The 55,516-nt window shown below is 64.2% G+C and carries 58 protein-coding genes (2 of these 58 running past the window's edge); 34 read left to right on the forward strand and 24 right to left on the reverse strand.

Annotated elements, in window-relative coordinates; all coding sequences use genetic code 11:
• On the reverse strand, positions 1–531 hold the 5' portion of the coding sequence (trhA, locus tag ACP7DE_RS16380) for a PAQR family membrane homeostasis protein TrhA (protein ID WP_426073082.1). 87 nt of this gene lie to the left of the window's left edge; the window shows 531 of its 618 coding nt (coding positions 1–531); its start codon is at positions 529–531; the stop codon falls past the left edge of the window.
• 136 nt (positions 532–667) lie between these two features.
• Positions 668–2,155, reverse strand: a complete 1,488-nt coding sequence (locus tag ACP7DE_RS16385) for an NYN domain-containing protein (protein ID WP_426073083.1) — start codon at positions 2,153–2,155, stop codon at positions 668–670.
• 391 nt (positions 2,156–2,546) lie between these two features.
• Between ACP7DE_RS16385 and ACP7DE_RS16390 the strand changes: the two genes are divergently transcribed.
• Complete coding sequence (locus ACP7DE_RS16390) at positions 2,547–2,918, forward strand: flagellar basal body protein (protein ID WP_426073084.1); 372 nt, start codon at positions 2,547–2,549, stop codon at positions 2,916–2,918.
• A 14-nt stretch (positions 2,919–2,932) separates the two neighbouring features.
• Here the strand turns inward: ACP7DE_RS16390 and ACP7DE_RS16395 are convergent, their stop codons facing one another.
• Positions 2,933–3,529: a TetR/AcrR family transcriptional regulator gene (locus ACP7DE_RS16395; protein WP_426073085.1), complete on the reverse strand. Its 597-nt coding sequence runs from the start codon at positions 3,527–3,529 to the stop codon at positions 2,933–2,935.
• Positions 3,530–3,668: 139 nt separating this feature from the next.
• On the opposite strand from ACP7DE_RS16395, the gene ACP7DE_RS16400 reads away from it, so the two are divergent.
• From ACP7DE_RS16400 to ACP7DE_RS16410, 3 genes are read left to right on the forward strand one after another with little or no spacing between them, the layout of a single operon-like run.
• A complete protein-coding gene (locus ACP7DE_RS16400; protein ID WP_426073086.1) occupies positions 3,669–4,730 on the forward strand; it encodes a sugar phosphate isomerase/epimerase family protein in 1,062 nt (353 codons plus the stop codon).
• Positions 4,731–4,743: 13 nt separating this feature from the next.
• Positions 4,744–5,622 (forward strand): alpha/beta fold hydrolase, encoded by an 879-nt coding sequence (locus ACP7DE_RS16405; RefSeq protein WP_426073087.1) that lies wholly within the window; start codon positions 4,744–4,746, stop codon positions 5,620–5,622.
• Positions 5,619–6,548 carry an alpha/beta hydrolase gene (locus ACP7DE_RS16410; protein ID WP_426073088.1) on the forward strand — a complete coding sequence of 310 codons (930 nt, stop codon included), beginning with the start codon at positions 5,619–5,621 and terminating at the stop codon, positions 6,546–6,548. The genes ACP7DE_RS16405 and ACP7DE_RS16410 overlap by 4 nt, the downstream gene beginning before the upstream one ends.
• A gap of 53 nt (positions 6,549–6,601) precedes the next feature.
• Here the strand turns inward: ACP7DE_RS16410 and ACP7DE_RS16415 are convergent, their stop codons facing one another.
• Together ACP7DE_RS16415 and ACP7DE_RS16420 are read right to left on the reverse strand one after the other, a co-directional pair.
• Positions 6,602–7,141, reverse strand: coding sequence for a molybdopterin-dependent oxidoreductase (locus ACP7DE_RS16415; RefSeq protein ID WP_426073089.1), 540 nt, complete (start codon positions 7,139–7,141; stop codon positions 6,602–6,604).
• Between the two features lie 28 nt (positions 7,142–7,169).
• On the reverse strand, positions 7,170–9,152 hold the full coding sequence (locus tag ACP7DE_RS16420; protein WP_426073090.1) for a TonB-dependent receptor plug domain-containing protein: 1,983 nt from the start codon (positions 9,150–9,152) through the stop codon (positions 7,170–7,172).
• Between the two features lie 295 nt (positions 9,153–9,447).
• Here ACP7DE_RS16420 and ACP7DE_RS16425 point away from each other — a divergent pair, with 295 nt between their 5' ends.
• From ACP7DE_RS16425 to ACP7DE_RS16460, 8 genes are all read left to right on the forward strand, one after another.
• Complete coding sequence (locus ACP7DE_RS16425; protein ID WP_426073092.1) at positions 9,448–10,272, forward strand: IclR family transcriptional regulator; 825 nt, start codon at positions 9,448–9,450, stop codon at positions 10,270–10,272.
• 39 nt (positions 10,273–10,311) lie between these two features.
• Complete coding sequence (locus ACP7DE_RS16430) at positions 10,312–11,466, forward strand: acyl-CoA dehydrogenase family protein (protein WP_426073093.1); 1,155 nt, start codon at positions 10,312–10,314, stop codon at positions 11,464–11,466.
• A gap of 11 nt (positions 11,467–11,477) precedes the next feature.
• Positions 11,478–13,016, forward strand: coding sequence for a class I adenylate-forming enzyme family protein (locus ACP7DE_RS16435; RefSeq protein WP_426073094.1), 1,539 nt, complete (start codon positions 11,478–11,480; stop codon positions 13,014–13,016).
• A gap of 61 nt (positions 13,017–13,077) precedes the next feature.
• Positions 13,078–14,244, forward strand: coding sequence for an ABC transporter substrate-binding protein (locus ACP7DE_RS16440; RefSeq protein ID WP_426073095.1), 1,167 nt, complete (start codon positions 13,078–13,080; stop codon positions 14,242–14,244).
• A 94-nt stretch (positions 14,245–14,338) separates the two neighbouring features.
• A complete protein-coding gene (locus ACP7DE_RS16445; RefSeq protein WP_426073096.1) occupies positions 14,339–15,211 on the forward strand; it encodes a branched-chain amino acid ABC transporter permease in 873 nt (290 codons plus the stop codon).
• Positions 15,208–16,176: a branched-chain amino acid ABC transporter permease gene (locus tag ACP7DE_RS16450; protein WP_426073097.1), complete on the forward strand. Its 969-nt coding sequence runs from the start codon at positions 15,208–15,210 to the stop codon at positions 16,174–16,176. The genes ACP7DE_RS16445 and ACP7DE_RS16450 overlap by 4 nt, the downstream gene beginning before the upstream one ends.
• A complete protein-coding gene (locus ACP7DE_RS16455) occupies positions 16,169–16,882 on the forward strand; it encodes an ABC transporter ATP-binding protein (RefSeq protein ID WP_426073098.1) in 714 nt (237 codons plus the stop codon). The genes ACP7DE_RS16450 and ACP7DE_RS16455 overlap by 8 nt, the downstream gene beginning before the upstream one ends.
• A gap of 4 nt (positions 16,883–16,886) precedes the next feature.
• Positions 16,887–17,588, forward strand: coding sequence for an ABC transporter ATP-binding protein (locus ACP7DE_RS16460; protein WP_426073147.1), 702 nt, complete (start codon positions 16,887–16,889; stop codon positions 17,586–17,588).
• Between the two features lie 39 nt (positions 17,589–17,627).
• Here the strand turns inward: ACP7DE_RS16460 and ACP7DE_RS16465 are convergent, their stop codons facing one another.
• Positions 17,628–18,626 carry an HDOD domain-containing protein gene (locus ACP7DE_RS16465; protein ID WP_426073099.1) on the reverse strand — a complete coding sequence of 333 codons (999 nt, stop codon included), beginning with the start codon at positions 18,624–18,626 and terminating at the stop codon, positions 17,628–17,630.
• A 161-nt stretch (positions 18,627–18,787) separates the two neighbouring features.
• On the opposite strand from ACP7DE_RS16465, the gene ACP7DE_RS16470 reads away from it, so the two are divergent.
• Positions 18,788–19,372, forward strand: coding sequence for a DinB family protein (locus tag ACP7DE_RS16470; protein WP_426073100.1), 585 nt, complete (start codon positions 18,788–18,790; stop codon positions 19,370–19,372).
• Between the two features lie 13 nt (positions 19,373–19,385).
• On the opposite strand, the gene ACP7DE_RS16475 is transcribed toward ACP7DE_RS16470, so the two are convergent.
• Positions 19,386–19,778, reverse strand: a complete 393-nt coding sequence (locus ACP7DE_RS16475) for a VOC family protein (RefSeq protein WP_426073101.1) — start codon at positions 19,776–19,778, stop codon at positions 19,386–19,388.
• 254 nt (positions 19,779–20,032) lie between these two features.
• On the opposite strand from ACP7DE_RS16475, the gene ACP7DE_RS16480 reads away from it, so the two are divergent.
• The 4 genes from ACP7DE_RS16480 (at position 20,033) to fghA (ending at position 24,275) form a co-directional block, all read left to right on the forward strand.
• Positions 20,033–21,607 carry an oleate hydratase gene (locus tag ACP7DE_RS16480; RefSeq protein WP_426073102.1) on the forward strand — a complete coding sequence of 525 codons (1,575 nt, stop codon included), beginning with the start codon at positions 20,033–20,035 and terminating at the stop codon, positions 21,605–21,607.
• A 159-nt stretch (positions 21,608–21,766) separates the two neighbouring features.
• On the forward strand, positions 21,767–22,438 hold the full coding sequence (gene lepB, locus ACP7DE_RS16485; RefSeq protein WP_426073103.1) for a signal peptidase I: 672 nt from the start codon (positions 21,767–21,769) through the stop codon (positions 22,436–22,438).
• A 47-nt stretch (positions 22,439–22,485) separates the two neighbouring features.
• Positions 22,486–23,349, forward strand: coding sequence for an NAD-dependent protein deacetylase (locus tag ACP7DE_RS16490; RefSeq protein ID WP_426073104.1), 864 nt, complete (start codon positions 22,486–22,488; stop codon positions 23,347–23,349).
• 56 nt (positions 23,350–23,405) lie between these two features.
• A complete protein-coding gene (gene fghA, locus ACP7DE_RS16495) occupies positions 23,406–24,275 on the forward strand; it encodes an S-formylglutathione hydrolase (RefSeq protein WP_426073105.1) in 870 nt (289 codons plus the stop codon).
• Positions 24,276–24,293: 18 nt separating this feature from the next.
• On the opposite strand, the gene ACP7DE_RS16500 is transcribed toward fghA, so the two are convergent.
• The 4 genes from ACP7DE_RS16500 to ACP7DE_RS16515 all read right to left on the reverse strand — a co-directional run bounded on the left by ACP7DE_RS16500 (position 24,294) and on the right by ACP7DE_RS16515 (position 29,275).
• Positions 24,294–24,959: a dienelactone hydrolase family protein gene (locus ACP7DE_RS16500; RefSeq protein WP_426073106.1), complete on the reverse strand. Its 666-nt coding sequence runs from the start codon at positions 24,957–24,959 to the stop codon at positions 24,294–24,296.
• A 177-nt stretch (positions 24,960–25,136) separates the two neighbouring features.
• Complete coding sequence (locus tag ACP7DE_RS16505) at positions 25,137–27,458, reverse strand: molybdopterin cofactor-binding domain-containing protein (protein ID WP_426073107.1); 2,322 nt, start codon at positions 27,456–27,458, stop codon at positions 25,137–25,139.
• A complete protein-coding gene (locus tag ACP7DE_RS16510; RefSeq protein WP_426073108.1) occupies positions 27,451–27,918 on the reverse strand; it encodes a (2Fe-2S)-binding protein in 468 nt (155 codons plus the stop codon). The genes ACP7DE_RS16505 and ACP7DE_RS16510 overlap by 8 nt, the downstream gene beginning before the upstream one ends.
• Positions 27,919–27,976: 58 nt before the next feature.
• Complete coding sequence (locus ACP7DE_RS16515; RefSeq protein WP_426073109.1) at positions 27,977–29,275, reverse strand: cytochrome c; 1,299 nt, start codon at positions 29,273–29,275, stop codon at positions 27,977–27,979.
• 206 nt (positions 29,276–29,481) lie between these two features.
• Between ACP7DE_RS16515 and ACP7DE_RS16520 the strand changes: the two genes are divergently transcribed.
• The 7 genes from ACP7DE_RS16520 to ACP7DE_RS16550 all read left to right on the forward strand — a co-directional run bounded on the left by ACP7DE_RS16520 (position 29,482) and on the right by ACP7DE_RS16550 (position 35,525).
• On the forward strand, positions 29,482–31,134 hold the full coding sequence (locus ACP7DE_RS16520) for a Na+/H+ antiporter (protein WP_426073110.1): 1,653 nt from the start codon (positions 29,482–29,484) through the stop codon (positions 31,132–31,134).
• Positions 31,135–31,328: 194 nt separating this feature from the next.
• A complete protein-coding gene (locus ACP7DE_RS16525) occupies positions 31,329–31,907 on the forward strand; it encodes a YfiR family protein (RefSeq protein ID WP_426073111.1) in 579 nt (192 codons plus the stop codon).
• A gap of 8 nt (positions 31,908–31,915) precedes the next feature.
• Positions 31,916–33,175, forward strand: coding sequence for a diguanylate cyclase domain-containing protein (locus tag ACP7DE_RS16530; protein WP_426073112.1), 1,260 nt, complete (start codon positions 31,916–31,918; stop codon positions 33,173–33,175).
• Between the two features lie 17 nt (positions 33,176–33,192).
• On the forward strand, positions 33,193–33,696 hold the full coding sequence (locus ACP7DE_RS16535) for an OmpA family protein (RefSeq protein ID WP_426073113.1): 504 nt from the start codon (positions 33,193–33,195) through the stop codon (positions 33,694–33,696).
• A 32-nt stretch (positions 33,697–33,728) separates the two neighbouring features.
• On the forward strand, positions 33,729–34,199 hold the full coding sequence (locus ACP7DE_RS16540) for a gluconokinase (protein ID WP_426073148.1): 471 nt from the start codon (positions 33,729–33,731) through the stop codon (positions 34,197–34,199).
• 67 nt (positions 34,200–34,266) lie between these two features.
• Positions 34,267–34,584 (forward strand): DUF3144 domain-containing protein, encoded by a 318-nt coding sequence (locus ACP7DE_RS16545; RefSeq protein WP_426073114.1) that lies wholly within the window; start codon positions 34,267–34,269, stop codon positions 34,582–34,584.
• Entirely contained in the window at positions 34,584–35,525 is a 942-nt protein-coding gene (locus ACP7DE_RS16550) for an acyl-CoA desaturase (protein WP_426073115.1), read from the forward strand. Before ACP7DE_RS16545 ends, ACP7DE_RS16550 begins: the two co-directional genes overlap by 1 nt.
• Here ACP7DE_RS16550 and ACP7DE_RS16555 read toward each other — a convergent pair.
• The 5 genes from ACP7DE_RS16555 to ACP7DE_RS16575 form a co-directional block, all read right to left on the reverse strand.
• Positions 35,498–36,040 (reverse strand): gamma carbonic anhydrase family protein, encoded by a 543-nt coding sequence (locus ACP7DE_RS16555; RefSeq protein ID WP_426073116.1) that lies wholly within the window; start codon positions 36,038–36,040, stop codon positions 35,498–35,500. The genes ACP7DE_RS16550 and ACP7DE_RS16555 overlap by 28 nt on opposite strands.
• A gap of 31 nt (positions 36,041–36,071) precedes the next feature.
• Positions 36,072–36,329 (reverse strand): CPBP family glutamic-type intramembrane protease, encoded by a 258-nt coding sequence (locus ACP7DE_RS16560; protein ID WP_426073149.1) that lies wholly within the window; start codon positions 36,327–36,329, stop codon positions 36,072–36,074.
• A gap of 128 nt (positions 36,330–36,457) precedes the next feature.
• Positions 36,458–37,636: a benzoate/H(+) symporter BenE family transporter gene (locus ACP7DE_RS16565; protein WP_426073150.1), complete on the reverse strand. Its 1,179-nt coding sequence runs from the start codon at positions 37,634–37,636 to the stop codon at positions 36,458–36,460.
• A 124-nt stretch (positions 37,637–37,760) separates the two neighbouring features.
• Positions 37,761–39,236, reverse strand: coding sequence for a PLP-dependent aminotransferase family protein (locus ACP7DE_RS16570; protein ID WP_426073117.1), 1,476 nt, complete (start codon positions 39,234–39,236; stop codon positions 37,761–37,763).
• Positions 39,233–40,201, reverse strand: a complete 969-nt coding sequence (locus ACP7DE_RS16575) for a hypothetical protein (RefSeq protein ID WP_426073118.1) — start codon at positions 40,199–40,201, stop codon at positions 39,233–39,235. Before ACP7DE_RS16575 ends, ACP7DE_RS16570 begins: the two co-directional genes overlap by 4 nt.
• 150 nt (positions 40,202–40,351) lie before the next feature.
• On the opposite strand from ACP7DE_RS16575, the gene ACP7DE_RS16580 reads away from it, so the two are divergent.
• Positions 40,352–40,807 (forward strand): META domain-containing protein, encoded by a 456-nt coding sequence (locus ACP7DE_RS16580; protein ID WP_426073119.1) that lies wholly within the window; start codon positions 40,352–40,354, stop codon positions 40,805–40,807.
• Between the two features lie 55 nt (positions 40,808–40,862).
• A complete protein-coding gene (locus ACP7DE_RS16585) occupies positions 40,863–41,603 on the forward strand; it encodes an HAD-IA family hydrolase (protein WP_426073120.1) in 741 nt (246 codons plus the stop codon).
• Here the strand turns inward: ACP7DE_RS16585 and ACP7DE_RS16590 are convergent.
• The 5 genes from ACP7DE_RS16590 to ssuE are packed head-to-tail and all read right to left on the reverse strand — an operon-like array spanning position 41,545 to position 46,055.
• Positions 41,545–42,390, reverse strand: a complete 846-nt coding sequence (locus tag ACP7DE_RS16590; RefSeq protein ID WP_426073121.1) for an ATP-binding cassette domain-containing protein — start codon at positions 42,388–42,390, stop codon at positions 41,545–41,547. The two genes, ACP7DE_RS16585 and ACP7DE_RS16590, sit on opposite strands and share 59 nt — an antisense overlap.
• Before the next feature lie 25 nt (positions 42,391–42,415).
• The gene (gene ssuC, locus ACP7DE_RS16595; RefSeq protein WP_426073122.1) at positions 42,416–43,216 is read right to left on the reverse strand and encodes an aliphatic sulfonate ABC transporter permease SsuC; all 801 of its coding nucleotides are present in this window, start codon (positions 43,214–43,216) and stop codon (positions 42,416–42,418) included.
• 1 nt (position 43,217) lies between these two features.
• Entirely contained in the window at positions 43,218–44,378 is a 1,161-nt protein-coding gene (gene ssuD / locus ACP7DE_RS16600; RefSeq protein ID WP_426073123.1) for an FMNH2-dependent alkanesulfonate monooxygenase, read from the reverse strand.
• A gap of 12 nt (positions 44,379–44,390) precedes the next feature.
• Positions 44,391–45,398 carry a sulfonate ABC transporter substrate-binding protein gene (locus tag ACP7DE_RS16605; protein WP_426073124.1) on the reverse strand — a complete coding sequence of 336 codons (1,008 nt, stop codon included), beginning with the start codon at positions 45,396–45,398 and terminating at the stop codon, positions 44,391–44,393.
• A gap of 24 nt (positions 45,399–45,422) precedes the next feature.
• Positions 45,423–46,055 carry an NADPH-dependent FMN reductase gene (gene ssuE / locus ACP7DE_RS16610; RefSeq protein ID WP_426073125.1) on the reverse strand — a complete coding sequence of 211 codons (633 nt, stop codon included), beginning with the start codon at positions 46,053–46,055 and terminating at the stop codon, positions 45,423–45,425.
• 262 nt (positions 46,056–46,317) lie between these two features.
• Here ssuE and ACP7DE_RS16615 point away from each other — a divergent pair, with 262 nt between their 5' ends.
• From ACP7DE_RS16615 to ACP7DE_RS16640, 6 genes are all read left to right on the forward strand, one after another.
• Positions 46,318–47,532, forward strand: a complete 1,215-nt coding sequence (locus ACP7DE_RS16615) for an acyl-CoA dehydrogenase family protein (RefSeq protein WP_426073126.1) — start codon at positions 46,318–46,320, stop codon at positions 47,530–47,532.
• 21 nt (positions 47,533–47,553) lie between these two features.
• A complete protein-coding gene (locus ACP7DE_RS16620) occupies positions 47,554–48,393 on the forward strand; it encodes a MetQ/NlpA family ABC transporter substrate-binding protein (RefSeq protein ID WP_426073127.1) in 840 nt (279 codons plus the stop codon).
• A gap of 3 nt (positions 48,394–48,396) precedes the next feature.
• Entirely contained in the window at positions 48,397–49,794 is a 1,398-nt protein-coding gene (locus ACP7DE_RS16625) for an LLM class flavin-dependent oxidoreductase (RefSeq protein ID WP_426073128.1), read from the forward strand.
• A gap of 65 nt (positions 49,795–49,859) precedes the next feature.
• Entirely contained in the window at positions 49,860–49,994 is a 135-nt protein-coding gene (locus ACP7DE_RS16630) for a hypothetical protein (protein ID WP_426073129.1), read from the forward strand.
• 75 nt (positions 49,995–50,069) lie between these two features.
• A complete protein-coding gene (gene bla / locus ACP7DE_RS16635; RefSeq protein ID WP_426073130.1) occupies positions 50,070–50,960 on the forward strand; it encodes a subclass B3 metallo-beta-lactamase in 891 nt (296 codons plus the stop codon).
• Positions 50,961–51,045: 85 nt separating this feature from the next.
• Complete coding sequence (locus ACP7DE_RS16640) at positions 51,046–51,525, forward strand: META domain-containing protein (protein ID WP_426073132.1); 480 nt, start codon at positions 51,046–51,048, stop codon at positions 51,523–51,525.
• 85 nt (positions 51,526–51,610) lie between these two features.
• On the opposite strand, the gene epsC is transcribed toward ACP7DE_RS16640, so the two are convergent.
• Positions 51,611–52,549 (reverse strand): serine O-acetyltransferase EpsC, encoded by a 939-nt coding sequence (epsC, locus tag ACP7DE_RS16645; protein ID WP_426073134.1) that lies wholly within the window; start codon positions 52,547–52,549, stop codon positions 51,611–51,613.
• 187 nt (positions 52,550–52,736) lie between these two features.
• On the opposite strand from epsC, the gene ACP7DE_RS16650 reads away from it, so the two are divergent.
• Positions 52,737–53,912 (forward strand): multidrug effflux MFS transporter, encoded by a 1,176-nt coding sequence (locus tag ACP7DE_RS16650; protein ID WP_426073135.1) that lies wholly within the window; start codon positions 52,737–52,739, stop codon positions 53,910–53,912.
• 54 nt (positions 53,913–53,966) lie between these two features.
• On the opposite strand, the gene ACP7DE_RS16655 is transcribed toward ACP7DE_RS16650, so the two are convergent.
• The gene (locus ACP7DE_RS16655) at positions 53,967–54,278 is read right to left on the reverse strand and encodes a hypothetical protein (protein ID WP_426073136.1); all 312 of its coding nucleotides are present in this window, start codon (positions 54,276–54,278) and stop codon (positions 53,967–53,969) included.
• Between the two features lie 80 nt (positions 54,279–54,358).
• Positions 54,359–54,799: a carboxymuconolactone decarboxylase family protein gene (locus tag ACP7DE_RS16660; RefSeq protein WP_426073137.1), complete on the reverse strand. Its 441-nt coding sequence runs from the start codon at positions 54,797–54,799 to the stop codon at positions 54,359–54,361.
• Between the two features lie 103 nt (positions 54,800–54,902).
• On the opposite strand from ACP7DE_RS16660, the gene ACP7DE_RS16665 reads away from it, so the two are divergent.
• Positions 54,903–55,516: the 5' end (the start) of a PLP-dependent aminotransferase family protein gene (locus ACP7DE_RS16665; protein ID WP_426073138.1), read on the forward strand. Its footprint extends 859 nt past the window's final position; only the first 614 of its 1,473 coding nucleotides appear in the window; the start codon lies at positions 54,903–54,905; its stop codon lies beyond the right edge, outside the window.

Consider the following 55,516-nt stretch of genomic DNA (forward strand, 5'->3'; position numbering starts at 1 on the left):
CTTATGGTCGGTGGCGTAAAAGACAATGCCGCCCGTATAGCACAGCCCGCCTGCCACCAGCCACAGGAAGCCGTTCCACTCGAGCGCCGCCAGCAGCGGTTTGATGCCGATCACGACCAGCCAGCCCATGGCCACGTAAATCACCAGCGACAGGATGCGCGCGCCTTTCGCGTACACATATTCCTGCACGATGCCAAGCAGGGCCAGGCCCCAGACGACGCCGAACAGCGACCAGCCCCATGGCCCGCGCAGGGTCACCAGCATGAAGGGCGTATAGGTTCCCGCGATGAGCAGGTAGATGGCGCAATGGTCGAGCCGCTGCAGCACGACCTTGGCCTTGCCGCGCACGCTGTGGTACAGGGTGGAAGTGAGGTACAGGGTCAGCAGCATGGCCGCATACACGCTGCAGCTGACGATTTTCCAGGGGTCGCCCGTGCGGGCCGCAGCGACGATCAGGATGACGCCGCCGATGGCCGCCAGCGCGGCGCCCACCGTATGGGAAATGCTGTTGAACCGTTCACCGTGGTACATGCTTGACCGCCCGCTGCGTTAAAAACAGGCTCATCGTACACGCTTGGGGAGATCGGGGTGCGCGGTTTGCGCAAGGCAGGGCCTGGAAAAGCCGGGGCGCATGCGATTGCCGCCCCGCTTATTGCTGCTCAGACTATCAAGCTGCTTCCGCCTTTTTGCGCGCGGGACGGCGCGCCGGGGTCTTGCGCGGCGCCTTGGCCGGCTGGTCTTCCGCCACGACGGCCACTTCCACCGGTGCCGCTGCGACAACAGGCGCTACTTCCAGCACGGCGTCAAGCGCTTTCTTGGCCGGCTTTTTCGATGCTGCCGCCTTGCGGGCCGGTGTGCGAGGCTTGGCCTTAGGCTTGGCTTCGGCGACGGTTTCCACAAGCACTTCGGCTACAGGTTCAGGCACTGGCGCAGGCATGGCTTCCACCACTGCCACCTCGACCGCCTCGGCGCGCGCTTCACGGGCGCCATCGCCATTCTTGCGGCCACCACGGCCATTGCGGCGCGAACCGCGCTTGGCGTTGCCCTCTTCGGCCACGGCTTCGGCCACCTCGTGCGCGACCTCCGGCTGCGGCGCCGGCGCATACTGCTCCATGACGGCGACGACCGATTCGGCCTCGGCCACCGGAACGAAGGCCTGTGGCGCTTCACCGCGGCGTTGTTCGTTCTGCTTGCGGCCGCCACGGCCATTGCGGCGCGAATCGCGGCGGCTGCCGCCTTCGCGGCTGTTGCCCTCTTCCGCCGTCACGCCGGTCTCGCCACTGGCGATTGTCTCGCTGGCTGCATCCGCGTTCACGGCAGCCGGCACGGCCACCAGGCCGCTGCTGCGGTAGACATACGCGCCCGATTTCTCGTCACGGCCGAATTCCAGCAAGCCGCGCGTCTGCGCCTCTTCCAGCAGGTTGCCGAAGGTGCGGAAACCGTAATACGATTCGCTGAAGTCCGGCTTGCGGCGCTTGATCGCTTCTTTCAGCATCGAGGCCCAGATCTTGCCGCTGTCGCCGCGCTCGGAAACCAGCGCGTCGAAGGTTTCGACGGCCATTTCGATCGCTTCCGTCTTGCGCAACTCGTACTTTTCCTTGCGGCGCAGTTCTTCGTCGGGCGAGCGCTTGGCGGTTGGCGTGTCTCGCGCGTCGCGCTTGGCGGCCGTGCGGCGGCTCTCGCGCACCAGGTCGTCGTAGAAAATGAATTCGTCGCAGTTCGCCACCAGCAGGTCGGAGGTCGACTGCTTGACGCCCACGCCAATCACCTGCTTGGCGTTCTCGCGCAGCTTCGACACCAGCGGCGAAAAATCGGAATCGCCGCTGATGATGACGAAGGTGTTGACGTGGGCCTTGGTGTAGCACAAGTCCAGCGCATCGACCACCAGGCGGATATCGGCCGAATTCTTGCCGGACTGGCGCACGTGGGGAATTTCGATCAACTCGAAGTTCGCCTCATGCATGGTGCCCTTGAAACTTTTATAACGGTCCCAGTCGCAATATGCCTTCTTGACAACAATACTGCCCTTGAGCAGCAAGCGTTCGAGGATGGGCTTGATATCGAATTTTTCGTAATTTGCATCTCGCACGCCGAGCGCGACGTTCTCGAAGTCGCAAAACACGGCCATGCTGAGGTTTTCTGGGGATGACGCCATAAGGATGAATTCTCGCTGGATGATAAGGGCTGACGGGAAGCGCAACGCCTCCCTTTTCGCCTAGTATATTCGCCCATCCCCCGTTTCGGCGACAACTATCGTGCGCGGCAGCCTATTGCGCGCCGCCGGCGGCGCGCGCACTGGCGCCGGCAACCGGCCAAACGACGCTTTCATCGACCTAATACAACTGGAATAAGGCAAACCAGGTGGAAAATCGCAGACTCCGCAGATGACTTCCCTGCCTGCCCAGACAGTGAGTACCACAGAACAATATTAAAACGACATGACGCACCTATTTTTGTGGCCACCAGCTGCGAAAAAATTATTGCCTTATGCCACCACATTGTCCCCACCGGCAGGAGTACACTAGGTGCATTGCGAAGGAGTTTTCATGTCCATATCCGCCCTCACCACCGGTACCTCGGGGCTGACCGCCAACCAGCGCGCGCTGGATGTGGCCGCCAACAATATCGCCAATGCGAATACGCCGGGCTTCCAGCCGCAATCGGCCAACTTCCAGGAAGCCAGCCCGGCCGGCACGGGCGTCACGCTCTCCGTCGAAGGGCGCAAGCTGGCTGCCAGCGAAAGCGTCAGCGGCGCCAATGCGAATGCGGTCAAGGCGGCTGAAAGCCGGCCGAACGGCGTGGGCCTGGCGTCCGAACTGACGGATAACCTGGTCTACAAGGCCGGCTTCAACCTGTCGGCGAATGTCGTCAAGGCGGCCGACCAAGCCTTGGGCAGCCTGATCGACGTCAAGACTTGAAGCCCTGAGACTATCTACATCATAACCAGCGACAGCGGCGCCATGGCAGGCGCAATCAGCGCCAGCAGCCGTTCGGCCGGAATGCCGTCCCGCGCCTGCACCGACAAGCCATGCAGCAGCGCCGCATAATAATCGCCCAGCGCCTGCACGTCCGCTTCCCCTGTTAACTCTCCCGCCAGCTGCGCCGCGCGCAAGCGCTCGATGACGGCTTGCGTGCGCGCTCGGCGATGTTGCGCCAGCCAGTCGGCGATGCCGGCGTTTTCCGCACTCGTATTCGTGGCGGCCGTGACCACCATGCAGCCTTGCGGCTGGCCACTGCGCGTGTACAGCAGCACCGCTTCTTCCAGCATGCGCGCCACCGCGTCGCGCACATTCAAGCTGGCGGCCAGCGCGTGCACGGCAAACGCGCCCTCGCCCGACTCGTACAGCTCCACGGCTTCGCGGAACAACTGCTCCTTCGAGCCGAACGCCGCATAGATGCGCGCCGAGGCGATGCCCAGCGCCGCCACCAGGTCGGCCATCGATACACCCTCGTAGCCGCGCGTCCAGAATGCGTCGCGCGCTTTTGCCAGCGCCAGCGCGCGGTCGAATTCCCTCGGTCTTCCTGCCATTCTGATCCTCTGCTTGCAAACTGGCGGCCAGTATAACGCCTGGCATGCCACTGTATTTGCGATTTATTTTGCAGTTGCACCTTGACCGCGCAAAAAATTTCGCCTATTCTTTGTCGATCGACAAACAATAGGAGCCGATATGAAAACCATCCAAGGACCCAGCCTGCACCTGGCCCAATTCGCCGCCGACACGGCGCCCTTCAACACCCTGCCTGCCATCGCCGAGTGGGCGGCCGGCATGGGCTTCAAGGCTTTGCAGATTCCCGCCTGGGATGCACGCCTGTTCGACGTGGCGCAAGCTGCGCACAGCCAGCAATACTGCGACGAGCTGGTCGCCATGCTGGCCGGCCATGGCCTGGTCATCAGCGAACTGACGACGCACATCTTCGGCCAACTGGTAGCCGTGCATCCGGCCTACGACGCGCTGTGCGACAGCTTCGCGCCGGAACACCTGCACGGCCAGCCGGCGGCGCGCACGGCGTGGGCCATCGAACAGGTCAAGCTGGCGGCCATGGCCTCGAAACGCCTGGGCCTGACGGAAATGGGCACGTTTTCCGGCTCGTTCGCCTGGCCTTATCTGTTCCCGTTCCCGCAACGCCCGCCCGGCCTGATCGAAACGGCCTTCGACGAACTGGCGCGCCGCTGGCTGCCCATCCTCGACGTGTGCGAAGAACAGGGCGTCAACCTGTGCTATGAAATCCACCCCAGCGAAGACCTGCATGACGGCATCAGCTTCGAGATGTTTTATGAGCGCGTGGGCCGCCATCCGCGCTGCAAGATGCTGTTCGACCCCAGCCACTTCGTGCTGCAGCAGCTGAACTACCTGGAATTCATCGATATCTACAAGGACCACATCCGCATGTTCCATGTGAAGGATGCGGAGTTCAATCCGACGGGACGGCAAGGCATCTACGGCGGCTACCAGTCGTGGGAAAACCGCGCCGGGCGTTTCCGTTCGCTGGGCGATGGCCAGGTCGATTTCAAGGCGATCTTTTCGAAGATGGCACAGAACGACTACGCGGGCTGGGCCACGCTGGAATGGGAATGCTGCCTGAAGGACCAGGAAGTGGGCGCGCGCGAGGGCGTGGCTTTCATCAATGCCCACATCATTCCCGTGACCGGCAAGATCTTCGACGACTTCGCCGGCGCCCCCGTCAGCGCGCAACAGATCAATACCCTGCTGGGCATCGAGCACAACTAAACAAGGAAACCCTATGAACGATTTTACCCACGAATTTACACATGATTACGTCCGCATCGACGGCCAGCGCCTGCATTGCGTGATTGCCGGCGAAGGCACACCCGTACTCCTGATCCCCGGCTGGCCGCAGACCTGGTATGCCTGGCGCCACGTGATGGCGGCCCTGGCGGCCAATGGCTACCAGGCCATTGCCATCGACCCGCCAGGCAGCGGTCACTCCAGCCGCCCGGCCGATGGCTACGATACGGGCGCCGTGGCGGCCACCCTGCACCGCGCCATGCTGGCCCTGGGCCACGCGCAGTACGATGTGGTGGGACACGACATCGGCATGTGGGTGGGCTATGCGCTGGCCAGCGATTTTCCGCAGGCCGTGACAAAACTGGCGCTGACGGAAGCCGTGATACCCGGCCTGGCGCCCGCGCCGCCCATCTTCGTGGCGCCGTCCGACAACATCTTCCTGTGGCACTTCATGTTCAACCAGGTGCTCGATTTGCCGGAAATGCTCACGGCGGGCAAGGAGCGCGAATACATCCGCTTCATTTTCGACCGCTGGTCGTACCGCCGCGACAAGGTGGCCGTCGACGTGTATGCGGACGCCTACGCCACGCCGGGCGCCCTGCGCGCGGGCTTCGCCTACTACCGCGCCATTCCCGAAACCATCCGGCAAAACCTGGAGCGGGCAAAACACAGCCTGCCGATGCCCGTGCTGGCCATCGGCGCCGACCACGCGACGAATGACGCCCCCCTGCTGACCATGCAGGGCAAGGCCGACATTTTACAAGGCGCCATCGTCGCCGAATGCGGGCACTTCATCATGGAAGAACAGCCGGAAGCGTTCATCGCCCACCTGCTGCCCTTCCTGGCGGGAGAAAAGTCAGGAAACAACGCATGAGCCTCGATCCGCTGATCGCTGTCTGGCTGGAACAGACTAGGGATGCGCCGCCCCCCGCCTCGCTGGCAGACTTGCGCGCATCCACGGAAACGGGCTTGCGCCAGCTGCATGGGCCATTGGAAGACGTCGCGTCGATCAAGGATTATGTGCTGCCGGGCGAGCATGCGCTGACCGTGCGCGCCTATGTGCCGGTCGGCGCGGATACGGGCAAGCCTCTGCCGGCCATCGTCTTCGCGCATGGCGGCGGCTGGTGCCTGTGTTCGCTGGATCTGTACGACAATCCGTGCCGCGCGCTGGCCAACGTCACCGGCTGCGTGATTTTTTCCGTCGACTACCGGCTGGCGCCCGAGCACAAGTTCCCCGTGCCGCTGGACGACTTTTACGCGGCGCTGTGCTGGGTCGCCGAGCACGCCACGGCGCTGGGCATCGATGCACGACGCCTGGCCGTGGGCGGCGACAGTGCGGGCGGCAACCTGGCTGCGGCAGCAGCACTGATGGCGCGCGACCAGGCCGGCCCCGCGTTGGCGCACCAGTTGCTGCTGTACCCGGCGCTCGATTTTGCCTTCGACACGCCGTCCTACCAGCGCTATGCGGATGGCCATTCGCTGACGCGCGAAGCCATGCGCTTTTGCTGGTCGGCGTACCTGAACGAGCCGGCTGACGGCATGCAGCCTTACGCGGCGCCCCTGCGGGCCGCGTCGCTCAAGGACTTGCCGCCGGCGACCGTGCTGGTGTGCGAATTCGATCCGCTGCATGACGAAGGCGCGGCGTTTGCGCGGCGCTTGCGCGATGACGGCGTGGCGGCGCAATGCGTGCAGCTCGACGGCATGGTCCATGCATCGATGCACATGCTGGGCCTGACGCCAGCGGCGCGCGGCCTGTTCGACGTGGCGGGCCAGGCCATGCGGCAAGCGCTGGCCGCATAAAAAAATCCCGCCACGGAGTGCTCCGTGGCGGGATGCTTCATTGCAGGCGCCTATCAATCCACCAGCTTGCGCACCTCAATGCCATTCAACCATTTCACGTGGCGCGGACCCGTGCGCATGTCTTTCGCCGAGATGAGGGCGATCTCGCCATCGTTGTCGTCGAGCGCCTTGCCGTTTTTTTCGTAGTAGACGATCACGCCCTCGCCGGCCGGCGCGTTATACAGCTCGCCCCAGGAAAACACCACCGCATAGCCATCGGTCGCCGTGGCGATGATGGCGAGCTTCTTGACGTCGTTATGCCCCGGCGCATCGAGCACCGCCTTGTCGAGGATGTCGCGCAGGCGCACACCCTTGTAACTGGTGATGGTCTCGGCCTTGTCGCCGTTGTGGCGCGTGACGGCGATTTCCCCGCCATTCGCGGGCGGCAGCTGGCGCAGGTCGGCCACCTTCAGGATCAAAGGCGTTTCCACCATGCCCGTCACGGCGAGCGCGTGGCTCATGTTGTCGCGCGCGGCAGCGGGTGCCGACCACGCGGCCGGTGCCGCCGCCAGCAACGACGCCGCTGTACAAGCAGCAAATATTTTCTTGAACATGCTATGTCCTTTCATTGAACAGTTAAAATCAGAACTGGGACTGTGCATTGGCCAGCCAGGTGCGCCCGGCGCTGGGGAAGCCGTCGGACAGCGCATAATTGCGGTCGCCCAGGTTCGCCACGCCCGCTTCCAGCGTCCATGCCGGCAAGGGGCGGTACACGGCCTTCAGGTTCAGCGTCGTAAAACCGCCAAGTTCCAAAGTGTTCGAGACCCAGCGCCCGCTGTTCGATTCCGCGATGGCCACCACGTCGACCTGGCGCGCCGCGTGCAGCACGGCGTGCGCCGTCAGCTTGTGGCGTGGCACGTCCGTCAGGCGGATTGCGCGGTCGCTGACATTTTTCATGTCCGTATACGTGTAGTTGCTGCCGACATCCAGCCAGGCACCGGCGCGGCCACGCAAGCCCAGTTCCACGCCGCTGATATGCGCCCGGCCCGCGTTGCGCATCTGCGCGCGCACACCCGAGACATTCGCCACGCTCTGGATCTTGTCCTTCACGTCGCTGTAGAACAGCGCAACTTCCACCTTGGCGCCCTGCGAGTTTCCTTGATACCCCAGCTCATAGTTCATCGCTTCTTCCGCGCTCAAGGCCGGGTTTTCAATATACGTGCCAAGGCGCTGCGAGTAGCGGTCTTTCAAGGTCGGCAGGCGCGACTTGCGCGCCACGGTGGCGTACATGCGCGCCTCGGCGCCGATCTTGTGGAACAGGCCCGCCTGCAGGTCGGTGGCCGATTGATTACTCGGCAAGGTATACGCATTGCCGGCACTGTAGACGGTGTCCGGGCGCAGTGCATTGCGCGACACGCCCAGCGACAGTTCCGTCGCCACGTTGAGGGCGATGCTGTCTTCCGCGCCCAGGGTCCACAGGGCATCCTTGTACCAGGTATTGCGCACGCCTTTGGCGTCCAGTTCCTGGTGTTCATCGGCCTTGACGCTGGCGACGAAGCGCAGGCTGTGCGCGGCCAGGCGGAACGATTCGAGTTCCACCGCACCGCCATTCGTGCGGTCGTTATAGATGCTGCGCCCGCCGCTGACACTGCCCTGACCGCTGGTTTTCAGGGTCGCGTAGCTGCCGTTCGTGTAGGAGGTGATTTCATTGTCGTAGCTGTCATGGTACAGCCGCAGTTTCAGCCGCTCGGCCTCGCCCAGGCGCGTCTGCGAGACGAAATACACGCTTTCCTTGTTCCAGTACGGCCACTGCCAGTAGCGCGCGCCGACGGGATTGGTCGATGGCGGCTGGCCCTTTTCGCCATGCTGCTTGTAGTAGCTCAATGCATACTCGTCCCCACCCACGGGCGTATAACCTACCTTGAACGACAGTTTATGGTCCTTGCGGTAGGCATTGTTGCGCGTGCCGCCGTCTTCCGTGGCTGTGGGACGGAAGTCGGACGACAGGGGGAAACCGTCGCTGTCGATGTACGACACGCCCGCCTGCAAATACCACAAGCCCTGGTTCATGCCCACGTTGGCCGATACCTGGCGCTCGCTGCCCGAGCCGAAACCGATGGAGGTATCGCCCTCAAGGCGCGCTGCGGGTTTGCGCGAGATCAGGTTGATGGCGCCGCCCAGGGTATTGGCGCCATACGCCACGGAGCTGAAGCCCTTGGCCACCTGGATGGCGGCCAGGTCGGCCGTGCTGAAGCGGTTGAAATCGACATAGCCGTCATACGGCACGTAGACGGGAATGCCGTCGATGTACAGGGGCACCTGGCGAGAGTCGAAGCCGCGGATGGCGACGGTTTTTTCATTACGCGCATTGGTCGACAGCGACACGCCCGACAGCAAATTGAGGGCATCGCCCACATTGTCGCGGTTAAAGCGGCGCATTTCGGCGCGGCTCACTTGTGAACCCACTTGCTGCTCATCCACCTGCGCCACCTGCTCCAGTTGGTCGCGCTGGCCGATCACCGTCACCGTGCCCAGCACGAACGCCGCCGCATCCGCGTCTTCCTTGCCAGCAGCCTGCTGCGCCAGCGCCAGCATCACGGCGCCTGCCATTACCTGTTTCAACATCGTCTTGTTCTTTCCATTCGTTATATATCGTCTTATATAGCGATATACAAAAAAGTACAAAAAAGTACAAAAAAAGCGGCCACGCATGCGGCGGCCGTCACCCAACAGCGCAATATACAGACGTATATAGCGATGCTCAAGCGACAAGACCGGAAACACTTGCGCAGGTCAAATTTCACGCCTTTTTCATGCAGCGCAACATTTCGCTGTGCGAACGAATGTTTCACAAAACGGTTGACATGCGAGATTCAGCTAGGCAAACTGATTTTCAGGGAGTCAGAAAATGAAAGCAAATATGACCAATATTCAGGCCGCAGCCGATCCGGAACTTATCGTTTTCAGCGATGACGAGGAAGGCAAGGACCGCCAGTTCGTCAATGCGCTGGCGCGCGGGCTGGAAGTACTGCGCTGCTTTCGCCCCGGCGAAGTCTTCCTGTCGAACGCGGACATGGCCAAGCGCACGGGCATCCCGAAACCGACGATTTCGCGCCTCACCTACACCCTCACCAAACTGGGCTACCTGAATTACTCGGACAGCCTGGGCAAGTACCAGCTGGGCGCCGGCGTGCTGGCCCTCGGCTACCGCATGCTGTCGAACCTCGACGTGCGCAAGATGGCGCGCCCGCTGATGGAAGAACTGGCCGAACATGCGCAAGCCTCCGTGTCGCTGGGCACGCGCGACCGTCTCAGCATGGTGTACGTGGAAACCTGCCGCAGCAGCGCCAACGTCACCCTGCGCCTTGACGTCGGCTCGCGCATTCCCTTGATGACGACGGCCATGGGCAAGGCCCTGCTGTGCATCCTGCCGCAGGCCGAACGCGACTACCTGATGGACCATGCACGCGTGCACGAGACGGAACGCTGGCCGCGCATCAAGGCCGGCATTGAGCAAGGATTCAAGGATTACCAGGACAGGGGCTTTTGCATCTCGGCCGGCGAGTGGCAGAACGACGTGCATGCCGTGGGCGTGCCCATGCTGGGTGCCGATGGCGAGCAGGTGATGGCCTTCAATTGCGGCGGCCCCGCCTTTTTGCTATCGCGCGAAAAACTCGAATCCGACCTGGGACCGCGCCTGGTCGCCCTGGTCAAGAGAGTGGAAAAAAACCTGGGCCGCGGTTAGACTGCGCGCCCCCTCTTAACATCGCCTCCGAGGACCCCGATGATACGCGACGAAGAAACCCTGAACATCCTGCTCGACAGCATCGCCCGTTTCGTGCGCGAAGTGCTGGTGCCGAACGAGGCGCTGGTGGCCGAAACGGATACGATCCCGCCCGCCATCGTGGCGCAGATGCGCGAACTGGGCCTGTTCGGCCTGTCCATCCCGGAAGCCTATGGCGGCCTGGAACTGAGCATGGAAGAGGAAGTCAGGGTCGCGTTTGAAATCGCCCGCACTTCGCCCGCCTTCCGCTCGCTGATCGGCACGAACAACGGCATCGGCTCGCAAGGCATTGTTATCGACGGCACGGAGGCGCAGAAACAGCACTACCTGCCGAAACTGGCGGCCGGCGAGATCATCGGTTCGTTCGCCCTGACGGAAGCCGGTTCCGGGTCAGACGCGGCATCGCTGCGCACGAGCGCCGTGCGCGATGGCGACTTTTATATCCTCAACGGCAGCAAGCGCTATATCACCAACGCGCCCGAAGCCAGCATCTTTACCGTCATGGCGCGCACGGACCCCGTCAAGCGGGGGGCCTCGGCCATCTCCGCCTTCATCGTGGAAAGGGACACGCCGGGCCTCTCGCTGGGGAAAATCGATAAAAAGATGGGCCAGCAAGGCGCGCATACCTGCGACGTCATCTTTGAAAACTGCCGCGTGCCGGCCGCGAACATCATCGGCGGCAAGGAAGGCGTGGGTTTCAAGACGGCCATGAAAGTGCTCGACAAGGGCCGCTTGCACATCGCCGCCGTCTGCGTGGGCGCGGCCGAACGCATGCTGGCCGACGCCCTGGCGTATGCGATGGAGCGCCAGCAGTTCGGCCAGCCCATCGCCGAATTCCAGCTGATCCAGGCCATGCTGGCCGACAGCAAGGCCGAGATTTACGCGGCGCGCAGCATGGTGCTCGACGCCGCGCGCCGGCGCGACAACAAGGAAGACATCTCGACGGAAGCGTCGTGCTGCAAGCTGTTCGCCTCCGAAATGTGCGGCCGCGTGGCCGACCGCTCCGTGCAGATCCACGGCGGCGCCGGCTACATCAGCGAATACGCGGCCGAGCGCTTCTACCGCGACGTGCGCCTGTTCCGCATCTACGAAGGCACGACGCAGATCCAGCAGATCGTCATCGCCCGCAACATGATCAAGGCAGCACAAAAGTGAAGGAGGCCGCGATGGACATTCCAGCCTTGCTGGCCGGCCTGCCAGCTCGCCTGTCGGCCATCCCCGCCTACTGGGCGGCGCGCGCGCCCGACGCGCCCGCGCTGCATGAAGCTGGCCGCAGCTGGACCTACGCCCAGCTGCAGCACAGTGTAGAAAATGCAATGCAGTTGTTGCGCCAGCTGGACGTGCGCGCCGGCGACCGCCTGATGGTGGTGGGAGAGAACGGCGCGCTGCAGGTGGCGCTGATCTTTGCAGCGGCCAGCATCGACGCGTGGATCGTCAACGTCAATGCGCGCCTGTCCGCGCGCGAGATCGACAGCATCGCAGGCCACTGCTCGGCGCGGCGGCTGCTGTTCCTGGCAGGCGCCTCGCCGGAAGCGGCCGCGCATGCTGCACGTCTGGGCGCGGCCAGCGCCACGGTCGACGGCATGGGAGAGCTGCTGGCGGGCGAGTTAAACGAGGCAGCCATCGCGGAAGACACGGTCACCGGCAACGAACAGGTGGCCGCGCTGATCTACACCACGGGCACCACGGGACAGTCAAAAGGCGTGATGCTGACGCACCGCAACCTGCTGTTCATCGCCGCCGTCTCCAGCACATTACGGGGCCTGACCAGCACCGACCGCGCCTACGGCGTGCTGCCCATCTCGCATGTGTACGGTCTGGCCTCGGTTGCCCTGGGCACCCTGTATGCGGGCGCCGCCCTGTACCTGGTGCCGCGTTTTTCCGTCGACGGCCTGCTGGCCGCGCTGAAAGACGATGAATTGACCATCGTGCAGGGCGTGCCCGCCATGTACGCCAAGCTGCTGCAAACCCTGGGCGGCGCGGATACGCCGTTGCCCACGCGGCTGCGCTTTGCGTATGCGGGCGGCTCGCCGCTGGCACCATCGCTCAAGCGGAACGTGGAAAAGCTGCTGGGCACCACGCTGCACAATGGCTATGGCATGACGGAAAGCGCGCCCACCATCAGCCAGACGCGCCTGGAAGCGCCGCGCCCCGACGATTCGGTGGGCATGCCGATTCCCGGCGTGGAAGTGCGCGTGGTAGACGTGGCGGGTAAGGACGTGAAGCCGGGCGAGCCGGGAGAATTGTGGATACGCGGACCGAACGTCATGGCCGGCTATTACCGTGAACCGGCCATGACGGCGGCCACCATGCGCGACGGCGGCTGGCTCAACACGGGCGACATGGCGCGCCAGGAACCGGACGGCGCGCTGTTCATCGTGGGCCGCACCAAGGAATTGATCATCCGCTCCGGCTTCAATGTGTATCCATTGGAAGTGGAAACGGCCCTCAACGCCCATGCTTCCGTGGTGCAGTCGGCCGTGGTGGGACGCACCCTGGACGATGGCAACGAGGACGTCATCGCCTATGTGGAACTGGACCCGCAGCACCCCGTGAAAGTGCAGGCATTGCAGGACTACCTGGCGCAGACCCTGTCGCCCTACAAGTGCCCGTCGGCCATCATCGTCATGGAAACGCTGCCGGCCGCTGCGACGGGCAAGATTTTAAAGGGGCAGCTGCGGCAGATGGCGCAGAATGCACGATAAGTTGACCATGCTGTACCAGATCCCGACAATAAAACCAAGTCACATCACCGGAGGAGACACGATGAAACGCACATACACACGCATCGCCATGGCAGCGCTGGTTGCCAGCGCCTGGATGACGCAGGCCAGCGCCGAAGAATTCCTGGTCGGCGCGGAAATCCCCCTGACGGGCAACCTGGCCAGGGTCGGCGCCGGCATGCAGGAAGGCATCATGGTGGCAGCCGAGGTATTCAACAAGACCAACGGCAAACACACCATCAAGATCGTCACCGTCGATGACGAATCGGCACCCGCCAAGGCGATTGCCGCAGTGGAGAAGCTGGCCAGCCAGGGCGCGGTGGCCATCACGGGCGGCTATGGCTCGAACAATATCTCGCCCGCCTCGGACACGGCAAATAAACTGGGCCTCGTCTACATCACCTCGGGCGGCGTGGACGACAGCCTGGTGAACAGCGGGCGCAAGAATTTTTTCCGCATCAATAACACGGCCGGCTACGAAAAAGCCATGCTGGGATTGCTGCAGGACGTGGGCGCCAAATCCGTCTCCATCGTGTATTCGACCAAGGACGCCACCACGGGTCTGGCCAAGGACGTGGAAAAAGCCCTGGCCGCCAAAGGTGTGAAAGTGACGACGCACTCGTTCGACCCGGCCATTACGGATTTCAAGCCCATCATCAACAAGATCAAGCTGCAGGACAAATCCGAAGTCGTGGCCATGGTCGGCTACGAAAACGATTACGTGGGCATCATCCGCGCCGCCCGCGTGCTCAAACCAAAAATCAAGGCCATGGTGGGCGTGTGGTCGCTGGCCACGCCGAAAATGGCAGCCGACTTCCCCGACCTGATGCCGAACGTGTTCGGCACGGCCCTGCTGCCCTTCCCCACCGAATTCAAGACAGCCGACGGCAAGGCATTCAGCGACGCCTACAAGCAGCTGTACAAGAAGGAACCGGACTACCTGGGCCAGTTCGGCTACGTGCAATCGATGCTGCTGTTCGAAGCCATCGCGCGCGCGGCCGACAAGGGCACGCTCAAGAAAGGCGGCGTGGCCGAGGAGATGCGCAAGACGGACCGCGAAACCCTGATCGGCCGGGTGCAGTTCGCCGCCAATGGCGACAACCTGAACTTCGTGCACCGCATGGCGCAGCACCAGGACAAGAAAGTGGTGATCGTCTGGCCAAAGGAACAAGCCACGGGCAAGCTGGCCTACCCGGCGCTGCCCTGGTAAGCATCCGCCCCCTGCACACGCGCGCGCCCGCCCGGGCGCGCACCGATGAACGGCGCTCCAGGCATGCGCCTGGGCCGCCTGACGGGATGACGATATGACAGAATTAATCTTGCAAGCCCTGTATTCAGGCTTGCTGCAGGGCGGCTCCTACGCCCTGATCGCACTGGGACTGGCGCTGGTCTTCGGCACCATGAAAGTGATCAACCTGGCGCACGGCGAACTGGTACTGCTGGCCGCTTACATCGCCTACAGCGTCGAATCGGGCCTGGGACTCGGTCCCATGTTCGCCATTCCCATCGCGCTGGTGATCGTCAGCCTGACGTCCGTGGGCGTGTACCTGATCGTCAGCCGCATCAAGAAGGACCGCGAAATCAATTCGCTGATCCTCACCTACGGCATCGGCGTCATTCTCACCAATTTCATCCTGCTGGTATGGAAGGCTGACATCCGTTCGACCTCGTCGAGCTGGCTGCAGGAAGGCATCGAGATCGGCCCCTTCTTCAGCATGCGCAGCGAAGTGATTTTCTTCGGCGTCAGCCTGGTGCTGATGGCGGCCCTGTGGCGCTGGCTGGCCACTAGCTGGTATGGCCGCGCTGTGCGCGCCGTCTCCAGCAACCGCGACGCGGCCAAGCTGATGGGCATCGACCCGGGCCGCACGGAACTGGTCTCCTTTTTAGTCGCCGGCATCCTGGCCGCCTTCGCCGGTGTGGCCCTGTTCAGCTATGGCGTGATCCAGCCTGCCTACGGTGGCGCGCTGACGGTGAAAGCCTTCATCATCACGGTCCTCGCCGGCATCGGCTCGATCCCCGGCGTGCTGATCGCCGCCGTGCTGCTGGGCGTGGCCGAGGCGCTGACCGTCACCCTGGCCAGCTCCGCGCTGCAGGAATTGTCCGGCATGCTGCTGTTCTTGCTGGTGCTGTTCATCATGCCAAACGGCTTGTTCGGCGCACAACGGAGGCGCGGATGAAGCGCTCCACACTGATTTCAACGGCCGGCCTGCTGCCGGCCGCCTATATCGCCGTGCCGCTGGCCCTGGGCGGCAACCAGTATGTGATGAGCATGGTCGTGGCGGCCCTGGTCATCGGCGGCGTGGCCATGTCCTGGGCCCTGCTCGGTAATTTGGGCGGCATGGTCAGCTTCGGCCATGCGGCGTTCTTTGGCGTGGGCGCGTATGTCTCCGCCCTCACTACCGTGAAACTGGGCTTGCCCGTGTTTGCCGCCATGCTGCTGGGCGGAGCGGGGGCGGCCATCGCCGCTGTCATCATGCTGCCCGTGCTGCGCCTGCGCGGGCCATATTTTGCGCTGGCCATCCTCGCCTATGCCCACATCTTCCGCATCCTGGCCACGGAATGGAGTGCCGTCACGGGCGGCGCCGGCGGCATCAATAATATTCCCGCCTTGCCCACCGTCTTCGGCTTCGACCTGGCCAACAAGACGGGCGCCTACCTGGTGGTGCTGACCCTGGTGGTATGCTGCGCCTTCGCCTACAGCCGCATCCGCGCCAGCCATTACGGCATCGCCCTGCGCGCCATGCACGACAGCGAAGACGCCACGCGCGTCGTCGGCGTCAACAGCACCTTGCTGAAAGGCGCGATGCTGCTCGTGTCGGCCTTCATGGCGGGCCTGTTCGGCGCCTTCAACGCCCACTACATCAACTTCCTGGAACCGGACTACGCCTTCAACAGCCTGTGGGTGACCTTGCCCATCGTGGCGGCCATCTTCGGCGGCTATCGCACGATACTCGGCCCCGTGCTGGGCGCCGTGGTGGTCTACCTGGTGGACCAGCTGATCTTCAAGTCGCTGATTCCCACGGGCCACCAACTGGTGCTGGGCGTGCTGCTGGTGGCGATGATCGTCTTCAGTCCGAGCGGCTTGCTGCCGCTGCTGCACAAACTGGTCAAGGGCAAAGCGAAGGAGAAACAACATGCTTGAACTCGATAATGTCTGCGTGCGCTTCGGCGGCCTGATGGCCGTCGATTCCGTCACCCTGCACGTGGGCAGCCACGACGTGCTCGGCCTGGTGGGCGCAAATGGCGCCGGCAAGACTACGCTGTTTAATGCGATTTCCGGCCTGGTGCGCCCCACCAGTGGCCGCATCCGCTTCGAGGGGCGCGCCATCATGGCCACGCCCATGTACCAGCGCGCCCGCCTGGGATTGGGACGCACCTTCCAGATTCCGCAGCCCATGCATGAGTTGACGGTGCGCGAAAACCTCATCGTGGCGCAGCGCTTCGGCACCGGCAAGGTGGACATGCGCAAGATCGATGAAATCCTCGATTTCACGAGCTTGGCGGACAAGGCCGGGCGCGACGCGGCCAGCGAACTGGCGCTGACGGAACTGAAAGCGCTGGAAGTGGCCAAGGCGCTGGCCATCAATCCGAAGCTGCTGCTGCTCGATGAAGTGCTGGCTGGCCTGGAAACAAACGGCAAGCGCCGTTTCATGGGCATGCTGAAGGACTTGCATGCTGCCTTCGGCGTGGGCATCGTCATGATCGAGCACGACATCGAGACCATCAGCAATCTGTGCCAGCGCGTGGCCGTGCTCAATTTTGGCCAGCTGATCGCAGACGGCACGCCGGACGCCGTCTTCCGCGATGCGGCCGTCATCGAGAGCTATACGGGAGCCGTTCATGCCTGAAACGATGCTTGAAATAAGTAAACTGCGCGCCGGCTATGGCGCCATCAATGTGCTGTGGGATGTGTCGCTGTCCATCCAGAAGGGCAAGCTGACCACCATCATCGGCCCGAACGGGGCCGGCAAGACGACCCTGCTGCGCGCCATCATGGGCTTGCTGCCCGTGGGCGCGGGCAGCATCGCGCTCGATGGCGTGGGCATCAATGGCACGCCCACCTGGAAGATGAGCGACGCGAGGGTCACCATGATCCCCGAAGGACGCATGACGTTTCGCGACATGAGCGTGGAAGAAAACCTGATCATGGGCGCCTTCCCGAAAGAGCACCGCAGCCACATGCCGAAGCGCCTGGCCGAAGCCTACGCCATGTTCCCGCGCCTGCACGAACGGCGCAAGCAACTGGCCGGATCGCTGTCTGGCGGCGAGGCGCAGATGCTGGCGATGGCGCGCGGCTTGATGTCCGACCCGTCGCTGCTGATCGTCGACGAGCCTTCGCTGGGTCTGGCGCCAATGGTGGTCAACGAGCTGTTCGAGATCCTCGCGCGCCTGAACGACGGCCGGCGCACCATCATCCTGGTCGAACAAAACACGGCGCGCGCCGTGGGCGTGGCCGATCACGTCTACCTGATGCAAAGCGGCAAAGTGGCGCTGTCGCAGGCGGCCATTGATGTCGACCTCGAGCACCTGCACGAACTCTATTTTGCGCGCTGAACAATTTGCTCTGCGCGAGGTTTGACCGGCCTGCCGCCGTCAATCCTCGTCGTCGGCCAGTTTATCAAACGCCAGCAGGGCACTCTTGCCGAGTCCTGCCGTCACGAAAGGATCGTCGGCAGGAAAGCGGCCGGTATCGACCAGCATGCGCAGCTTGCTCAAGCGCTCGCCCAGCGCCAGCGCTTGCGCCTGCGGATCGGCATCGGCATCGGCGTGGGTATCGACGCCGGCATGCTCGATCGCGCGGGTCACGGACGCGGGAAACTCCCATAATTCGGCGATCCGTACCGACAAGATACGCGCTTGCGCAAACACCTGTGCAATGAAGGCGTCCGATTGCGGAAACGCATCGGGCGCATGCATCTGGTCGATCAGCCGGAACGCCACCACCAGACCGACATTGGCCATCAATCCCGCGAGATAGGCATCGAAGGCGTTGGCCTGCATTGCCGGCGCGACCAGGTTGGCCGCCAGCGCGCATTTCTCGGACTGGCGCCAGATCAGCGGCGCCGTGCGCACGGTCAGCCCGCCGCTTTGCATGCTGACGATGGGGCGGAAGGCGACGCGGGCGAGCAGCATGCGCATGCCGTTTTGCCCGAGCAGCATGACGGCGCCTTCCATGTTGTTGATCGACGGGCTGGCGTTGTAGCGCGAATGGTAGCAGGGCCGGTTCGCTTCGCGGTAGACCTCGGCGACCAGCAAGACGTCCTGGGCCAGTTGGCGCGACAGCTCGGCCGCGCTCATATTTTCATTTTGCAAGGTTCGCATCAACTGCGGAATGATGGCCGGAATGCGCGGCACCAGCGCGGCGCCAGCGATCGGTTCGCGGGCCAGGCGCGTCAATTCGTCCAGAATCTGCTGTTCGGCCTGCTCGGTAGCCTGCGCCGAACCGGCGGCCGCCAGCCAGCGGTAGTAGATGGCATCGATTTCGGCGATGCTGGCTGGCTGCCGTGTCATCTCGGGCGCTGCCGCTGCCGTGACTGGCGCAGCCTTGTTTTTTTCGTCGCCGCCGTTCAGTAATTTTCCTATCCAACCCATTTTGCTATCCAAACCTTATATGCATCACTATCGCGACATCCGCTGCACGATTTTACTTGATGACAGCAGTACTGGTGCGGCGGGCATGGCCAGCTTGGTCCACCTGCCGCAAAGTGCTACAGTGGCGCTCTCACAGCTTTCCCTGCCTTGCAAGGTACATCATGAACAATCTGCTGGCCCGTTACGTCACCGGCCAGGCGTATAACAACGCCTGGGCCAACCACCGTTTGCTGAAGGCTTGCGGGCAGCTGACCCAGGCCGAGTTCCAGGCCACGCGCGTCAGTTTCTTCCCCACCATCCAGTTCACCCTGAACCACATCCTCACCTGCGACTGGTTTTATCTCGACGCGCTCGAACGCGAGCTGCGCGGCGAAGCGCCCCATCCAGATTGCTACGTCTTTTTTGAACAGGATGAACCATTTACCGACTGCGCCCCGCTGCACGCGGCGCAGCGCGCCTCGGACCTGCGCCTGATCGCCCATTGCCGCAGCCTGTGCGATGCGGACCTGACGCGCCCCGTGACGATCCTGCGCGACACGCCGCAAGTCGACACGCGCCTGCGCCTGCTGGCGCATTTGTTCCAGCACCAGATCCATCACCGGGGGCAAGTGCACGCCATGCTGGCCGGCACGCGCATCGCGCCGCCCCAGCTCGACGAGTTCTATTGTGCCGGCGAAGCGGGCGAGCGGGCACAGGATTTTCTGGAACTGGGCTGGACGGAAGATGACGTATGGGGACAGCGCTAAGTCATTCTCCGAGTTATTCCTCGGCGTGGCAGCAGACGCACAGTTTGTTGCCGTCGAGGTCGCGGAAATAGGCGCCATAGTAATGGGCGTGGTAATGGGGACGCAAGCCGGGCGGCCCTTCACACACAGCGCCCAGCGCCAGCACGGCCTGGTGGCAGCGGTCCACCTGCGCGCGGCTGGCCGCCAGCCAGGCCGTCATCTGCCCATTGCCGGGAGTCGCCGGCAAGCCGTCATGCGGCGCCGTCAGCAGGAACAGGGGGCGCGGTGCATCCTTTGCCATCCAGCCCGCCCAGGGTTGGGCCGGATCATGAAATTTCTCGATCAAATCGAGTTCTCCCATCAGGGTCGTGTAGAAAGCGTAGGCGCGGGGAAAGTCGTTGGTGCCGAGGCAAATATGGGACAGCATGCTGCTCCTTCATGAATTCAAGCATGTGCGGCGAAATGCGCCAGCTGATTATAGTGGCACATCGCTTTCGACACGATCCCATGCCAGACCGTGACCGCCTCGGGGCGGTTTGGCAGCTGACAAAAACCGAACGATCGCTCTATTTATCGGCCACTCCTCCCCGGGCATTGTAAAATAGGCAAATATGACACGGCATCGGCCGTGCCGCTTGCCGGCCTTTCGCGCACGCGAAGGCACTCACACTCGGGAAAAACATGCGCAATACAGACAAAAAAGCCTATCTGGTCGGCGGCGGTATCGGCTCGCTGGCCGCAGCCGCCTTCATGATACGCGACGGCGGCATGCAAGGCAGCAACATCACCATCTTCGAAGCAGCGCCCGTGACCGGGGGCAGCCTCGATGGCGGCGGCAATGCCGAGGATGGCTACACCTTGCGCGGCGGGCGCATGCTGACCACCGATAATTACGAGTGCACCTGGGACTTATTCAAGAGCATCCCTTCGCTCGAACATGCGGGCCAGAGCGTCTACGATGAAACCATCGCCTTCAACGCACAGCACATTCCCCACTCGCGCGCGCGCCTTGTCGACCGCAACCGCTTCAAGGTCGATGTCAGCAGCATGGGCTTTTCCATGCAGGACAGGCTGGAACTGCTGAAGCTGACGGAAGCGGACGAAGACACGCTGGGCAGCAGCGCCATCACGGACTGGCTCTCGCCCGAATTCTTCGACACCAAGTTCTGGTATATGTGGGCCACCACGTTTGCCTTCCAGCCCTGGCATAGCGCCGTCGAATTCAAGCGCTACCTGCACCGTTTCATGATGGAGTTTTCGCGCATCGAAACCCTGGCGGGCGTCAAGCGCACCGTCTACAACCAGTACGATTCGCTGGTGCGCCCGCTGGTCGCGTGGCTGCAGGAGGAAGGCGTGAACATCATCATGGAGTGCACGGTGACCGATATCGAGGTGCAAGAATCCGAAGGCCGCCTGAGCGCCACCGCCCTGCACTGCCAGCGGCGCGGCCTGGCCGACGTGATCCCCGTGGCGGCCGGCGACCTGGTGTTTTTCCAGAATGCTTCGATGACGGATGCGGCCAGCTATGGCAGCCTGCACAGCGCGCCGGCCAAGCGCACGAAAAACGACAGCCAGGGCTGGCGCCTGTGGGAAAAGCTGGCCGAGGGCCGCCCGGAGCTGGGCCGTCCAGCCGCCTTCAACAGCAGCATCCCCGAATCCTACTGGGCCTCGTACACGGTCACCTTGAAGGACAGCGCCTTCTTCGACAGGATGGAGCAATTCACGGGCAACAGCGCAGGCACGGGCGGCCTCGTCACCTTCAAGGACAGCAACTGGTTCATGTCCATCGTGCTGGCGCACCAGCCCCATTTCGCCGACCAACCCCAGGGCGTGCAAGTATTCTGGGGCTATGCGCTGCACCCCGACCGCATCGGCAACTTCGTCGCCAAGCCCATGTCCGAATGCAGCGGCGAAGAGATCCTGCGCGAGCTGTGCGGCCACCTGAACTTCGACCTCGACATCATGGCCACGGCCAACTGCATTCCCTGCCGCATGCCCTACATCACCAGTATGTTCATGCCCCGCGCGAAGAGCGACCGCCCCCTGCCCGTGCCGGCCAACTCCGTCAACCTGGCCTTCGTCAGCCAGTTCGTGGAGCTTGCCGACGATGTCGTTTTCACCGTGGAATACTCGGTGCGCGCAGCGCAGACGGCCGTCTATCAGTTGCTCGGCGTGCAGCGTGCAGTGCCGGCCATCCACGCGCACGACAAGTCGCTCAAGGTCAAGCTGGATGCCATCATCAAGGCCTTCAAATAGCCTCGTTGCTGACGCTTGCACGCAACAAAGGCCGCGCTGCCGCTCGTGCAGGCACCTGATTTAAGACTGGCTTCAGCCTCGCCGTGCATCGTGATCGGGCGCCAGCAACACTGGCGCCTCCCTTCACACTCACGGGCACGGCCCAGCGAAAGAGCCAACATGAAAACATGGATGCGCGCCAACAAAGGTTTTTTGATGTTTCTCTTGCTGTTCGGCGTATTCCGCACGGCTGTGGCAGACTGGAATCCGATACCCTCGGCGTCCATGCGCCCCAACTTGCTCGAAGGCGACGTGGTCTTCGTCAACCGCCTCGCCTTCAACCTCAAAGTGCCGCTCACCGATATCGTGCTGCAGCGCCTGGGCGACCCGCAGCGGGGTGACATCGTCACCTTTTCTTCGCCGAAAGATGGCACGCGATTGATCAAGCGCATCATCGCCCTGCCCGGCGACAAGGTGGAAATGCGCAATGAAGAGCTGGTCATCAATGGCCAGCCCGCCCGGTACACGGCGCTCGATACAGCGCCTGAAACCATCGCCCACGTGGGCCAGCTGACGGCGCAGCGCATCAGCGAACGCAACGCGACCGAACAGCACCGCATCCAGGTTTTGCCGCAAATCGCGGGCGCAGCGCGCAGCTTTGCCCCCGTGACGGTACCGGCCGATCACTTCATGATGCTGGGCGATAACCGCGACAACAGCGCCGACTCGCGCTATTTCGGCTTCGTGCCACGCGCATTGTTGATCGGCAAGGCCGAGCGCATCCTCGTCTCGGCCAACATCCAGGAGCATTGGCAGCCGCGACTGCAGCGTTTCGGCATGAAGCTGGAGTAAACATCCCCTTGCAACGGCGCCGTGCTTTTCGGTTAGCATGGCGCATCATGCAAAACTTTCCCTCCGCCAGCCAGCAGAGCGCCAGCGACGATCCCGCCCTGGAGCAGCTGGCGCAGTTCCTGCAGCGCCATCCCGACGTGCTGCTGCTGACGGGCGCCGGCATCAGCACGGCGTCCGGCATTCCCGCTTACCGCGACGCGGACGGCGTGCGGCGTGGCAACGCGCCCGTGCAAGGCCCCGATTTTCGCCGCCAGGAAGCCGTGCGCCGCCGCTATTGGGCGCGCAGCATGGTGGGCTGGCCCAGCCTCGCGCGCGCCACGCCGAATCCCGGTCACCTGGCCATCGCGCATTTGGCGCAACGCCAGCAGATCGGCGGCTTGGTCACGCAAAACGTCGATGGCCTGCATCAGCAGGCAGGCAGCGCGAGCGTCACGGAGTTGCACGGCAGCATACATGGCGTGGTGTGTCTCGATTGCCAGGCTCGCCATACGCGCCGCTTGATCCAGGATCAGCTTGAACGCGACAATCCGCAGATGCTGGGCGCCACGGCCACGCCGGCACCCGATGGCGACGCCTTGCTGGAACCGTCGCAGCTGACCAGCTTCCACCTGCCCGTCTGTCCCCGCTGCGGCGGCACCCTGCAGCCCGCCGTGGTGTTTTTCGGCGATGGCGTGCCCGCCGCCTGCGCGGCCGAGGCCGAAAGCAAGATGCACGCCGCCAGTGCCCTGCTGGTGGTGGGCTCGTCCGTCATGGTGTATTCCAGCTTTCGCCTGTGCCGCATGGCGGCCGAGACCGGCAAGCCCGTGGCCGCCATCAACCTGGGCAAGACGCGCGCCGACCATTTGCTGGCATTCAAGACCGATACGCCGGCACAGGACATCTTGCCAGCATTAGCGGCCATGCTGGGCTGACCCCGCGTCAGCGGTGCGCCACTCTCGCTATACTGTGGAATTGACAAGGAGAATTCATGCTGGAACTGTTGAGTGAACACGCCTGTTTTGGTGGCGTACAACGCTTTTATCGCCACGACGCGCACGCCATCGGCTTGCCTATGCGTTTCTCGGCCTTCATTCCGGACACGGCGCCAGGCAGCGTGGTCACCACCAAACGCCCCGCCCTGTTTTACCTGGCGGGCCTGACGTGCACGGAAGAAACATTCATGATCAAGGGCGGCGCGCAGCGCGTGGCGGCCGAAGAAGGCTTGATTCTGATCGCGCCCGATACCAGCCCCCGTGGCGCCAACATCGCGGGTGAGACGGATGCCTGGGATTTCGGCGCCGGCGCCGGCTTTTACGTGGATGCCACCGAGGCGCCCTGGCGCAGCCATTACCGCATGTACAGCTACATCCTGGAACTACGCGCCCTGCTGGAACAGGAACTGGTGATCGATGCGCAACGCACGGGGGTTTTCGGCCACTCGATGGGCGGCCATGGCGCGCTGGTGCTGGCCTTGCGCAACCCTGAACTGTTCCGCTGCGTCTCCGCCTTTGCTCCCATTGCCGCACCTAGCCAGTGTCCGTGGGGCAAGAAAGCGTTTACGGGCTACCTGGGCAGCGATGAAGCCAGCTGGCAGCAGTACGACGCCAGCGCGCTGATGCGTGGCCTGCAGGGCCAGCCGGCACTATTTCCCGAAGGCATCTTGATCGACCAGGGCCTGGCCGACAAATTCCTGCCCGAGCAACTGCACCCCGAGGTGTTCGAAGCGGCGTGCCGCGACGCCGGCCAGCCATTGCGCTTGCGCCGCCATGCCGGTTATGACCATGGCTATTACTTCATCGCCAGCTTCATGGAAGAGCATGTGCGCTTCCATGCGAAAAACTTGCGCGCCATTGCCTGACGCCCTTGCCTGATTGCGCTATTGCGCCGTGCTGGTATGCCCGTTGAAATGGCGCATATACCAGTCCGTGGCCAGCAGGGCCGCCTGGTGCCGCGTGTCGGGGCCGCCAGGCGCGGCGATCTGTTCCAGTTGCTTGTCGCAGCGCAAGGTGGCGAAGGCCATGCGGTTCAGGCCAGCCACATCGGGGTCGCGCCCGCCTACGATCAGCAAGGATGGCACGCGCACGTTTTCCAGCGCCGCCTTGCCCGCCATTTCCACCTGACCATCGCAGACGGCCAGCGCGGCGATTTCTGCGCTGCGCCAAGCCGCCAATTGCATCACCACCGCCGCGCTGGTGCCATAACCATACAGGCCGCAGGGCAAGCGCCGCGTGGAAGCATCCATTTGCAGCCAGCCCAGGGCCTTTTCCAGCTGACGCGCCAGCAGCACGATATCGCTGCGCACGAAATAGGCATGGCCATTGCTGCCACCGCCAGGCTCGACACCGCCCTGGTCGAAACGCAGGGTGGCGATGCCCGCTCGCAGAAAATCCTGCGAGGTGGCATGGCTGGAGGCGCCCAGATAGTCGCTGTCGGCGCCCGCGCCATGGGCAAACAGGACGATGCCCACCGGTCGCTCGGGCATTTCAAGCACGCCATCCATCTGAATTTCATCGGCCGTGATGCTGACAAATTGTTCTTGCATGGTTGCCTCCGCAATCGAGCTGGGATCAAGCTAAAGCTGAAGTCAAGCAGTGCACTGATTTTACGCTGATCTTGCCGGGCCGGGCACAAGCTGCATGCTCAGGGCGGCTAAGCTCAGTGTAGCAGCCCGCGGCCATTCCTGCGCAGCCGTTCGCGCATCGCCACCAGCAAGGCAAGACTACACGGCGCCGTGCCGGTCCAGCCCCTTCAGCACGGCTTCCGGGCGGATCGGCAAATGCCGCACGCGCGAGGCCACGGCGGCAAAGATAGCGTTGCCGATGGCGGGCGCCACGGCCGTGGTGGGCGGCTCGCCCATGCCCGTCGCCGTTTGCGTGCTGGCAACAAATTCTATATCGAGCTCGGGCACGTCGGCCATGCGCAGCGGTGTGTAGGTATTCAGGTTGGTATCCTTCACTTCGCCATTCAGGAAAGCCGTGCCTTCATGCAAGGCCATGCTCACGCCCCACAGGGCGCCCCCTTCCGCCTGCGCCAGCGCGCCATCGGGATCGACGATGCTGCCCGCGTCGATCACCATGAACAGCTTTTCGACTTTCACCATGCAAGTGCTGCGGTCTACCTTGACGCGGGCGATGCAGGCCGTCCAGGTGGGCATGTCGCGCTCCTGGCCGAACGTGGCGGCGATGCCCAGGCCCGTGTCGGGCGGCATGGCCGTGCCCCAGCCGGCCTTGTCCGCCACCCGCCGCAGCACGTGGGCCAGGCGCGCGGCGCCGCCGACGGCGTTCGGCGCGCTGCCCGCGTTGCGCCCCATGCCCTGCAGCAGCGCCAAACGAAAAGCCAGCGGATCGACCTTGGCAGCCTGCGCCGCCTCGTCCATGAAACTTTCCACGGCCCAATTCGTCCAGCCCGGCCCCACCGAGCGCAGCCAGCCGGGGCGAAAACTGCTGTTGGCCAGGTCGTTCGACACGGCCCGCACGCGCTGCGCGCCCACCGTGTACCAGTGATCGGCGCCGGCGATGGCGAACGGGTCATACGGATGGCCCTGCTTATCCTTGGCGAGGAAGGCGGGAATCATGACTTGCGTGGGCCAGCCCGCGCTGGCTTCGTGCACCATCGCCGAGACCTTGCCTTCGTCGTCGAACGCCATGCGCACATGTTGCACGGACGGCGAACGTGGCGAATCGAAACGGGCATCGTCGGGCCGCGTGCAAATCATCTTGACGGGCCGCCCCACGGCTTGCGCCGCCAGCGCGGCCGGCACGCAATAATCGCCATTCAGGCGCCGGCCGAAGCCGCCACCGAGCAGATAGGTATGCAGCATGACCTTGTTCTCCGGCACCTTCAACGCCTGCGCCAGCACGGGCAAGATCAACGATTGCCATTGATTGCCCGCATGAATGTGCCAGACGCCGTCGATTTCCTGCGCCAGCGCATTCACCGGTTCCAGCTGGAAATGCAGCACGGTGCTGGTCGTGTAGTGGCGTTCCAGCTGCAGGCTGGCATCCTTGAAAGCTTGCTCTACGCCATCATCATCGACCACACGGGCGCCCAGGCTGGCATCGGCCAGCTGCTTGCCCGCATAGCTGACGATATCCTGCTCCGCCACGTGGGCAGCCGCACCGGCCCGCCATTTCACTTGCACCAGGTCGGCCGCGCGCATGGCGGCCGCATACGTCTCGGCCACCACCATGACCCAGCCGGGCACCGTGCCGCTGGGATCCTGCAAGGCGACCGAGCGCAAGTACCCCTGCACCTTTTTCGCCGCCGTATCATCGATGGACACGACTTTTGAACCGTAGCGCGTGGGCGGGATCTTCGGGCGCGCATACAGCATGCCATCGACGTGCGCATCGATGCCGTACACGGCCGTGCCATTGATTTTCGCGGGGATGTCGAGCGCCTGCACCTGCTGGCCGATCAGGCTGCGCTGCTGCGGCGTCTTCAGCACGATGGCCTTCAATTGCTCCGGCGTGTACTGGCGCGCCAGCTTGCCACGGCGCACGATTTCGCCATAGCTGATCGACCGCCCCCGGCCATGCACGACGCCCAGTCTGGCGTGGCAGGCGGACACGGGCACGCGCAGCAGGCGTGCGCCCTCCTCGACCAGCGCAAGGCGGCCAGCTGCGCCGGCGCGGCTGAGCGGATCGAAATTTTGCCAGACGGACCAGCTGCCGCCCGTCACCATCAAGCCCCATTGCGGGTCCGTGTCCACGTAATGCAAGCGTACCTTGCGCCAGTCCGCTTCCAGCTCCTCGGCAACGATGCGCGCCAGGGCCGTGCCGATGTGCTGGCCCATTTCCGCCTTGGCAATGTTGACCGTGACGATGCCGTCGCGGCCGATCTGAAACCAGATGCTGGGATCGAACACGGGCGCAGCGGCAGACTTGGCGGGCGGCGCGGGCGCCACCTTGCCGGCGGCCAAGGAGCTGTCGGCGCGCAAGAAAGCCAGGGTAAAACCCGTGCCGGCGGCGGCGATCAGGAAACCGCGCCGCCCCAGTGTAGGGGGACGGGCAGCAGAATTTTCTTTCGGCAACTTAAACACCGGGCGCCTCCTGCATGCCGGCCGCCAGCTTGATCGCCTTGCGGATGCGCACATACGCCATGCAGCGACACAGGTTGCCGCTCATCACGGCATCGATATTCGCATCCGTCGGCTGCGGATAGTCGCGCAGCAAGGTGGCCGCCTGCATGATCTGGCCCGACTGGCAATAGCCGCACTGAGGCGCCTGCGTGGCGACCCAGGCCCGCTGCAGGGGATGCGTGCCATCGGGCGAGAGGCCTTCGATGGTGGTAATGGCGCAACCGGTGACGGCGGCAATCGGCGTGATGCACGAGCGCATGGCGCGGCCATCCACATGCACGGTGCAGGCGCCGCACATGCCGATGCCGCAGCCAAACTTCGTGCCTTTCAGCTGGGCTTCGTCGCGCAGCACCCACAGCAGAGGTGTCTCGGCATCGACCTCGGTGCCGAAGGGCTGACCGTTCACAATAATGTTATACATAAGTGTTATACATGAGCGTTACACATAAGAAACTTTCAAGCATTAGAACTTTCAAGCATTACTTGCCGGCGCGCGTGCGTACCACTACCGCTTCCAGATTCGTCCAGGCCGGCTGGTGGCTGCGGCTGCGACGCAGATAGGCCGCCAGCTGGGCCACGTCGTTATCCGTCAGCGAGGCGGCAAAGCCTGGCATCAGCACGCCGGGCATGGCCTCATCCTTGGACAAGCCATGCAGTATCACCTGGATCAGGTTGGCGGGATCGGGCGCGCTGACGGCGCTGTTCAGGCTCAGTTCCGGACGCAGGGCCACGGGCCGGCCATCGCTGTTCGAGTGGCACGACGCGCAGGCGGCCACGTACAGGCTGGCGCCATGGTCGTTGTCGACCAGGCTGACGCGCTGCGAACGGGCGATGCCGGTTTTGATCACTGCATCCGCATCCACCTTGCGCCCGGCCACACCGGCCACGCCGGCAAAATACACGGACAGCGCGCGGATATCGCTATCGGGCGACGCGGCCATGCCTTCGTGCACGACGGCCGACATGGGCCCGGCCGCCACGCCGTGCAAGGCCGTCGCCCCCGTGCGCAGGAAGGTATACAGTTCATCCTGCGTCCACGGCAGCGGTGCCGTGTTGGCGCTGGTCAAGGCTGGCGCGTACCAGCGATCGATGGCCGCGCCCAGATAGGGCGAACCGGCAAGCTCGGCGCCCAGCGCATTGCGCGGCGTGTGGCAGGCGGCGCAATGTGCCAGGCCTTCGGCCAGGTAGCGACCCCGGTTCCAGTCCAGCCCTTGCGCGGCATCCAGCTGAACGCTTGCCGGCTTGAAAAACAACAGCTTCCAGCCCGCCTGCAAGGAGCGCAGGTTCAGGGGGAAAGGCACGCTATTGACAGGCGCCACCGCATACACGGGCGGGCGCGTCATGAAATACGCGTACAAGGCTGTCAAGTCAGCGTCCGAGACTAGGTTGAAGTGGGTGTACGGAAAGACGGGATACAGGTGGGCGCCATCGCGGCCCACGCCTTCACGCATGGCCCGCTGGAAGGCGGCCAGCGACCAGCGGCCTATGCCTGTTTGCCTGTCGGGCGTGATATTCGTCGCGTAAATCGTGCCGAACGGCGTGGCTAGGCCATGGCCGCCCGCGTAATCGGCACCGCCCCTGGCCGTATGGCAGGCGGCGCAATTGCCCATGCCGGCCAAAATGCGGCCCTTCTCCACCACTTGCGGGGAAAACGCCGTGGCGGCAGGCGGCTCGATGGGCGCCAGCGCGGGGCGCCAGTAATACAGATACGCGACCAGGGCCGCCACGATGAGCAATGCCAGCGACAGCAGCAAGCCGGTGAAGATTTTCTTGAACAAAACAGGAACCAGTGAAAAGTAAAGGCCAGGGTGAAAGCAAAGAAATAAAGCAAGGCGGCCAGCCGCCGGCTAACGGCGGCGACAACAGAAGCACAGTAACAATCTTACCGCGATTGTGACTTGTTGTATGTACGCAATGACACGCAGGCAACGCCACGGGCGGGCTGCGCCTTATAATCAGCGTTTCAGCACGCCGCCGCTCCTTCATGCATACCGTTACCATCATCCTCATCCTCGTCCTGAGCGTCGTCCTGTGCGGCTTCATCGCCCGCTCACGCTGGGTCAAGCTGCCGCTACCCCTGATCCAGATCGCCGGCGGCACGGGATTGGCCCTGTTTGGCGTGCAAGTGCCGCTCGATCCCGACATTTTCTTCATGCTCTTCATTCCGCCGCTGCTGTTTCTCGACGGCTGGCGCATTCCCAAGGGCGCCTTCTTTTCCGATGCGCGCTCGATCCTGATGCTGGCCATCGGCCTGGTGCTGTTTACCGTGCTGGGCATGGGTTTCTTCATCGACTGGCTGATCCCCAGCGTGCCGCTGGCCGTGGCCTTCGCGCTGGGCGCCATCCTCTCGCCGACCGACCCCGTGGCCGTGTCGGCCATCGCGGCCGGCAACCCCATCCCGCCGCGCCTGATGCATATCCTCGAAGGCGAGTCCCTGCTGAACGACGCTTCGGGCCTGGTCTGCTTCACGTTTGCCGTGGGCGCCATGATGACGGGGGGCTTTTCCATCGGCGCCGCCTCGCTGAGTTTCCTGCGGGAAGCGGGCGGCGGCATCGTCATCGGTCTGGCCATCTCCTGGGGCGTGGGCCTGGCAAATAAATGGCTGGTGAGCAAGGTTGGCGAAGAACCGGGCCTGCAAATCCTGATCAGTATCCTGATTCCGTTTGCCGCCTACCTGGGCGCCGAGCAAATCCACGGCTCGGGCATCCTGGCCGCCGCCACGGCGGGCGTGTCCATGCATTACGCCGACCTGATCGGCCGTCCTCTGGCCGCCACGCGGACCCAGCGCAAGGCTGTGTGGGATACCGTGCAACTGGTCTTGAACGGCGTGATCTTCGTCATGCTGGGCGCACAACTGCCCACCACCGTGGCCGGCTTGCCCGCCGCGTCCATGGAAGTGGGCGCCGGCAGCGCCTGGAAACTGCCCCTGTTTGTCATCGCCATCACAGTGGGGCTGACCTTCATGCGCTTCATCTGGGTCTTCATTTCCATGAAACTGACCCTGTTCAAGCACCACAAGAAACTGCCGGGCGAATCGAAGGATGCGGCGCTGCTGGCGCGCCCCAGCCTGCGTCTGCTGCTGGTGGCCTCGTTTGCGGGCGTGCGCGGCGCGCTGACGCTGGCCGGCATTTTGACCCTGCCCTTGTTCTTGCCTGACGGAAATCGTTTCCCCGCGCGCGACCTCGTCATCTTCCTGGCCATGGGCGTCATCCTGCTGTCGCTGCTGCTGGCCAGCGTCACCCTGCCTCTGTTGACCAAGGGCCTGGTGTTCGCGCCGCCCGCGCGCCGCTCGACGGAAGAACGCAATGCCCGCGCTGCTGCTGCCGAAGCGGCCATCGCGCGGCTGGAAAAAGTCTGCGAAGGCATCGACAAGAATGATCAGCAGCAAGTCGTCACCGAGGCGGCCAACCGCCTGATCGAAGCCTACCGGCGCCGTCTCGCGTATGGCGAAAGCAGCAATGACGAGGCGATGCGGCTGCAGGAACTGGCCAAGGCCGAACGGGCGCTGCGCCTGGAAGCGCTGAATGCGGAACGGGACGAACTGTTCCGCCGCCGCATCTCGGGCGAACTCGATGACACGATCCACTTGCGCCTGCTGCGCGAAATCGATTTGCTGGAAGCGACACTGGAAGAATAGCAACACTCTGGCACGCCACGGCAGTGTTGATAAGAAATTCTCATGGTAAAGAATGCAAGTTTTAACGTTCGTGTTTATAATGCAAGGTTATGACGTAGCGCCGTGATTTACTTTCAACAGGGACTTCCGTAGAGTCTATGTTGCTGAGTAACTATTTGAATAGCCACCCGACCTGCATAAAGACACACGACGCCGTGCCCTCCTCCCATCGCCACCGGCAGCGCTTCGCGCCGCCTGCCCTGCTCGCTGTGCTGCTGGCCTCGCTGCTCGCCTGCAGCGTGCTGGCGCCGTGCGCGGCGTGGGCGCAAACGGGCGCGGTGGCCGACGCCAGGCGTCCCGCGGAGGTGGCCCAGGTCCTGTTTGGCATCATCAGTTATGTGCGCTGGCCCGTGGTGCGCCAGGAAGTACGCGTCTGCATGCTCGGTGCGCCCCGCTATGGCGCAGCCATTGTCGACACGCCCGCCTCCAGCCTGGGCCAGCGCATCCGCGTGAAAATTCCGGCGGCGCCAGCCGCTGTCAGCGAATGCGACGTCGTCTACCTGGGCAGCCTGCCGGAGGGCGAACGCGAGCATCTGCTGGCGCAAATCATCGGCAAGCCGATTTTATCAGTCGCCGAACCCGGCACGTCCTGCACCGTGGGCACCATGTTCTGCCTGCGCCTCTCCGAGGCGCAGATCGGTTTTGACGTCAACCTCGACGCCATCGCCCGCAGCGGCCTGCGCGTCCATCCGAACGCCTTGCAAATTGCACGTCGCAAGGCACCGCCGCCATGAGCGCCCGCATGAGCAATAAGCTTGCCCGCAAGCCCCGCCCCACACTCGACAGCGTGCTGCGGCGCGCCCACCTGAGCGTGTCGTTGATCGCCGTGCTGGCGGCCGGCCTGACCCTGACAGCCGTGGCGCTACTGGCCCTGCGCGTGTATTCGGACCAGAACCTGCGCCTGGTGGCCCGCTCGATGAGCTACACGGTGGAAGGCGCCGTCGTCTTTGGTGACTCCATGGCCGCCAGGGAAGCACTGGCCCTGATCGGCGTCAATGAAGATATTGACCAGGCACAAGTGAGCAACAAGGCCGGCAAAGTGCTGGCCCGCTGGGAACGGGGCCAGCACGGCACGCGCTACTACATCGAACGCGCGCTGACAGGCTGGATGCTGCCCGATTCCCTGACCTTCCCCATCATGCGCAATGACCAGGCCATCGGCAGCATCACGCTGGTGCCGCACAGCCGCAGCCTGCTGCCTTTCCTGCTGAGCGGCCTCTCCTGCCTGCTGGCTTGCCTGGTGCTCAGCCTGGTCGTCGCCGTGCGCCTGTCGCGGCGCATGGAAACGGAGATCACGTCACCCCTGCGCCACCTGGCGGAAACGGCGCACCGCGTGCGGCGCGACCGGTCCTTTGAACTGCGCGTGCCACCGGCCAACATCGCCGAACTGAACCAGATCAATGACGACTTCAACGCCCTGCTCGACGAACTGGAAGCGTGGCAAAGTCATCTGCAAAAGGAACATGCCTCGCTGTCGCACCGCGCCAACCACGACAGCCTGACGGGCCTGTCGAACCGCGCCTTCATGGAAGCGGAGCTGGAACGCGCCATCCTCGAAGCGCGGGTCGGCAATGGCAAAGTGGCCGTGCTGTTCCTCGACAGCGACCGTTTCAAATACATCAACGACACCTTCGGTCATGCCTCGGGCGACCGCGTGCTGGTGACGATTGCCGCGCGCATCAAGCAGCAATTGCGCGAGGGCGACCTGGTGGCCCGCCTGGGCGGCGACGAATTTGCCATCCTGCTCAAGCCGCTGCGCAACAGCAGCGATGCCATGCACATTGCCGACAACATCATCGCCGCCATGGCGCAAGCCATTGAACTGCCTACCGGCAACAGCATCGTCAGCTCACTGACCATCGGCGTGGCCGTCTTCCCCGATCACGCCATCGACGCCGCCTCGCTGGTCGGCGCGGCGGACCAAGCCATGTACCGCGCCAAGCAGGCGCAGCGCGGCACGCGCCAGGTGGCGCGCCTGCCGCAACCCCACACTCACCCCTGACCCCAAGGAGCAACACCATGCAATTTATCTACAAACAATTACGCCTCGGCTTCCTCGGTCTGTGCATGCTGGGCCTGCTGGCCGCCTGCCAGAGCACGCCAGAGACTAAGCCCATTTTCAACGCCGAGCAAGTCGCCACCTTGAAGGAACAGGGTTTCAACCAGACCGACGAAGGCTGGGAACTGAGCTTTACCGACAAGCTGCTGTTCGAATTCGACGCCGCCAAGCTGACGCCACCGAGCCGCACCGCGATCCAGAAAATCAGCGCCGCCCTGCTGAAAGTGGGCATCACCCACATGCGCGTGGAAGGCCATACGGATAACGAAGGCACGGAAGCGTATAACAACAAGCTGTCGCTGGCGCGCGCCAACGTGGTGGCCGACGCCATGAGTGCATCGGGCATTCCACGCGACAACATCGCCGTCAAGGGCCTGGGCATGAGCAAACCGGTGGCCTCGAACGCCAGCAAGACAGGCAAGGCGGAAAACCGCCGCGTCACCGTCATCGTTTCGGCACCTTGAGCGTGGGCGTGCCCGTCGTGCGCTGGGTCGTGATGGGCGTGTCCGGCTGCGGCAAGAGCGCCGTCGGCAGCCTGCTGGCCGGCGCGCTGGGCGTGCCCTACGTGGAAGGCGACGACGTGCATACCCCGGAAAACGTGGCCAAGATGGCCGCCGGCATCGCGCTCGACGATGCCGACCGGTCCGGTTGGCTGGCCGCCCTGCGCGAACACATCGCCACGGCCCGCGCGAAGGGTCGTGGCCTCGTGGTTTCCTGTTCGGCCCTGAAACGCACTTACCGCGACCTGCTGCGCGAAGGCGACCCGGGCCTGCGCTTTGCCCACCTGGACGGTCCGCGCGCCGTGCTGGAGCGCCGCATGCAGCGGCCCGGCCATTTCATGCCCTCCAGCCTGCTCGATAGCCAACTGGCCACCCTGCAGCCCCTGCAAGCGGACGAGGCAGGCATCGTGCTCGATATCCGCCAGCCGCTGACCGTGCTGGTCGAACAGATCCTGCAAGCGCCTTGACAGGCGCGCGGCTGGACAGCCTGTGGCCCCCTGTGTAGACTGGCGCGCACTTTCATGAGGGATTTTTATGACCACACCAACCATCAAAGCAGCACCGGGCCCGGAATTCTGGGAACGCGCCGACCAGGTCATCGCCCTGGCCAATGAACAATGCATGCACAGCGGCGGCAATGAAGTGGCCACCTCGCTGCTGTACGCGGCCGCCCGCTTCAACGCCTTCCTCGTTGCCAGCAAGAGCAACGACGTGGCCAAGATGCAGGAAGAGAAGGAAGGCGCCGTGGCCTTCTTCACGGAACAGTACAAGCGCATGCTGACCGACAACTTCAACGACTACATCACCAACTTCGACAAGTACACGCAACCGTCGTCGGCCCCCAAGACCTGATGACGGCGGCCGGCCTGGACAGCCACCGTGCCCGCGCCACGCACGCCGACAGCGTGCTGAACGGCGCAGTGCGCTTTGCGCCGCTGACCTCGCTGTGGCTGATGGCCATGCTGGCCGGCGCCCTTGCCGGCGCCCTGCTCGCCTTCAGCTGGAGCGGCCTGCTGCTGTTTGTGACCGGCACGGCCATCGTCCTGCTGTTCGGCCACTCGCTGGGCAGCCATCGCAAACTGATCCACGATAGCTATCGCTGCCCCCTGTGGCTGGAATACCTGCTGGTCTACCTGGGCGTGCTGGTGGGCCTCAGCGGCCCGCTGGGCCTGCTGCGTCAACACGAACTGCGCGACTATGCCCAGCGCCTGCCCGACTGCCACCCCTATCTGCGCCACGGCGCCCGTTTCTGGCGCGATGCTTGGTGGCAATTACATTGCCGTCTGGACCTCGACCATCCGCCGCACATCGCCATCGAGCCGCGCCTCGCGCACGACCGCTTTTATCGCTTTCTGGAAGCCACGTGGATGCTGCAGCAACTGCCGTGGGCGCTGCTGTTCTTCGCCTGGGGCGGCTGGGGCTTTGTCTGCTGGGGTGTCTGCGCGCGTGTCAGCGCCGGCGTGCTCGGCCATTGGCTGATCGGCTACTTTGCCCACAACCATGGGCAAATGCACTTTGAGGTCCATGGCGCCGCCATGCAAGGGAGAAATATCCGCCTGGTCTCGCTGCTGACCATGGGCGAATGCTGGCACAACAACCATCACGCGTATCCGGGTTCAGCCAGGCTGGGCTTGCTGCCGGGCGAGTGGGACCCGGGCTGGTGGGTGCTACTGCTGTGGCAGCGCCTGGGCCTGGTGTCCGGCCTGCGCCTGCCGCACGACTTGGCGCCGCGGCCGGAACTGCGCCGCCTCGAGCGCGCTGGCGATCAGGCCTCGTCCTCAGCCGCCAGGTAATTGTTCTTGACGCGCACATAGTGTTCAGCCGAATAGCGCAGGTAGGCGATCTCCGCTTCGGTTAACGCGCGCACCTTGGCGGCGGGCCGGCCCACATACAAATGCCCGCTTTCCAGTACCTTGCCCGGCGACACCAGGCTGCCAGCGCCCAGCATCACGTGTTTTTCCACCACCACGTCATCCATAACGATGCTGCCCATGCCGATCAGACATTCGTCGCCGATGGTGCAGCCGTGCAAGATCACGGAATGGCCGATGGTCACGTACTTGCCGATGGTCAAGGGTGAACCGTCGGGCTTGGCCGCATTCCTGTGCGACACATGCCCCATGGAAAAATCCTGGATATTACTGCCCTCGCCGATGACGATGCGGTTGACGTCGCCGCGCAGCACGCTGTTGCACCAGATGGAACAGTCGTCGCCGATCTGCACATCGCCGATCACTTGCGCCGTGTCATGCAGGTAGACGCGCTCGCCCACGACGGGACGGGTATTCAGGTAGGAACTGACAGGCATCGCTTTCTCGCTTTTCATTAATAGTAAACGTTCAAACCCAGCCGGCGGCCAGCGCAAAAATCGCCAGGCCATGCGCCAGGGACGCGCCCAGCAAGCCGGCACGGCAATATACCAGTCCAGCCACCACGCCTTCGATTACGGTGAACACGAGGATGGGAGCGCCCACCTGCGTGACGGTGGTGGCCAGGAAGGCATGGCACAGGCCAAACAGCAAGCCCGACACCAGCGCCGCGCGCCAGGCCGGCAGCCAGGCGCGCGGTGCTACTGCAGCAAGCCGCGGAACAGCAATTCTTCATTACAGTTGGCTGCCAGCGCAAAGCCCAGCAGCAAGGGTAGCGCGGATGGGGAAGCGGGCACGGGCGCAGCAATTGTATGCGGCGGCTGGCAAAATGGGCAAGCTATCTGGCGATGCCGCTGTCAAGCCGCCTTGCGCCCGCCATGCATCAGCCCATGCGCCGCCAGTCCGGCCGCCAGTCCCCACAGGACGCCGCCCACGCCCAGCAGTGTCACGTTCGCGGCCGTCGCCAGGAAAGTGATCAGCGCCGTTTCGCGCATGCGCACGTCCGCCATCGCCTGCGCCAGGCTGTTGCCGATGGCGCCCAGCAGGGCCAGGCCCGCCAGCGCCGTGATGAAGCTGCGCGGCAAGACCATGAACAGGCTGGCCAGGGTGACGCCGAAAATGCCCACCAGGATGTACAGCACGCCGCAAGCCAGCCCTGCAACGTAGCGCTTAGCCGGGTCCGCATGCGCATCCTTGCCCGTGCAGATGGCGGCCGTGATAGCGGCCACGTTGAAGGCGTGCGCGCCGAACGGCGCCATGAGCAGCGAACCGAGTCCCGTCACCGTCAGGATGGGATTGGCGCTGACGCCGTAACCGTCATTGCGCAGCACCAGCATGCCGGGCATGTATTGCCCCGTCAGGGTGATCAAGAACAAAGGCAGCGCCACGCCCAAGAGCGACTCCACGGAAAAGCGCGGCATCTCGAACACGGGCGCGGCCAGGGCCAGTTCGATGCCTTGCGCATTGATGCGCCCCTGCGCCAGCAGCAGGGTCAGGCCGACCAGCATGATGCCCACCACGGCAAAGCGTGCCGTAAAACGGCGCAGCACGGCGTACGACAATAGCAGCACCACCACCAGCAAGGGGTCGGCGCTGGCGCCGCCGAACGCGTTCACGCCAAACTGCAGCAGGATGCCGGCCAGCAAGCCGGCGGCGATGCCGCCAGGAATCAGCCGCACCAGGCGCTCGAAGGCGCCCGACATGCCCAGAAAAATGAAGGCGATGGCGGACACGATGTAGGCGCCGATCACCTCCGCGTACGGCGTGTGCGGCATGACGGTGGCCAGGAAAGCCACGCCGGGCGTGGACCAGGCCGTGATGATAGGCGCGCGGTAGCGGTAGCTGAGCCAGATGCCCGTGACGCCCACGCCGATGCTCAGCGACCAAACCCAGGACGCCGTCTGCGCCGCGCTGAGCTGGGCCAGCTGGGCTGCCTGGAACACCAGCACGAAGGTGCCGCCGTAGTTGACGAGGACGGAAATGCAGGCGGCCATCGCGGGGGAAGCAAGATCGCGCCAGCGCAGCCGGTCAGCCATAACGGCGCTTGTTGTGCTTGTTGTCATGTATATCCCTTTGGCATTGAAAGGGAGCATCTTAATGGCCACATGGACTGTCCAAGCAAGCCAATTCATCCATGAACAGCAGACCACTTTGGCCAGTTTATCCCAGCGCGCGCGCCAGGCGGACGATGCCGCTCTCGATCTCATACGGCGTGAGCGCCGCAAAGCCCAGCAGCCAGCCGCCGCGCGTCGGCGGCCTCGCATACAGCCGGCTCAGGCCCGGCAGCACGATTCCCGCCTGCGCCGCCAGGCGTATCGTGTCCAGCTCGTCCCTGCCCTCGTGCAGCAGACACGGCAGTTGCAAGCCGCCCGGCGGCAGCTGCGCCGTGACCACGTGCGGCAAGTGCCGCTGCACGGCCAGCGCCATCGCCTCGCGTCGCACGGCGTAGACCTTGCGCATGGCGCGCACATGGGCCGCAAAATGGCCATCGGCGATGAAACGGGCCAGTGTCAGTTGATCCAGTTGCGGCGTATGCCCGTCGAGGATGCTGCGCGCATACGTCATCGGTTTCACCAGTGCGGGCGGCAGCACCATGTAGCCGAGGCGCAAGCCCGGATACAGCGATTTGGCAAAGGTGCCCAGGTAAATCGTGCGCTGCTGCGTGTCCAGCCCCTGCACGCAAGCCGTCGGTAAGCCGGCGTAATGAAACTGGCTGTCGTAATCGTCTTCGATGATCCAGCCCTGGCGCTCGGCGGCCCAGGCGGTCAGCGCGAAGCGGCGCTCGAGCGCCAACGTCGCGCCCGTCGGGTATTGATGCGACGGCGAGACGTAAATCGTGTTAGCCCCGCTGCGGTCCGCGCGCAGCTGCTCGATGGACAAGCCATGTGCATCGACAGGCACCGGCACGACCTGCAATTGCGCCATCTCGAAAGCCTTGCGGGCGCCAAAATAGCCGGGGTCTTCCATCAATATCGGGCCATGCGCATCTGCCAGCACCTGCGCGCACAGGTACAAAGCCTGGCGCGTGCTGCTCAAGACCAGCACCTGATCCGCCGTGGCCCGCGCGCCCCGCTCCAGGTTCACATAGTCGGCGATGGCTTGCCGCAAAGGCTCAGCCCCTTGCGGGTCGCCGTGCAGCAGGACGCTGGCATGGTGTTCGCTGGCTGCCTGGCGCCGCAAGCGTTCCCACACGTCGAGGGGGAAGGCGCGCGTTTCCGGCAAGCCCGTGGCAAATGCCTTCACGCTCTGCTGGTCGGCCACGCCGCCGCTGGCAAGGATGTGCACACCGCGCGCGCTGAGGGCAACCGGCTGCGCGGATGCGGGTAGCAATGCCGACGACGGCTTGCCCAGCAAGCTCGCTCCTATCGTCGGCGAGACAAAACTGCCCGATCCCGCCTGCCGCTGGATATATCCGTCCAGGCGCAGCTGCGCATATGCCATTTCCAGCGTATCGCGCGACACGCCCAGCGATTGCGCCAGCGCGCGCGTGGCCGGCAAGCGCAAGCCAGGCGCCAGCACGCCATCGAGTATCAACTGGCGCAGCGCGCGCTGCACCCGCACGCGCAAGTCGAGCGCCGCCATTTCAGGCGCGGCGATGCGAATTTTCAGGGTGTCGAGCTCGAACTGCGGCGTCATGTCGCCTTCCGCGCGGCGCCGGCGGCATCCACGGCAGCCATGCTGCTGGCCGGCGAAAAGCCATGCTGCTGCAGCACCGCCACCAGCTGTGCGCCGGCGCAGCCAAGGCGCAGGTTTTCCGCCACCCAGTCCTGCCAGGCGGGGCCTATCTCCGGCATCGGCTCGGGCGCCAACGTGAGACCGAGTATGCATGCGGCCAGCAAGCCGTTGATGCGCCGCGTGTCGATCAAGTGCTGCACCACCGCGTGGCCTGAATAGGGAAACGGGTGCAGGGTGCAGCGGCCAAAGGCGGCCAGGCGCTGGGCGTGCATGGCGTCGAGGTTCACCGATTCGCTGGCGCTGGCGCTGGTACTGCCTCCCGCGCTGGCCACGTCCGGCCGGGCCGCGTCCGGCCGCGTGCCGAACACCAGGTGCATCTGCGTATGCTCCGTCGCCCTGGCGCGGCACAGGGCCGCCAGGTCGTAATAGCCGGAGGCTGGCGGGTCTTGCGCCAGCGACTCCATCACGGGCAGCCAGCGCAACTCATGATACAAACGCGCCTGCTGCACGTCGAGGAAAGACAAGGGGCCAAAGGCGACGATCTGCTGCGCATCAAGCAGCAAGCCAAACATGACGGCCGCATACGCGCCCATGGACTGGCCGATGGTAGTGACCTGGCTTGGCGCCATGCGGTTCACCAGCTCGCGCAGGGCCTGCGCCGTTTCATCCACATGGCTGCCCAGGCCCGCGATCTGACGGTGATACCAGGCATTGCCCGAATCACGCACGAGTATTTTGTTCAGAGGCTGGCCGCTGACCTGCTCGAGCTTGCGCAGGCGCCCGTAAAAATCGAAGGCGGGGCGCGTGGTCCACGAGACGAAGCCAAAGGCGATCACCAGCGGCGCACCGGGCACGATGCGGTCGACCAGCACGTCGTCGGCACTGGTGGCGACCAGTCGATTATCCAGCGCTTGCGCTTGCATCATCGGCCCGGCTCCCCGATAGAGTTGAAACAGCAGAAAGCATGAGTGTAATGCCAAGTCTGGCAAAATGAAAACTATCGCCGCTGCGGTACGCCAGTACGCACGGGAAAACTGCTAGTCTGGCGAGTATTTACCCATGAACAGGAGCCTTCCATGCTGCATCGCCTGAAGTACCTTCCTCTTGCTGCCGCCATCGCCATGGCCGGCGGCTGCGCCGCCACGTCCGACAGCGCCCAGCCAAACGCCAGCCTGGCGCCGCAGGCCAGCCTGACGAATACCTACTGGAAGCTGACGCAGCTCGATAGCGCCCCGGTGGTGATGGCGCCGCAGCAGGAACGCGAAGTGCGCATCACCCTCTCCAACGATGGCAAGGTCACCGGTTTTACGGGCTGCAACCGCGTGATGGGCGGCTACACGTTGACTGGTACGGCCCTGCGCTTCACGCAGCTGGCCGGCACGCGCATGGCCTGCCCGCCGCCCCTGATGCAACTGGAAAGCGCCGTGCTGGCCAACTTGAACAGCGTGACGGGCTACCAGATTGAGGGCGAACAACTGATCCTGCTCAAGGATGGCGCGCCCGTGGCCCGCTTTGAATCGGTCTACCTGTGAAATAAAAATCGACTGCCGTTACAATGGCTTCCAGCCCATCATCTGGAAGGAAGCCATGTCCGCACTGCCCTCGCCGCTGCAGCAGCCACCGTTATCGTCGACGCCGCCCCGGGTCGCAGGCCGCTACCGCGCCCTGCTGTTCGACATGGACGGCACCGTCATCAATTCCATCGCCGCCGCAGAGCGCATCTGGGGCACCTGGGCGCAGCGCCAGGGCCTCGACGTGGCGGCCTTCCTGCCCACCATTCACGGCGCGCGTTCGGTCGACACCATCGCCAAACTGCGCTTGCCCGGCGTCGACGCGCAGCGCGAGTCGCAGGGCATCACGGATGCCGAAATCATCGATGTGGATGGGATTATTGAAATTGCGGGCGCGCTGCGCTTTTTACAGTCGCTGCCGCCCGCGCAATGGGCGATTGTCACCTCGGCGCCGCGCGCGCTGGCCACGGCCCGCCTGAAGGCGGCCGGCATGCCCATTCCCGCCATCATGGTGACGGCGGAAGACGTCAAGGCAGGAAAACCCAAACCCGATTGCTACCTGCTGGCGGCGGAAAAACTCGGCGTGGCGCCTGCCGATTGCCTGGTCTTCGAAGACGCGTCCGTCGGCATCGAGGCAGGCGAAGCGGCTGGCGCGAAGGTCATCGTCGTCACCGCCACGCATGCACATCCGCTGGCCACGCGCCACCCGGCCATTGCCAACTACGACAGCATCGCCGCGACGGTCGATGCGGACGGCTTCATCGTGCTGGCGCAGTTGCCTGACCCTGCTGCGGTTGCAGCACCCGCGACAAGATAGCCTGCTCCAGCGCGGCGAAGGCTGCTTGGCCGCGCTGTCGCGGGCGCGGCAAGTCCACTTGCACGTCCATGGTGATCTGCCCCTCCTCGATCAGCAGTACCCGGTCGGCCAGGGCCACGGCCTCGGCCACATCATGCGTCACCAGCACGGCCGTAAAACCGCGCGCCAGCCACAGCGACTCGATCAGCTGCTGCATCTCGATGCGCGTCAGCGCGTCGAGCGCGCCCAAAGGCTCGTCTAGCAGCAGCAATTGCGGTTCGTGCACGAGGGCGCGCGCCAGCGCCACCCGCTGTTTCTGCCCGCCCGACAAGGCCGCCGGCCAGTCGTCGGCGCGTTCGGCCAGGCCTACCGTCCACAGCGAGGCGGCCGCCGCGCCCACGGAACGGGGCAGGCCAAGGGCCACGTTGTCAAGCACGGTCTTCCACGGCAGCAAACGCGATTCCTGGAACATGATGCGGATATCGGGCGCGCCCACGCCGCTGCCGACGGCGATCTTGCCTTCATCGATGCTTTCCAGGCCCGCGATGGAACGCAACAAGGTGCTCTTGCCACAGCCGCTGCGCCCCACGATGGCGACGAATTCGCCCGCTTCCAGCTGCAGGTCGACGTTTTTCAGCACGGGACGTTCGCCATAGGCCTTGCTCAATTGCGTCAGGGCCAGCGGCACGCCACGGCGCGCCAAAGGGGCTTGCGGGGCGACCTTCGCCTGCGGCGGTGCGCCGGCCGGGTCGTATTGCACGAAGTGCGACAAAAAATCCGTTTCGATCTGGATGGGGGCGAGCAGCATGGTTTTTTCTTTCCTCATTTCGTCACTATCGGTAGGCGGGATTCCAGCGCAGGCAGTGGCGTTCCAGCCCCCGCGAGAACAGATCGGCCAACTTTCCCAGCAAGGCGTACAGCAAGATCCCCACCAGCACCACGTCCGTTTGCAGGAATTCGCGGGCATTCATGGTCATGTAGCCGATGCCGGCCTGCGCCGAGATGGTTTCGGCAACGATCAGCAGCACCCATACGAGACCCAGCGAGAAACGCACGCCCACCAGGATCGAGGGCATGGCGGCCGGCAGGATCACGTCGCGGTACAAAGGCCAGCCGGACAGGCCGTAGCTTTTCGCCATTTCGATCAAGCTCTGGTCGGCCGAGCGGATGCCGTGGAAGGTGTTCAGGTAGACGGGAAAGAACACGCCGACTGCCAGCAGAAAGAGCTTGGCCGTCTCGTCGATGCCAAACCACAGGATCACCAGCGGAATCAGGGCCAGCGCCGGGATATTGCGCACCATTTGCAGCGTCGTGTCGAGCAGGGTTTCCGCATGGCGGAAGCTGCCCGTCAATAGGCCCAGCAGCAAACCCAGTCCCGCGCCAATGACAAAACCGACCGTGGCGCGCCACAAGCTCGTTTTCAGGTGCAGCCACAGTTCGCCCGAGACGGCCAGGTGCCAGAAAGCCTTCGCCACGGCCCACGGTTCGGGCAGGATGCGGCTCGACAGCCAGCCCCACTGCGCCGCCAGCTGCCAGGCCAGCAGCAGCGCCACGGGCAAGACCCACGGCGCCAGCGCATGAGGCCAGAGCGTACCGAGCAGACGCTTGGTGGTGAAAGTGGCGACGGCGCCCATCTCAGGCCGCCTTTTTCTGCGCCGCGGCAGGCACGATATTGCTGGCCATGACTTCGCCGAAGGGTCCCGTCAATGACTGCTCACCCACAGCCTTGCCCTTGCCCAGCAACGGGAACACCAGCTCGGCGAAGCGGTACGACTCTTCCAGGTGCGGGTAACCCGAGAAAATGAAGGTATCGATGCCCAGGTCCGCGTATTCCTGCATGCGCGCCACCACCGTGGGCGCGTCTCCTACCAGGGCCGTGCCCGCGCCGCCGCGCACCAGGCCCACGCCTGCCCACAGGTTCGGCGACACTTCGAGCTTGTCGCGCCGCCCGCCATGCAGGGCCGCCATGCGCTGCTGGCCCACGGAATCCATCTTGCCGAAGGCCGCCTGCGCCTTGGCGATGATGTCGTCGTCCAGGTGGCTGATCAGTTCATCGGCCGCGCGCCAGGCTGCCTCGTTGGTTTCGCGCACGATCACGTGCAGGCGGATGCCGAAGCGCACCGTGCGGCCCCGCTTTGCCGCGCGCGCGCGGATGTCCGCGATCTTTTCCGCCACGGCGGCGGGCGGCTCGCCCCAGGTCAGGTACACGTCCATCTGCTCGGCCGCCAGTTCATGCGCGGGCTCCGACGAACCGCCGAAATACAGCGGCGGATATGGCTTCTGCACGGGCGGATACAGGGTTTTCGCGCCCTTTACCTGGATATGCTTGCCCTCGAAATCGTAGCCGGCAGCGCCGCCCTCGCCGGCCAGGGTGGCGCGCCACACCTTGATGAATTCATCGGAGATTTCATAGCGCTTGGCATGGTCGGCAAACAGGCCGTCCGCTTCCAGCTCGCCCTGGTCACCGCCCGTGACGACGTTGATCAAGAGGCGCCCGTTCGACAGGCGGTCAAATGTGGACGCCATGCGCACTGCCAGGCCCGGCGTGGACAGGCCGGGACGCACGGCGACCAGGAATTTCAGCTTTTGCGTCACGCTGATCAGGGACGAAGCCACCACCCACGCATCTTCGCAGGAGCGGCCCGTCGGCAGCAGCACGCCGTCGTAGCCCAGGGTATCGGCGGCCACGGCCACCTGGCGCAAATAATCGGCATCGACGGCGCGCGCGCCCTGCGACGTGCCCAGGTAGCGGCTGTCGCCGTGGGTAGGGATGAACCAGAAGACATTCAATGACATGATATTTGTTCCTTATTTTGCGCTGGTAGCCAGTTGGCGCGCCGGCAGCAGTGCATCCTTGACAAAGATGGGTTTCGGAATCAGCTTCAGGCTGGAAAAGGCGTCCGCCACCCTTTGCTGCGAAGCGATGACATCGACGGAGACGGGTTTCACGCCATACGCATAGCGCGAGGCGGCCAGCGCCACGACCTCCTTGCTCAAGCCCGTCTGCGTCGACAGGATCGTCGCCACTTCCTCCGGGTTGTTGCGGCCCCAGTCATCAACCTTGGCCACTTCGTCGAGCACGATGCGCAGGATTTCGGGATTTTTCTCCGCATAGGTGCGCGACGCCAGGTAAAACTGGTAGTTCGCCACCAAGCCCTTGCCATCGGCCAGCACGCGGGCGCCCAGCTGCTTTTCGGCGGCCGCCAGGAACGGGTCCCAAATGGCCCACGCGTCCACGCTGCCCCGCTCGAAGGCGGCGCGCGCATCGGCCGGCGGCAGGAACACGGGCTGGATATCGGCGTACGCGACGCCGGCTTTTTCCAGCGCTTTCAATAGCAGGTAATGCACATTCGAGCCCTTGTTCAGGGCGATTTTCTTGCCCTTCAAGTCGGCCAGGGTGCGCAAGCCGGAACCCTTGGGCACCACGATGGCTTCGCTGGCCGGCGACGCCGGCTCATTGCCGACATACACCAGGTTGGCGCCGGCCGCCTGCGCAAAAATCGGCGGCGCCTCGCCCACGGTGCCGAAATCGATGCTGCCCACGTTCAAGCCTTCGAGCAGCACGGGGCCGGCCGGGAACTCCGTCCATTTCACGCCCACGCCCTGCTCGGCCAGGCGTTTCTCCAGCGTGCCGCGCCCTTTGAGCAGGGTCAGGGTGCCGTATTTCTGATAGCCGATGCGCACCTGCACTTGCAGCTCCCCCTTGACCTGTGCGAGCGCCGCGGCCGGCATGCCGGCCGCCATCACGCCGGCGGCGGCAAACAGCAGGCCAAGAGTGGTACGGCGCGAGAGTCGTTGTGCGTGGCGGTGTGTCATGGCGGTTCCTTGGTCGATGAATAATCAGGCGGATTGATAGTGGGGTGCGTAAGGCCGGTCTTGCAGCGAGCGGGCGGGCACGGAAGCATCCGCTGGTGCTGGTGCTGGTGCTGGCGGGCGCTGTCCCTGCAGCACGAACAGACCCGTGGAGAGTTCCTCGATGCCGGCTTGCACGCGCGCGGCTATCGGCGCATCCAGGCTCAGGCCCCGTTCTTCGTGCCAGTCCAGCTGCTGCGCATTGGCGTAGATGCTGGTGAACACCTGCTTGGCGCCTAGCGCATGCAGCACGGGACGCAGCGCATAGTCGAGCGCCAGGGTGTGGGCATGGCCGCCGCCCGTGGCCAGCGGCAGCACCAGCTTGCCGGCCAGGCCATCCTGCGGCAGCAAGTCGAGGAAGGCTTTCAGCAACCCTGTGTACGCGGCCTTGTAGATGGGCGTGGCGATCACGATGGCGTCGGCATCGGCCACGGCGCGCACGGCGCGGGCTATCGCCACGTCGTCGTAGTCGGCCAACAGCAAGGCGCGCGCCGGCAAGTCGCGCACATGCAGCTTGGCGTAGCTGTGGCCCTGCAGCGCCAGCTGTTCGCCGATATGCAGCAGCAGGCGGCTGGAACTCGAGGGAAGTTGCGGGCTACCGCCCAATAACAAGATGCTCATGTGATGCCCGTGCCTGTAATTTATCGAAAGTGCGAAAGTGGAGTTGCTCGGATGCTTGCAGCCTATCGCCATCAGCTGTCCGGTAAAACGAATGCTTTCGCGCTTCGATATGCGTTTTTTGACTATCCGGCCCTGACGCCCCGCGAGCGAAGGCGGCGGTCCTCGCGCGGCTTTTTTCGCATATCCATGCGCGGTTTTCTTCGTGTACGGCGCACGTCTGGCGGTGCAATATCGGCTACATCGTCTTTCTGGAATGTCACTCATGTCTAGCGCTTTTCTCCACGCAGCCCGCCCCGTCGCTCCCGCAACCGAGCCCCTGCAAGACGCCATCAGCGTCGCCACCGCGCTGGCCGCGCGCCTGGCCGAAACGGCCAATGCCCGCGACCGGGCCGGCGGCCACGCGGCCCGGGAACGCGAATGGCTGCGCGATTCAGGCTTGCTGACCTTGTCGATTCCCGTGGAATTCGGCGGCCAGGGTGGGTCGTGGCCCCTCGTGTACCAGGTGATCCGTATCCTGGCGCGCGCCGACAGCGCGCTGGCGCATGTTTTCGGCTTCCACCATTTGCAGCTGGCGGGCTTGCAGCTATATGGCAGCGCGCAGCAGCAGCGCCGCCTGCTCACCCTCACCGTCGATGAACGCCTGTTCTGGGGCAATGCCTTAAATCCCCTCGACAAACGGGTCACGGCCGTCGACAGCGACGACGGTTTCATCCTCGACGGCATCAAGAGCTTTTCTTCCGGTTCCGTCGGTTCCGACTGGCTGACCGTCTCGGCCTGGCACGCGCCCACGCAGACGGCGCTGATCGCCGCCCTGCCCACGCGCCAGGATGGCGTGACCGTGCAGGCGGACTGGGATGCCTTCGGCCAGCGTCAGACGGACAGCGGCAATGTGCATTTCCAAGGAGTCGCCCTGCCGCAGGAATTGGTGCTGCAAGCGCCCGCGCAGGCCGCCACGCCGCAAGCCACCGTGCGCTCGCAGATCGCACAGCTGATCATGAGCAACCTCTATCTGGGCATCGCCGAAGGCGCGTTCGAGGCGGCGCGCCGCCACACGGACGAGCAGGCGAAAGCCTGGTTTGCCTCGGGCGTGGCCAAGGCAACGGACGACCCTTTGATCCAGCACCGCTACGGCCAGCTATGGCTACTGCTGCGTCCCGCGCAAGTGCTGGCTGACGGCGCGGCGCAGGACCTGGAAAAGGTGTTCCGCAAGGGCGCGCTGGTGACGGCGCGCGAACGGGGCTTGCTGGCCGTGTCCGTGGCCGAGGCCAAGTGCCTGGCGCACAAGGCGGGACTGGAAATCAGCAGCCAGATGTTCGAGCTGACGGGCGCCCGTTCCACCTCGGCCCAGTATGGATTCGACCGCTACTGGCGCAACGTGCGCGTGCATACCCTGCACGACCCCATCGACTACAAGCTGCGCGATCTGGGGCGCTTTGCCTTGACCGGCACGCTGCCCGAACCGACCGCGTACTCATAATTCACCCACCAAGGAGCCACCATGACCATCGCCCGCCGCACCATACTGCTTACCGCCCTGAGCCTCGCCCTGGCCAGCAACCTTGTCCACGCCAAGGACCCGAAAGAGATCACCATCGGCACCAGCGCCGGACCATACGCGGACCAGATCAAGCTGGGCATCAAGCCTATCCTGGAAAAACAGGGCTACAAGGTCAAGCTGGTGGAATTCAATGACTACATCCAGCCGAACTTCGCGCTGGCCGAAGGTTCGCTGGATGCCAACGTCTTCCAGCACATCGTCTACCTGAAGAAATTCGCGCTGGAGCACAAGCTGGCGCTGACGGACCTGATCACGATACCCACGGCACCGATTGCCATCTACAGCAAGAAGCACAAGACCCTGGACAACGTGAAGGAAGGCACGACGGTGGGCTTGCCAAACGATCCGACCAACCAGGCGCGCGCGTTGGTGCTGCTCGACCAGCTGGGCTGGATCAAGCTGCGCGCCAGCTTCGACCCCGTGCGCGCATCGGAAAAGGATATCGCCGTCAACACGAAGAAAATCAAGCTGCTGCCGCTGGAGGCGGCGCAGCTGCCACGCTCCCTGGGCGACACCGACTATTCCTTCATCAACGGCAATTACGCGCTGGCGTCGGGACTGAAACTGACGGATGCGCTGGTGGCCGAGAAAATCTCGCCCAACTACATCAACCTGGTAGCCATCCGCACCGCCGACAAGGACAAGCAGTTCGTGAAAGACCTGGCGGCCGCCTACCGTTCGCGCGAATTCCTCGACATCACGAACAAGCACTTTGCCGGCTATTCGAAACCGGATTACCAGCAAGCGTTGCAGACGGCCGCAAACTCAATAAGCAAATAAGCCATGGCAAAAACGATACGCTTCAACGCCTTCCAGATGAATACCGTGGGCCACCAGTCGCCGGGCCTGTGGACGCACGCGCGCGACCGCAGCCACCGCTATACCGATCCCGAACACTGGACGGAACTGGCGCGGCTGCTGGAAGCGGGCCTGTTCGACGCGGTGTTCCTGGCGGACGTGCTGGGCGTGTATGACGTGTACCGGGGCAGCCTCGATACGGCCCTGGAACACGGCGTGCAGGTGCCGCTGAACGACCCGCTGGCGCTCGTGCCCATCATGGCGCAGGCCACCACGCACCTGGGTTTCGGCGTCACCTGCGCCCTCACCTATGAACACCCGTACACGTTCGCGCGGCGCATCTCCACGCTGGACCACCTGACGGGTGGGCGCATCGGCTGGAATATCGTCACCGGCTACCTCGATAGCGCGGCGCGCAACCTGGGCTTGAGCCAGCAATTGGGCCACGACGAACGCTACGACCTGGCCGACGAATACCTGGAAGTCGTCTACAAGCTGTGGGAAAAGAGCTGGGACGACGACGCCGTCGTCAACGACAAGGCGCGCGGCATCTACACCGATCCGGCCCGCGTGCATCCGATCAACCATGCCGGGCGCCACTACCAGGTGCCCGGCATCCATTTGTGCGAACCATCGCCGCAGCGCACGCCGTTGCTGTACCAGGCGGGTACCTCGCCGCGCGGCACGCGCTTCGCGGCACGCCATGCGGAAGCCACCTTTGTCAGTGGTCCCAGCAAGACAGTCGTCAAGCGTTACGCCGACGACTTGCGCGCCGCCGTGCGCCTGGCGGGACGCGATGGCGATGCGCTGCTGATCTACGCGCAGGCGCTGGTCATCACGGGCGCCACCGAAGCGGAAGCGCGTGCCAAATACGACGATTTCCGCAGCCACGTGAATATCGAGGCGGCGCTGGTGCTGTTGTCCGGCTGGACGGGCGTCGATTTCAGCCGCTATCCGCTCGACGCCACCATCGACTACATCGACTCCCCGGCCGGCCGTTCGGCGCTGGCCTCGTTCAGCCAGGCCGACCCGGACCGCACCTGGACGGTGCGCGAGGCAGCCGAATACATCGGCCTCGGTGGGCGCGGTCCCGTGCTGGTGGGCGATGCGCGCCAGGTGGCAGACCAGCTGGAAAGCTGGCTCGACGAGACAGGTATCGACGGCTTCAATCTGGCCTTCGCCGTGGCCCACGACAGCATGGCCGACGTGGTGGCCCACATCGTGCCGGAACTGCAGCGGCGCGGCCGCTACCGCACCCATTATGAGGAAGGCAGCTTGCGCCACAAGGTCTTCGGCCAGGGCCCGCACCTGCCTGTCAACCATGCAGGCCGCCAGGTCAGCATCGCACCCGCGTCCACGCCCGCCTCTGCGCTGGCGGCCTGACGCGGCCAGTGACAAGCATTGTCATTCATGTTAGCGTGCCAGGTTGAAAACAGACCGGCCGCTACGTGCACCCTCCTTTCCTTCCCGTCCTCGTCCTCCTGGCTGCCAGCCACATCGCGGCGCACGCCGGCACGCAGGCGGATACACCTGCCGAAGCGCCGGCCGACGCCATGCGGGACCTGAGCTTGCGCATCGCCTGACGCACCGTAGGCGTTTGCATCCAGCTCCGTTCCATGTCAGCATACGCCACCTTGGCAACACGGAAAAGGATCGCAATGCCCCTCACATCACCACGCGCGCTACTCCTGGCCTTGCTGCTGGCCAGCACCGCCGCCCAGGCGCAAGCACCGACGCCGGGCTGCGATGTCTGCGCCACCTGGAATGCTGACCAGGCGCCGTTCCGCATCTTCGGCAATACCTATTACGTGGGCGTGAAAGGCCTCAGTTCCGTGCTGGTGACGTCGCCGCAGGGCCACGTGCTGATCGACGGCGGCTTGCCGGAATCGGCGCCAAAGATCATCGCCAATATCGGCTCGCTGGGCTTTCGCGTCGAAGACGTCAAGCTGATCCTCAATTCGCACGGCCATATCGACCATGCGGGCGGCCTGGCCGAACTGCAGCGACGCAGCAATGCGCTGGTGGCCGCCAGCCCGTCGGCCGCGCTGGATCTGGCGTCGGGCGAAGTGGGGCCGGACGATCCGCAATACCACGCACTGCCCAAGTACCCGCCCGTGAAGGACATGCGCCTGGCGCGCGACGGCGGCCAGTTCAATGTCGGCCACGTCAATCTGACGGCGCATGCCACGCCCGGGCACACGCCCGGAGGCCTGAGCTGGACGTGGCAATCTTGCGACGGCCCCCGCTGCCTGAACATGGTGTACGCGGATAGCCTCAACGCCGTCTCGCGGCCCGGCTTCAAGTTCAGTGCCAGCAGCGAATATCCGCACGCGCTGGCAGATTTACGCCACAGCTTCGAGACCCTGGAAAAACTGCCTTGCGACGTGCTCATTTCGGCGCACCCGGAAGCGTCGCAATTGTGGGAGCGGCTGGAAGCGAGCGTCACGGGCGGCAGCGATGCCTTTATCGATCCGCAGGCATGCCGCGCCTACGTGGCTACGGCGCGTATCTTGCTTGACGCGCGCCTGGAACAGGAAAAACAACCGTGAATTTGCCAGTGACCTTGTCAACCGTGCACGCTGGCTTGACGCCAATCTGCTACGCTGGCGCCATTCATTTGAAGAAGGAAATGCCATGTTCAACCTCGCCAGACTGATTCCCCTCGCCGCCATCGTCGCCATCACCGCCGGCTGCGCGCAAACGCCCGCACGCAGCGACGCTGCCGCCGCCGCGCCTGGCGCCACCTCGCCCGCCAAGCCGGCGCCGAAGCTGGCGGGCACGCAGTGGAAGCTGAAGGAATTGAAGGGCAAGCAAGTGGTGCGCAAGGCGCCTGAACAGCGCGAAGTGACCCTGCTGCTGGCCGAAGGCCGCGCCAGTGGCCACAGCGGCTGCAACCAGATGATGGGCGGCTACACCAGCGATGGCATCAGCACCCTGGCCTTCTCGCAGCTGGCCGGCACCATGATGATGTGTCAGCCGCAGGACATGGAACTGGAGCGCCTGCTCTTGACCACCCTGGGCGAAGTCAATGGCTACCGCTACGCCGACCAGGAATTGCTGCTGCTGAAGGATGGCGTGCCCGTGGCCCGTTATGAAGCGCTGACGGTGAAGTAAAAGCCGCACTCCCGCGTTTCAAGAGTGCCTGAAAAACGTTCAAGGCAAGGCGCAGCGCCGCCATGGGCGTTTTCTCGGCCACTCTTCAATCGTTGCGCATCTGCGCCTGCGATACATTGCTGTTCGCCGGCACGCTTTGCGTCAGCCACACATTTCCCCCGATGGTCGATCCTGCGCCGATGGTGATGCGCCCCAGCACGGTTGCGCCCGCGTAAATGACCACGTCGTCCTCGACGATGGGGTGGCGCGGCGTGCCCTTGATCAGCGCACCGGATGCATCGGCAGGAAAGCGCTTGGCGCCCAGGGTGACGGCTTGGTACAGGCGCACGCGCTGGCCGATGATGGCCGTCTCGCCGATCACCACGCCCGTGCCATGGTCGATGAAGAAGGACGCGCCGATGCGCGCGCCGGGGTGGATGTCGATGCCCGTCAGGGTATGCGCGATGTCGGCGATCAGGCGCGCCAGGAACGGCGCGCCCAGCGCATGCAGACGGTGCGCCAGGCGGTGGTACAAGATGGCGATGGTGCCCGGATAGCACAGCATGATCTCGGCCACCGAGGTGGCGGCCGGGTCGCCTGCGTAGGCGGCCTGCACGTCCGACACCAGCAAGGCGCGGATGTCGGGCAGGCTGGCGGCAAAGGCGCGCGTGATGTCGCGCGCCTGCTGCGCCAGCGCCGCATCGTCGCTGGCGGCATCTTGCTCCTCACCGGCCGGCACAGAAAATAGCAGGCCGCGCCGCACTTGTTCGCTGAGGCGATTCAGGGTGGTGTTGAGGGTGTCGCCGACAAAATAGTCGATGCTTTCGTCCGTCAGGTTGGGACGCCCGTAATGCGTGGGAAACAGGGCTGCCGACAGGCCGTTGACGATGGTGGTGAGCGCTTCGCGCGACGGCAATTCGCGCACCCTGCCGTTATGACGGATCTTGTGCTTGTCTTCGCGCGAGCTGCGCAAGGCCTGGATCACGGGCCCCAGATTCCACTGGGCCGTGTCGTCGGCGGGCGCTGCGGGATCAATGCTGTGCATGGCGTATCACTTCCAAAAATGGCAAACAGGCCGGGTCGCCCTAGCTTAGCGGCCAGGCACCGCGATTCAAACGAAGAATTTCAAGGTTCCATATGCGAAAATCGCATATGAATGGCAAACAGCACAGCGCCAAACCCGATTGTTGCCACTAGCGTAAAATGACGGACTAACAAAAACACTCTTCAACATGACTAAATTATTAACCTGGATTTTGGCGGGCCTGGCGATGGTCGGACCGCTTGCCATTGACACCTATCTGCCGTCGTTCCCCGCCATCGTCCACGATTTCAATGCCAGCCCCTTGCTGGTGCAGCAAACCCTGAGCTTTTTCCTGTTCACGTTCGCCTTCATGATGCTGTTTTACGGCACCCTGTCCGACTCGTTCGGCCGCCGTCCCGTGATTCTCGTTTCGCTGGTGCTGTATGTGATCGCCTCCGTGGGCGCCGCGCTGGCGCCGTCGCTGGGCTGGCTGCTGGCCTGGCGCGTGCTACAGGGCCTCTCGGCCGGCGCCGGTTCCGTGATCGGCCGCGCCATCGTGCAAGACCGCTATTCGGGCGCCGCCGCGCAGAAAATCCTCTCGCACATCATGATGGTGTTCGCGCTGGCGCCGGCCATCGCCCCCGTGCTGGGCGGCTGGCTGCAGGTGGGCCTGGGCTGGCGGGCGATTTTCTGGTTCCTCACGGCGTTTGGCGTGCTGATGTTCATCGTCGTCTGGCGCGCGCTGCCGGAAAGCCTGCCTAAGGAACAGCGCCACGCCTTCCACCTGGGCGACATCGCCGTCAATTACTGGAAAGTGCTGTGCCATCGCCAGTTCCTGCTGCTGTCGACGGCCATCGGCGCGGCCTTTGGCGGCTTCGCCCTGTACATCGGCTCGGCCGCCTACTTCATCATCAACATCCTGCATCTGCCGGAGACGGCGTTCGCCTGGCTGTTCATTCCCCTGATCAGCGGCATGGTCTTCGGTTCGGCCCTGTCGGCGAAAATCGCCCACCGCTACAGCCAGCGCCAGATGATCTGGGCCGGCTTCATCCTGATGCTCGTCGCCGCGCTGGCCAACATCGGCTATAACTATGTCTTTGCCGCCGAAGTGCCATGGGCCGTGCTGCCCTTGTTCTTCTACTCGTTCGCCCTGTCGATCGCCATGCCGCCGATGACCCTGATGGCCCTGAACCATTTCCCCAACAACAGCGGCCTGGCGTCGTCGATGCAATCGTTCATCCAGATGTTGCTGTTCGCGCTGGTGTCGGGCCTGGTGGCGCCGCTGCTGTTCGACAGCGCGCTGAACCTGGCGTATGGCGTGATGGCGGGATTGCTGGTGAGTTTGCTGTGCTGGGTGTTTGCGCAGGGTAAAGCTAACGCGTAGGTCGGATTAGCGCAAGCGCGTAATCCGACATCACCCGCCAACCACGTTGTCGGATTACGGCCAGGGCGCGGGCGTCACATCCAGGTATTGTGCCCCGCCCTGCTCCGGGGCCGGTTCCGCCGCATCACGCGCGACCGGCTGGTTCAACGGCCCGGCAGGCGAACGCAAACTCAACAGCTCTTTGCGCGCCTCGACGAAGTCGGCCGAACTCAAGGGATGTTGCTGATCGGGCCAATGGCTGACAGCCCATTCCTGCAAGGTTTCAAAGCGTCGCCACAGTTCGGCGATGAATTCGCGGCGCGCTTCTTCCTGTGCTTCCTCCTGCTGCGGCGTCTTCCCGGCGCCTTCCCCGATAGGTACTGGCATGGCTGCTCCCTGGCTGATCAATCGTCCTGTCAGCCTACGCAGGGACCAGCCAGGCGTCTGTTCGCGAACGAACACAGGATTTATTCAAGCATCTTGCGGAAGCCCACGGCCAGACGGTTCCAGGTATTGATGGAGCCGATGGCCAGGGTCACGTTGACCATTTCCGCCGGCGTCAATTGCTCTGCCAGCGCCGCATAGTCTTCGTCCGACGCATGATTTTGCGGCAGCAGGGTCAGCGCTTCCGTCCAGGCCAGCACGGCCCGCTCGCGCGGCGTGAAGAACGGCGTTTCGCGCCAGACGGACACGGCATACAGGCGGCGCTCCGTTTCGCCCGCCTTGCGCGCGTCGCGCGTGTGCATGTCGACGCAAAAGGCGCAGCCATTGATTTGCGAGGCGCGCAGGCGGATCAGCTCGAGCAGCGAGTGTTCCACGCCCAGCTTGGCGATGGCCGCTTCCAGCGCATACATGGCCTTGACGGCGTCCGGCGAAGCTTGTGTGAAATCGAGTCGTTGCTGTGTCATGATGCTTCCTTGATAGAGTAGAGAGGCACTATTGTAGAAGCGCGAGTAGCGCGCGCGGCAGGCCAATCCTGCCGAAAAACGGCAGACCACCATTAGATACTCCATGGAATTACATATCCTGATCGATGGCACGCGCGACCTGGGCGGCCAGCTGTATCGCCAGCTCAGCGAGGCCATCCGCTCGGGCCGCCTGGCGGACGGCCAGCAATTGCCGCCATCGCGCCTGCTGGCTGGCCAGCTGGGCCTGTCGCGCAAGACAGTCTCCGATGTGTATGAGAAGCTCGCTTATGAAAAGCTGCTGATAGGAAAGGTCGGCGTGGGCAGCTTCGTGCAGACGCCGCACGCCTCGCCGCAGCCCCGCCACGCCAGCACCGCGCTGGCCAGCGCCGAGCGCATCGCCCGCTGGGAAGCGACACCCACGCCCTTGCGCCAGGCCAGCCAGGAAACGCCCGCGCGCTACGCATTCATCGGCGGGCGCGCCACGCCCGCCCACTTCCCGCAAGATGAATGGCGCGCCTGCATGCTGCACGCGCTGCGCCAGGATGGTCAGGCACGCGGCCGCTATGGCCCTGTCGCCGGCTTGCCGTCCCTGCGCGCGGCGATCGCCGGCCATGCCGCCTTCAGCCGCGGCATCCATTGCACCGAGGAGCAAGTGCTCGTCACCAGCGGCGCGCAGCAGGCTTTGCATCTGCTCGCGCTTACCCTGCTGGAGCCGGG

This window comes from Janthinobacterium sp. DSP2-3-3 (assembly GCF_049897325.1).
In the GTDB taxonomy this organism is placed as follows: domain Bacteria; phylum Pseudomonadota; class Gammaproteobacteria; order Burkholderiales; family Burkholderiaceae_D; genus Janthinobacterium.

Coding starts and splice junctions, on each gene's coding strand:
- ACP7DE_RS16385 (WP_426073083.1), bottom strand. CDS start 2,155: ATGGCGTCATCCCCAGAAAACCTCAGCATGGCCGTGTTTTGCGACTTC.
- ACP7DE_RS16390 (WP_426073084.1), top strand. CDS start 2,547: ATGTCCATATCCGCCCTCACCACCGGTACCTCGGGGCTGACCGCCAAC.
- ACP7DE_RS16395 (WP_426073085.1), bottom strand. CDS start 3,529: ATGGCAGGAAGACCGAGGGAATTCGACCGCGCGCTGGCGCTGGCAAAA.
- ACP7DE_RS16400 (WP_426073086.1), top strand. CDS start 3,669: ATGAAAACCATCCAAGGACCCAGCCTGCACCTGGCCCAATTCGCCGCC.
- ACP7DE_RS16405 (WP_426073087.1), top strand. CDS start 4,744: ATGAACGATTTTACCCACGAATTTACACATGATTACGTCCGCATCGAC.
- ACP7DE_RS16410 (WP_426073088.1), top strand. CDS start 5,619: ATGAGCCTCGATCCGCTGATCGCTGTCTGGCTGGAACAGACTAGGGAT.
- ACP7DE_RS16415 (WP_426073089.1), bottom strand. CDS start 7,141: ATGTTCAAGAAAATATTTGCTGCTTGTACAGCGGCGTCGTTGCTGGCG.
- ACP7DE_RS16420 (WP_426073090.1), bottom strand. CDS start 9,152: ATGTTGAAACAGGTAATGGCAGGCGCCGTGATGCTGGCGCTGGCGCAG.
- ACP7DE_RS16425 (WP_426073092.1), top strand. CDS start 9,448: ATGACCAATATTCAGGCCGCAGCCGATCCGGAACTTATCGTTTTCAGC.
- ACP7DE_RS16430 (WP_426073093.1), top strand. CDS start 10,312: ATGATACGCGACGAAGAAACCCTGAACATCCTGCTCGACAGCATCGCC.
- ACP7DE_RS16435 (WP_426073094.1), top strand. CDS start 11,478: ATGGACATTCCAGCCTTGCTGGCCGGCCTGCCAGCTCGCCTGTCGGCC.
- ACP7DE_RS16440 (WP_426073095.1), top strand. CDS start 13,078: ATGAAACGCACATACACACGCATCGCCATGGCAGCGCTGGTTGCCAGC.
- ACP7DE_RS16445 (WP_426073096.1), top strand. CDS start 14,339: ATGACAGAATTAATCTTGCAAGCCCTGTATTCAGGCTTGCTGCAGGGC.
- ACP7DE_RS16450 (WP_426073097.1), top strand. CDS start 15,208: ATGAAGCGCTCCACACTGATTTCAACGGCCGGCCTGCTGCCGGCCGCC.
- ACP7DE_RS16455 (WP_426073098.1), top strand. CDS start 16,169: ATGCTTGAACTCGATAATGTCTGCGTGCGCTTCGGCGGCCTGATGGCC.
- ACP7DE_RS16460 (WP_426073147.1), top strand. CDS start 16,887: ATGCTTGAAATAAGTAAACTGCGCGCCGGCTATGGCGCCATCAATGTG.
- ACP7DE_RS16465 (WP_426073099.1), bottom strand. CDS start 18,626: ATGGGTTGGATAGGAAAATTACTGAACGGCGGCGACGAAAAAAACAAG.
- ACP7DE_RS16470 (WP_426073100.1), top strand. CDS start 18,788: ATGAACAATCTGCTGGCCCGTTACGTCACCGGCCAGGCGTATAACAAC.
- ACP7DE_RS16475 (WP_426073101.1), bottom strand. CDS start 19,778: ATGCTGTCCCATATTTGCCTCGGCACCAACGACTTTCCCCGCGCCTAC.
- ACP7DE_RS16480 (WP_426073102.1), top strand. CDS start 20,033: ATGCGCAATACAGACAAAAAAGCCTATCTGGTCGGCGGCGGTATCGGC.
- lepB (WP_426073103.1), top strand. CDS start 21,767: ATGAAAACATGGATGCGCGCCAACAAAGGTTTTTTGATGTTTCTCTTG.
- ACP7DE_RS16490 (WP_426073104.1), top strand. CDS start 22,486: ATGCAAAACTTTCCCTCCGCCAGCCAGCAGAGCGCCAGCGACGATCCC.
- fghA (WP_426073105.1), top strand. CDS start 23,406: ATGCTGGAACTGTTGAGTGAACACGCCTGTTTTGGTGGCGTACAACGC.
- ACP7DE_RS16500 (WP_426073106.1), bottom strand. CDS start 24,959: ATGCAAGAACAATTTGTCAGCATCACGGCCGATGAAATTCAGATGGAT.
- ACP7DE_RS16510 (WP_426073108.1), bottom strand. CDS start 27,918: ATGTATAACATTATTGTGAACGGTCAGCCCTTCGGCACCGAGGTCGAT.
- ACP7DE_RS16520 (WP_426073110.1), top strand. CDS start 29,482: ATGCATACCGTTACCATCATCCTCATCCTCGTCCTGAGCGTCGTCCTG.
- ACP7DE_RS16530 (WP_426073112.1), top strand. CDS start 31,916: ATGAGCAATAAGCTTGCCCGCAAGCCCCGCCCCACACTCGACAGCGTG.
- ACP7DE_RS16535 (WP_426073113.1), top strand. CDS start 33,193: ATGCAATTTATCTACAAACAATTACGCCTCGGCTTCCTCGGTCTGTGC.
- ACP7DE_RS16540 (WP_426073148.1), top strand. CDS start 33,729: ATGGGCGTGTCCGGCTGCGGCAAGAGCGCCGTCGGCAGCCTGCTGGCC.
- ACP7DE_RS16545 (WP_426073114.1), top strand. CDS start 34,267: ATGACCACACCAACCATCAAAGCAGCACCGGGCCCGGAATTCTGGGAA.
- ACP7DE_RS16550 (WP_426073115.1), top strand. CDS start 34,584: ATGACGGCGGCCGGCCTGGACAGCCACCGTGCCCGCGCCACGCACGCC.
- ACP7DE_RS16555 (WP_426073116.1), bottom strand. CDS start 36,040: ATGCCTGTCAGTTCCTACCTGAATACCCGTCCCGTCGTGGGCGAGCGC.
- ACP7DE_RS16565 (WP_426073150.1), bottom strand. CDS start 37,636: ATGGCTGACCGGCTGCGCTGGCGCGATCTTGCTTCCCCCGCGATGGCC.
- ACP7DE_RS16570 (WP_426073117.1), bottom strand. CDS start 39,236: ATGACGCCGCAGTTCGAGCTCGACACCCTGAAAATTCGCATCGCCGCG.
- ACP7DE_RS16575 (WP_426073118.1), bottom strand. CDS start 40,201: ATGATGCAAGCGCAAGCGCTGGATAATCGACTGGTCGCCACCAGTGCC.
- ACP7DE_RS16580 (WP_426073119.1), top strand. CDS start 40,352: ATGCTGCATCGCCTGAAGTACCTTCCTCTTGCTGCCGCCATCGCCATG.
- ACP7DE_RS16585 (WP_426073120.1), top strand. CDS start 40,863: ATGTCCGCACTGCCCTCGCCGCTGCAGCAGCCACCGTTATCGTCGACG.
- ACP7DE_RS16590 (WP_426073121.1), bottom strand. CDS start 42,390: ATGCTGCTCGCCCCCATCCAGATCGAAACGGATTTTTTGTCGCACTTC.
- ssuC (WP_426073122.1), bottom strand. CDS start 43,216: ATGGGCGCCGTCGCCACTTTCACCACCAAGCGTCTGCTCGGTACGCTC.
- ssuD (WP_426073123.1), bottom strand. CDS start 44,378: ATGTCATTGAATGTCTTCTGGTTCATCCCTACCCACGGCGACAGCCGC.
- ACP7DE_RS16605 (WP_426073124.1), bottom strand. CDS start 45,398: ATGACACACCGCCACGCACAACGACTCTCGCGCCGTACCACTCTTGGC.
- ssuE (WP_426073125.1), bottom strand. CDS start 46,055: ATGAGCATCTTGTTATTGGGCGGTAGCCCGCAACTTCCCTCGAGTTCC.
- ACP7DE_RS16615 (WP_426073126.1), top strand. CDS start 46,318: ATGTCTAGCGCTTTTCTCCACGCAGCCCGCCCCGTCGCTCCCGCAACC.
- ACP7DE_RS16620 (WP_426073127.1), top strand. CDS start 47,554: ATGACCATCGCCCGCCGCACCATACTGCTTACCGCCCTGAGCCTCGCC.
- ACP7DE_RS16625 (WP_426073128.1), top strand. CDS start 48,397: ATGGCAAAAACGATACGCTTCAACGCCTTCCAGATGAATACCGTGGGC.
- bla (WP_426073130.1), top strand. CDS start 50,070: ATGCCCCTCACATCACCACGCGCGCTACTCCTGGCCTTGCTGCTGGCC.
- ACP7DE_RS16640 (WP_426073132.1), top strand. CDS start 51,046: ATGTTCAACCTCGCCAGACTGATTCCCCTCGCCGCCATCGTCGCCATC.
- epsC (WP_426073134.1), bottom strand. CDS start 52,549: ATGCACAGCATTGATCCCGCAGCGCCCGCCGACGACACGGCCCAGTGG.
- ACP7DE_RS16650 (WP_426073135.1), top strand. CDS start 52,737: ATGACTAAATTATTAACCTGGATTTTGGCGGGCCTGGCGATGGTCGGA.
- ACP7DE_RS16655 (WP_426073136.1), bottom strand. CDS start 54,278: ATGCCAGTACCTATCGGGGAAGGCGCCGGGAAGACGCCGCAGCAGGAG.
- ACP7DE_RS16660 (WP_426073137.1), bottom strand. CDS start 54,799: ATGACACAGCAACGACTCGATTTCACACAAGCTTCGCCGGACGCCGTC.